60 protein-coding genes and 4 pseudogenes (1 of these 64 running past the window's edge) are annotated in these 57671 nt (G+C 36.9%); 29 read left to right on the top strand and 35 right to left on the bottom strand.

Annotated features, from left to right (window positions below; genetic code table 11):
- Nucleotides 1–447 carry the 5' portion of a toxin-antitoxin system YwqK family antitoxin gene (locus BOQ62_RS09500; RefSeq protein ID WP_228413887.1) on the bottom strand. It extends 36 nt beyond the left edge of the window, so 447 of the gene's 483 nt are visible here — the first part of the coding sequence; its start codon is at nt 445–447; its stop codon lies off the left edge, out of view.
- 191 nt (nt 448–638) lie between these two features.
- On the opposite strand from BOQ62_RS09500, the gene BOQ62_RS09495 reads away from it, so the two are divergent.
- Entirely contained in the window at nt 639–1238 is a 600-nt protein-coding gene (locus BOQ62_RS09495; RefSeq protein ID WP_228413885.1) for a hypothetical protein, read from the top strand.
- Nucleotides 1239–1250: 12 nt separating this feature from the next.
- Here BOQ62_RS09495 and BOQ62_RS09490 read toward each other — a convergent pair.
- Nucleotides 1251–2128: pseudogene (locus tag BOQ62_RS09490) on the bottom strand (bestrophin family protein).
- A 31-nt stretch (nt 2129–2159) separates the two neighbouring features.
- Nucleotides 2160–2348 (bottom strand): hypothetical protein, encoded by a 189-nt coding sequence (locus BOQ62_RS09485; RefSeq protein WP_129038968.1) that lies wholly within the window; start codon nt 2346–2348, stop codon nt 2160–2162.
- A 45-nt stretch (nt 2349–2393) separates the two neighbouring features.
- Here BOQ62_RS09485 and BOQ62_RS09480 point away from each other — a divergent pair, with 45 nt between their 5' ends.
- Nucleotides 2394–3269 carry a cupin-like domain-containing protein gene (locus BOQ62_RS09480; protein ID WP_129038966.1) on the top strand — a complete coding sequence of 292 codons (876 nt, stop codon included), beginning with the start codon at nt 2394–2396 and terminating at the stop codon, nt 3267–3269.
- 218 nt (nt 3270–3487) lie between these two features.
- Here the strand turns inward: BOQ62_RS09480 and BOQ62_RS09475 are convergent, their stop codons facing one another.
- Nucleotides 3488–3985 (bottom strand): GNAT family N-acetyltransferase, encoded by a 498-nt coding sequence (locus BOQ62_RS09475; protein WP_228413883.1) that lies wholly within the window; start codon nt 3983–3985, stop codon nt 3488–3490.
- A gap of 126 nt (nt 3986–4111) precedes the next feature.
- Between BOQ62_RS09475 and mutS the strand changes: the two genes are divergently transcribed.
- A complete protein-coding gene (gene mutS / locus BOQ62_RS09470; RefSeq protein ID WP_129038964.1) occupies nt 4112–6691 on the top strand; it encodes a DNA mismatch repair protein MutS in 2580 nt (859 codons plus the stop codon).
- Between the two features lie 43 nt (nt 6692–6734).
- Here mutS and BOQ62_RS22455 read toward each other — a convergent pair whose 3' ends face one another.
- From BOQ62_RS22455 to BOQ62_RS22440, 4 genes are all read right to left on the bottom strand, one after another.
- Entirely contained in the window at nt 6735–6890 is a 156-nt protein-coding gene (locus tag BOQ62_RS22455) for a hypothetical protein (RefSeq protein ID WP_164976718.1), read from the bottom strand.
- Between the two features lie 28 nt (nt 6891–6918).
- Nucleotides 6919–7086 carry a hypothetical protein gene (locus tag BOQ62_RS22450; protein ID WP_164976717.1) on the bottom strand — a complete coding sequence of 56 codons (168 nt, stop codon included), beginning with the start codon at nt 7084–7086 and terminating at the stop codon, nt 6919–6921.
- Nucleotides 7087–7322: 236 nt separating this feature from the next.
- Entirely contained in the window at nt 7323–7481 is a 159-nt protein-coding gene (locus BOQ62_RS22445) for a hypothetical protein (RefSeq protein ID WP_164976716.1), read from the bottom strand.
- A 33-nt stretch (nt 7482–7514) separates the two neighbouring features.
- Nucleotides 7515–7670: a hypothetical protein gene (locus BOQ62_RS22440; protein ID WP_164976715.1), complete on the bottom strand. Its 156-nt coding sequence runs from the start codon at nt 7668–7670 to the stop codon at nt 7515–7517.
- A 150-nt stretch (nt 7671–7820) separates the two neighbouring features.
- Between BOQ62_RS22440 and BOQ62_RS09465 the strand changes: the two genes are divergently transcribed.
- The 3 genes and pseudogenes from BOQ62_RS09465 to BOQ62_RS09455 all read left to right on the top strand — a co-directional run bounded on the left by BOQ62_RS09465 (nt 7821) and on the right by BOQ62_RS09455 (nt 9446).
- Entirely contained in the window at nt 7821–8309 is a 489-nt protein-coding gene (locus tag BOQ62_RS09465; RefSeq protein WP_129038962.1) for a TlpA family protein disulfide reductase, read from the top strand.
- A 10-nt stretch (nt 8310–8319) separates the two neighbouring features.
- A pseudogene (locus BOQ62_RS09460) lies at nt 8320–8972 on the top strand (thioredoxin family protein).
- 72 nt (nt 8973–9044) lie between these two features.
- Nucleotides 9045–9446, top strand: a complete 402-nt coding sequence (locus BOQ62_RS09455; protein ID WP_129038960.1) for a DUF2809 domain-containing protein — start codon at nt 9045–9047, stop codon at nt 9444–9446.
- A 24-nt stretch (nt 9447–9470) separates the two neighbouring features.
- On the opposite strand, the gene BOQ62_RS09450 is transcribed toward BOQ62_RS09455, so the two are convergent.
- From BOQ62_RS09450 to BOQ62_RS09435, 4 genes are read right to left on the bottom strand one after another with little or no spacing between them, the layout of a single operon-like run.
- The gene (locus BOQ62_RS09450; protein ID WP_129038958.1) at nt 9471–10391 is read right to left on the bottom strand and encodes a YARHG domain-containing protein; all 921 of its coding nucleotides are present in this window, start codon (nt 10389–10391) and stop codon (nt 9471–9473) included.
- Nucleotides 10333–11025 (bottom strand): DUF2306 domain-containing protein, encoded by a 693-nt coding sequence (locus BOQ62_RS09445; protein ID WP_129038956.1) that lies wholly within the window; start codon nt 11023–11025, stop codon nt 10333–10335. Before BOQ62_RS09445 ends, BOQ62_RS09450 begins: the two co-directional genes overlap by 59 nt.
- Before the next feature lie 5 nt (nt 11026–11030).
- On the bottom strand, nt 11031–11444 hold the full coding sequence (locus tag BOQ62_RS09440) for a hypothetical protein (protein WP_129038954.1): 414 nt from the start codon (nt 11442–11444) through the stop codon (nt 11031–11033).
- A 30-nt stretch (nt 11445–11474) separates the two neighbouring features.
- Nucleotides 11475–12677 (bottom strand): NAD(P)/FAD-dependent oxidoreductase, encoded by a 1203-nt coding sequence (locus tag BOQ62_RS09435; protein WP_129038952.1) that lies wholly within the window; start codon nt 12675–12677, stop codon nt 11475–11477.
- Nucleotides 12678–12791: 114 nt separating this feature from the next.
- Here BOQ62_RS09435 and BOQ62_RS09430 point away from each other — a divergent pair, with 114 nt between their 5' ends.
- The 5 genes from BOQ62_RS09430 (at nt 12792) to BOQ62_RS09410 (ending at nt 17736) form a co-directional block, all read left to right on the top strand.
- Nucleotides 12792–13286, top strand: a complete 495-nt coding sequence (locus BOQ62_RS09430; RefSeq protein WP_105700358.1) for an acyl-CoA thioesterase — start codon at nt 12792–12794, stop codon at nt 13284–13286.
- A gap of 89 nt (nt 13287–13375) precedes the next feature.
- Nucleotides 13376–14428, top strand: coding sequence for a thiamine-phosphate kinase (thiL, locus tag BOQ62_RS09425; protein WP_129038950.1), 1053 nt, complete (start codon nt 13376–13378; stop codon nt 14426–14428).
- 92 nt (nt 14429–14520) lie between these two features.
- The gene (locus BOQ62_RS09420) at nt 14521–15339 is read left to right on the top strand and encodes a helix-turn-helix domain-containing protein (RefSeq protein ID WP_129038948.1); all 819 of its coding nucleotides are present in this window, start codon (nt 14521–14523) and stop codon (nt 15337–15339) included.
- A 169-nt stretch (nt 15340–15508) separates the two neighbouring features.
- Entirely contained in the window at nt 15509–16729 is a 1221-nt protein-coding gene (locus BOQ62_RS09415) for a multidrug effflux MFS transporter (protein ID WP_129038946.1), read from the top strand.
- A gap of 98 nt (nt 16730–16827) precedes the next feature.
- Nucleotides 16828–17736: a DUF6268 family outer membrane beta-barrel protein gene (locus BOQ62_RS09410; protein WP_129038944.1), complete on the top strand. Its 909-nt coding sequence runs from the start codon at nt 16828–16830 to the stop codon at nt 17734–17736.
- A 53-nt stretch (nt 17737–17789) separates the two neighbouring features.
- On the opposite strand, the gene BOQ62_RS09405 is transcribed toward BOQ62_RS09410, so the two are convergent.
- The 7 genes from BOQ62_RS09405 to pepT form a co-directional block, all read right to left on the bottom strand.
- Nucleotides 17790–18524 carry a LytR/AlgR family response regulator transcription factor gene (locus tag BOQ62_RS09405; RefSeq protein ID WP_129038942.1) on the bottom strand — a complete coding sequence of 245 codons (735 nt, stop codon included), beginning with the start codon at nt 18522–18524 and terminating at the stop codon, nt 17790–17792.
- Complete coding sequence (locus BOQ62_RS09400) at nt 18514–19575, bottom strand: sensor histidine kinase (protein WP_129038940.1); 1062 nt, start codon at nt 19573–19575, stop codon at nt 18514–18516. Before BOQ62_RS09400 ends, BOQ62_RS09405 begins: the two co-directional genes overlap by 11 nt.
- Nucleotides 19576–19654: 79 nt before the next feature.
- Complete coding sequence (locus tag BOQ62_RS09395; RefSeq protein WP_129038938.1) at nt 19655–20248, bottom strand: porin family protein; 594 nt, start codon at nt 20246–20248, stop codon at nt 19655–19657.
- 151 nt (nt 20249–20399) lie between these two features.
- Entirely contained in the window at nt 20400–20633 is a 234-nt protein-coding gene (locus tag BOQ62_RS09390) for a hypothetical protein (protein WP_129038936.1), read from the bottom strand.
- A 164-nt stretch (nt 20634–20797) separates the two neighbouring features.
- Nucleotides 20798–22105 (bottom strand): hypothetical protein, encoded by a 1308-nt coding sequence (locus BOQ62_RS09385; protein ID WP_129038935.1) that lies wholly within the window; start codon nt 22103–22105, stop codon nt 20798–20800.
- A 155-nt stretch (nt 22106–22260) separates the two neighbouring features.
- On the bottom strand, nt 22261–22827 hold the full coding sequence (locus BOQ62_RS09380; protein ID WP_129038933.1) for an energy transducer TonB: 567 nt from the start codon (nt 22825–22827) through the stop codon (nt 22261–22263).
- A gap of 6 nt (nt 22828–22833) precedes the next feature.
- Nucleotides 22834–24081 (bottom strand): peptidase T, encoded by a 1248-nt coding sequence (pepT, locus tag BOQ62_RS09375; RefSeq protein WP_129038931.1) that lies wholly within the window; start codon nt 24079–24081, stop codon nt 22834–22836.
- 187 nt (nt 24082–24268) lie between these two features.
- Here pepT and BOQ62_RS09370 point away from each other — a divergent pair, with 187 nt between their 5' ends.
- Both BOQ62_RS09370 and BOQ62_RS09365 read left to right on the top strand, forming a co-directional pair.
- Complete coding sequence (locus tag BOQ62_RS09370; RefSeq protein ID WP_129038929.1) at nt 24269–25117, top strand: hydroxymethylglutaryl-CoA lyase; 849 nt, start codon at nt 24269–24271, stop codon at nt 25115–25117.
- A 191-nt stretch (nt 25118–25308) separates the two neighbouring features.
- Nucleotides 25309–26145, top strand: a complete 837-nt coding sequence (locus tag BOQ62_RS09365; protein ID WP_129038927.1) for a sulfurtransferase — start codon at nt 25309–25311, stop codon at nt 26143–26145.
- A gap of 55 nt (nt 26146–26200) precedes the next feature.
- Here BOQ62_RS09365 and BOQ62_RS09360 read toward each other — a convergent pair whose 3' ends face one another.
- The 10 genes from BOQ62_RS09360 to BOQ62_RS09315 all read right to left on the bottom strand — a co-directional run bounded on the left by BOQ62_RS09360 (nt 26201) and on the right by BOQ62_RS09315 (nt 33088).
- On the bottom strand, nt 26201–26527 hold the full coding sequence (locus BOQ62_RS09360; protein ID WP_034691980.1) for an SUF system Fe-S cluster assembly protein: 327 nt from the start codon (nt 26525–26527) through the stop codon (nt 26201–26203).
- 3 nt (nt 26528–26530) lie between these two features.
- Complete coding sequence (locus BOQ62_RS09355; protein ID WP_129038925.1) at nt 26531–27232, bottom strand: 3'-5' exonuclease; 702 nt, start codon at nt 27230–27232, stop codon at nt 26531–26533.
- An 18-nt stretch (nt 27233–27250) separates the two neighbouring features.
- Nucleotides 27251–27598, bottom strand: coding sequence for a tRNA-binding protein (locus tag BOQ62_RS09350; RefSeq protein ID WP_129038923.1), 348 nt, complete (start codon nt 27596–27598; stop codon nt 27251–27253).
- Entirely contained in the window at nt 27595–28104 is a 510-nt protein-coding gene (locus BOQ62_RS09345; protein WP_129038921.1) for a hypothetical protein, read from the bottom strand. The genes BOQ62_RS09350 and BOQ62_RS09345 overlap by 4 nt, the downstream gene beginning before the upstream one ends.
- A gap of 146 nt (nt 28105–28250) precedes the next feature.
- Nucleotides 28251–29261 (bottom strand): trypsin-like serine peptidase, encoded by a 1011-nt coding sequence (locus BOQ62_RS09340; RefSeq protein ID WP_164976714.1) that lies wholly within the window; start codon nt 29259–29261, stop codon nt 28251–28253.
- 73 nt (nt 29262–29334) lie between these two features.
- On the bottom strand, nt 29335–30180 hold the full coding sequence (locus BOQ62_RS09335) for a caspase domain-containing protein (protein ID WP_129038918.1): 846 nt from the start codon (nt 30178–30180) through the stop codon (nt 29335–29337).
- Between the two features lie 270 nt (nt 30181–30450).
- Nucleotides 30451–31095, bottom strand: coding sequence for a response regulator transcription factor (locus BOQ62_RS09330; protein WP_129038916.1), 645 nt, complete (start codon nt 31093–31095; stop codon nt 30451–30453).
- A complete protein-coding gene (locus BOQ62_RS09325; protein WP_129038914.1) occupies nt 31092–31862 on the bottom strand; it encodes a sensor histidine kinase in 771 nt (256 codons plus the stop codon). The genes BOQ62_RS09330 and BOQ62_RS09325 overlap by 4 nt, the downstream gene beginning before the upstream one ends.
- A gap of 78 nt (nt 31863–31940) precedes the next feature.
- Nucleotides 31941–32519 (bottom strand): hypothetical protein, encoded by a 579-nt coding sequence (locus BOQ62_RS09320; RefSeq protein WP_129038912.1) that lies wholly within the window; start codon nt 32517–32519, stop codon nt 31941–31943.
- Between the two features lie 14 nt (nt 32520–32533).
- Entirely contained in the window at nt 32534–33088 is a 555-nt protein-coding gene (locus tag BOQ62_RS09315; RefSeq protein ID WP_129038910.1) for a hypothetical protein, read from the bottom strand.
- Nucleotides 33089–33335: 247 nt separating this feature from the next.
- On the opposite strand from BOQ62_RS09315, the gene BOQ62_RS09310 reads away from it, so the two are divergent.
- Nucleotides 33336–34205 (top strand): RimK family alpha-L-glutamate ligase, encoded by an 870-nt coding sequence (locus BOQ62_RS09310; RefSeq protein ID WP_129038909.1) that lies wholly within the window; start codon nt 33336–33338, stop codon nt 34203–34205.
- A gap of 47 nt (nt 34206–34252) precedes the next feature.
- Here BOQ62_RS09310 and BOQ62_RS09305 read toward each other — a convergent pair whose 3' ends face one another.
- Together BOQ62_RS09305 and BOQ62_RS09300 are read right to left on the bottom strand one after the other, a co-directional pair.
- The gene (locus BOQ62_RS09305; protein ID WP_129038907.1) at nt 34253–34732 is read right to left on the bottom strand and encodes a hypothetical protein; all 480 of its coding nucleotides are present in this window, start codon (nt 34730–34732) and stop codon (nt 34253–34255) included.
- A 188-nt stretch (nt 34733–34920) separates the two neighbouring features.
- Nucleotides 34921–35745 (bottom strand): universal stress protein, encoded by an 825-nt coding sequence (locus tag BOQ62_RS09300; protein WP_129038905.1) that lies wholly within the window; start codon nt 35743–35745, stop codon nt 34921–34923.
- Nucleotides 35746–35974: 229 nt separating this feature from the next.
- Between BOQ62_RS09300 and BOQ62_RS09295 the strand changes: the two genes are divergently transcribed.
- The 5 genes from BOQ62_RS09295 (at nt 35975) to BOQ62_RS09275 (ending at nt 43837) form a co-directional block, all read left to right on the top strand.
- The gene (locus tag BOQ62_RS09295) at nt 35975–37093 is read left to right on the top strand and encodes a sensor histidine kinase (protein WP_129038903.1); all 1119 of its coding nucleotides are present in this window, start codon (nt 35975–35977) and stop codon (nt 37091–37093) included.
- Nucleotides 37090–37854, top strand: coding sequence for a LytR/AlgR family response regulator transcription factor (locus tag BOQ62_RS09290; protein WP_129038901.1), 765 nt, complete (start codon nt 37090–37092; stop codon nt 37852–37854). The genes BOQ62_RS09295 and BOQ62_RS09290 overlap by 4 nt, the downstream gene beginning before the upstream one ends.
- Before the next feature lie 271 nt (nt 37855–38125).
- Nucleotides 38126–39247, top strand: a complete 1122-nt coding sequence (locus BOQ62_RS09285; protein ID WP_129038899.1) for an efflux RND transporter periplasmic adaptor subunit — start codon at nt 38126–38128, stop codon at nt 39245–39247.
- Between the two features lie 29 nt (nt 39248–39276).
- Nucleotides 39277–42435 carry an efflux RND transporter permease subunit gene (locus BOQ62_RS09280; protein WP_129038897.1) on the top strand — a complete coding sequence of 1053 codons (3159 nt, stop codon included), beginning with the start codon at nt 39277–39279 and terminating at the stop codon, nt 42433–42435.
- Entirely contained in the window at nt 42422–43837 is a 1416-nt protein-coding gene (locus tag BOQ62_RS09275) for an efflux transporter outer membrane subunit (RefSeq protein WP_129038895.1), read from the top strand. The genes BOQ62_RS09280 and BOQ62_RS09275 overlap by 14 nt, the downstream gene beginning before the upstream one ends.
- An 83-nt stretch (nt 43838–43920) precedes the next feature.
- Here BOQ62_RS09275 and BOQ62_RS09270 read toward each other — a convergent pair whose 3' ends face one another.
- On the bottom strand, nt 43921–44142 hold the full coding sequence (locus tag BOQ62_RS09270) for a hypothetical protein (RefSeq protein ID WP_164976713.1): 222 nt from the start codon (nt 44140–44142) through the stop codon (nt 43921–43923).
- An 86-nt stretch (nt 44143–44228) separates the two neighbouring features.
- Nucleotides 44229–44402 (bottom strand): hypothetical protein, encoded by a 174-nt coding sequence (locus BOQ62_RS22435; protein ID WP_164976712.1) that lies wholly within the window; start codon nt 44400–44402, stop codon nt 44229–44231.
- Nucleotides 44403–44704: 302 nt separating this feature from the next.
- On the opposite strand from BOQ62_RS22435, the gene BOQ62_RS09265 reads away from it, so the two are divergent.
- The 9 genes from BOQ62_RS09265 to BOQ62_RS23080 all read left to right on the top strand — a co-directional run bounded on the left by BOQ62_RS09265 (nt 44705) and on the right by BOQ62_RS23080 (nt 52757).
- Nucleotides 44705–45283 carry a DUF4840 domain-containing protein gene (locus tag BOQ62_RS09265; protein ID WP_129038891.1) on the top strand — a complete coding sequence of 193 codons (579 nt, stop codon included), beginning with the start codon at nt 44705–44707 and terminating at the stop codon, nt 45281–45283.
- Nucleotides 45284–45326: 43 nt separating this feature from the next.
- Nucleotides 45327–45953 carry an RNA polymerase sigma factor gene (locus BOQ62_RS09260; protein ID WP_317127374.1) on the top strand — a complete coding sequence of 209 codons (627 nt, stop codon included), beginning with the start codon at nt 45327–45329 and terminating at the stop codon, nt 45951–45953.
- Nucleotides 45946–47343 (top strand): porin family protein, encoded by a 1398-nt coding sequence (locus BOQ62_RS09255; RefSeq protein ID WP_129038889.1) that lies wholly within the window; start codon nt 45946–45948, stop codon nt 47341–47343. The genes BOQ62_RS09260 and BOQ62_RS09255 overlap by 8 nt, the downstream gene beginning before the upstream one ends.
- A gap of 64 nt (nt 47344–47407) precedes the next feature.
- Nucleotides 47408–48346, top strand: coding sequence for a T9SS type A sorting domain-containing protein (locus BOQ62_RS09250; RefSeq protein ID WP_228413881.1), 939 nt, complete (start codon nt 47408–47410; stop codon nt 48344–48346).
- A gap of 350 nt (nt 48347–48696) precedes the next feature.
- Nucleotides 48697–48918: a hypothetical protein gene (locus tag BOQ62_RS09245; protein ID WP_129038886.1), complete on the top strand. Its 222-nt coding sequence runs from the start codon at nt 48697–48699 to the stop codon at nt 48916–48918.
- Nucleotides 48919–49189: 271 nt separating this feature from the next.
- Complete coding sequence (locus BOQ62_RS23090; protein ID WP_228413879.1) at nt 49190–50326, top strand: carboxypeptidase-like regulatory domain-containing protein; 1137 nt, start codon at nt 49190–49192, stop codon at nt 50324–50326.
- A 50-nt stretch (nt 50327–50376) separates the two neighbouring features.
- On the top strand, nt 50377–51549 hold the full coding sequence (locus BOQ62_RS23085; RefSeq protein WP_228413877.1) for a TonB-dependent receptor domain-containing protein: 1173 nt from the start codon (nt 50377–50379) through the stop codon (nt 51547–51549).
- 6 nt (nt 51550–51555) lie between these two features.
- A complete protein-coding gene (locus BOQ62_RS09235) occupies nt 51556–52473 on the top strand; it encodes a hypothetical protein (protein WP_228413875.1) in 918 nt (305 codons plus the stop codon).
- Nucleotides 52467–52757: a hypothetical protein gene (locus tag BOQ62_RS23080; protein WP_228413873.1), complete on the top strand. Its 291-nt coding sequence runs from the start codon at nt 52467–52469 to the stop codon at nt 52755–52757. Before BOQ62_RS09235 ends, BOQ62_RS23080 begins: the two co-directional genes overlap by 7 nt.
- Nucleotides 52758–52902: 145 nt before the next feature.
- Here the strand turns inward: BOQ62_RS23080 and BOQ62_RS09230 are convergent.
- Both BOQ62_RS09230 and BOQ62_RS09225 read right to left on the bottom strand, forming a co-directional pair.
- Nucleotides 52903–55025 (bottom strand): annotated as a pseudogene (locus tag BOQ62_RS09230) (TonB-dependent receptor domain-containing protein).
- 10 nt (nt 55026–55035) lie between these two features.
- Entirely contained in the window at nt 55036–56244 is a 1209-nt protein-coding gene (locus BOQ62_RS09225; RefSeq protein WP_129038884.1) for a PepSY-associated TM helix domain-containing protein, read from the bottom strand.
- Between the two features lie 281 nt (nt 56245–56525).
- Here BOQ62_RS09225 and BOQ62_RS09220 point away from each other — a divergent pair.
- Nucleotides 56526–57383 (top strand): annotated as a pseudogene (locus tag BOQ62_RS09220) (YifB family Mg chelatase-like AAA ATPase); the annotation flags it as partial.
- Nucleotides 57384–57671: the final 288 nt, after the last annotated feature.

Genomic DNA, 57671 nt, shown 5'->3' with positions numbered 1-57671 from the left:
CTCTGTCTTTTCTACGCTTCCGTCTTCACGGTAATGAACTCTGTTGCCGTGTCTTTTATCGTTGGCAAGCTCAGTCTCGCGTTGTAATTTTCCTGATGGATAAAATACTTTCCATTTTCCGGTAGCAAGCCCGTTATCATATTGCCCAATATCTTTTAAAGATTTTCCGTCTTCATGAAAAGTTTTGCTTTCTCCCTGTAATTTATTGAATTTATAGTTAGAAATTTCAGTTATTTTACCGGCAGGAGAATAAAAAGTAGCGGTAAGACTGTTATCATAAATATTCTTTTCTCCGTTTCTGAAAGCCTCTTTGGAAGTAAGTACTCCTGTCTTATCAAAATAGGACCATTCTTTTACTTTATATCCTTTTTTATATTCTCCTTTTGACTGTATTTTTCCGTTATCATGATAAAAATGGCATCTCCGTCCAGTTTTCCTTTTTTCCATTCCACCATATTTTTTACCTGGCCGTTGTCATAGAATTCTTTACAGGAACCCTCCTGTAGCCCGTCCTTATATCCACAAGGTTTCTGAGCTGTGATCAGAACAGAAGTGGAAAAAACAATAGAAATAGGTACTTCATAGATATTTTTATTTCAAAAATAGTAAAATACTTATATTTGACTCAAAAATATGCTATGAAAAAATTACTTACTTTATTCATATTGATATGGGGATTTATGTACCTGAGTGCACAAAACACGTATTATCCGCAAGCTTTCTTCGATAAAAAATTAGCCAGAGAAAAGCTTGGATTCGGGAACTCTACTATTGAAGGAGTAGCTTCTACCAAACAAAAAAACAATTGGGGAATCAAGCCACTGCTTGGAGAAAAACATTATGCACCGAAAGGAACTGTTGTGATGCTTTTTCCTGTAACGCCTTATTTTGAGGAGTTTTATGACATGAGAAAGAAATATGAAAATAAAAAAACAACGGTATATATGTCTGAGGAAGCTTTTAAATACAGAGTGGAAGCTTTGACAGATGATCATGGCAGGTTTAAGTTTGAAAAACTGAAACCGGGTAAATATTATCTTGAAACGATCGTTAATTTTACGGCGACGGCAAGCTATCAGCAGCAAACCGGGACTTCAAATGCTTATAACGGATATGGAGCCTATTTGTATTCCACACCCATATACAGTACATTTTTCTACGGATATTCTGCTGCCAACAGGGAAAGCAAATTTGTAGAAATAAAACAGGACGGCGAACTCAAAGAAATCAAGCTTTAATAGCTTGATTTTTTATTTTCTGTTCATAATCTGATGAACATTCTTCTCAATATTCTGAGCTAAAGTCTCCATCGGAATATCGTTTTCATCGTTATTGAACGGATCTTCAATTTCTTCCGCAATAAGTTCAAGACTCATCAAGACATAATATACAAAGACTGTAAGCGGAATCATGAAAAGTCCTATCGTAATCACATAGGCAATAGGCAGTGCAAAAACATACAGAATAATAAATTTCTTGATGAAAGAAGAGTAAGAATAAGGGATCGGTGTGTTTTTGATTCTTTCGCAGCCTCCACACACATCCAGAAACCCTGAAAGCTGAGTGTCTAAGTATAGCATTTCAACTTCCGAAATTTTTCCTTCTTTTTTAATTGATTCAATTTGTGGCTTAACAAGATAATTATGTCACTTGGCCCATGATTTTTTAAAGAGCTTTCAATTTCAGAATAATCTTCATCCAAAGCCAGTCTTGTAGATTCCTTGGAAAGATGTTTGGCTAAAAAGTGAGGAAAGTATTTTAAATATCTTGCAATTTGGTCGATATCCTGACGATTATCACCAAGAATGGTGTTGATTTTTATGGCAAAGTTTCGGGTGTCGTTGACCAGTTTCCCCCAAAGTTTTCTGCCTTCCCACCATCTGTCATAAGCCGTATTGGTTCTGAAAACCAATAAAAGAGAAAGAACAAATCCCAGCAGAGAATGAATCATCCCTACATTACTGACTCCCGACTTACTTGTAAGATGCAGATATTCCACTTCCAGATATTGAATTCCCCAGGAATATAGTCCTACAAGAATCATACTCGGGAAAAGAATTTTTAAAGTATCACTTTTGTGTAAACTGAAAAGGATTTTAATGAAATGTTTGGTATTGTAGACTCTCATAAACTCACTTATTATTACAAATATAATTTTTTCATTTGAGCTCTGCTAATAAAGTAAGGAAGTCTGAAGCTGGGAGCGGGAAGTTATTGAAGCTGAAGAAGAGCTCTAAGTTTTCCATAAAAATCTTTTTATAGAATGATGTATAGACGTTTGCAAGACAAATCTTAACTTCCAGCATCCCTCTTCCAGCTTCCGGCCATTTTAATCTTAATTTTCTCAAGTTTCAAAAAAACACTATTTTTATTTCGCATTAAATACAAAGTACATGATCCTCGAAAACGTAGATATTGTAAATGATATCAGTAAAGAAGATTTTCAGAAAAATTATTTTAAAAAGCAAAAACCTCTTTTAATTAAGAATTTTGCCAGCCGATGGGATGCTTTTGATAAATGGAACCTTGCTTATATCCGTGAAAAAGCAGGGGATCAGGAAGTTCCCCTATACGACAACAAACCGGCAGATGCTAAGAAAAGCTCTGATGCTCCGGTAACCCGAATGAAAATGAAGGAGTATATTGATATCATTAAAAGCAATCCTTCCGATCTTCGAATCTTTTTTTATATCATTACAGACAGGCTTCCTGAGCTGCTGAAAAATTTTACTTATCCGGATCTTGGAATAAAATTCTTTAAAAGACTGCCTACTTTATTCTTCGGAGGAAGTGAAGCCCATGTTTTGATGCATTATGATGTGGATTTGGGTGATTTTATGCATATCCATTTTGAAGGAAAGAAAAGAATTCTTTTGTTTGACCAAAAACAGTCTCCGTTTTTATATAAAGTCCCTTTATCTGTTCATACCGTTTATGAGGTCGACTATGAAAATCCGGATTACGAGAAGTTTCCGGCGCTGAAATATGCAAAGGGATATGAGATTTTCATGGAACATGGTGATGCGCTCTTTATTCCCGGGGCTTTCTGGCACTTCAACAGATATCTGGAACCAGGTTTTTCTCTTTCATTAAGAGCTCTTCCCAATAAACCGAATGTTTTTGCTAATATGATGTATCATGTCTTCATTATGAGGTACACTGATAAACTGATGCGTAAGCTTTTCAAAGCGAAATGGGTGGATTACAAGCAGAAATGGGCTTATAAGAAAAGCTCCGAGGCTTTGAAAAAACACCTTTCAGAAAAATAAATATTATACTTTGATAATTTTAACGCATTGAACGCAAGACTCAGGGCTTCAGCTGATAAAGGTTCGCAAAGGCGTTTCACTCAGCGAGGAAAGCACTTCAATTGCTAAATGAAATGCCTTTGCGAACGAAAATAAGAAGAATCAATATCAATTTTCTTTGCTTCTTAGCGTTAGATTTAAATCAATTTATTTATTGATAAGACCGAAGATCGTTGCGTCTACGAATTTTCCTTTTTCAAAAAATAATCTTTCAACGTTCCTTCTTTGCTGAAATTTAAAGAAGTTAACAATCTTTCGGAAGAAATATTGGAAGGATCTATAAAAGCATCCACACGGTGAAGTCGCATAGTTTCAAACCCATACGTTAAAATAGGAAGAATAGCTTCTTTCATATAAGACTGCTGCCAGAATTTATGATTGAGCTCATAGCCTACTTCTGCTCTGAAATGTTCCCTATACCAATTGTGGTAACCACAGGTACCGATAACTTTTCCACTGGATTTCAATTCCAGAGCCCATCTGAAACCTTTGCCTTTTTCAAATTCATTGTTAAAATGCTGGATAATACGATGGGAGTCTTCTTCTGTTTTAAAGGTATCCAGATCATAATATTCCATCACTTGATCCAAAGAAAAGTACTCGAAAAGGTCTTGGGTATCATTAAAAGTAAGCTTACGCAAAATAAGCCTTTCAGTCTCTAAAACAGGAAATTCCATGAATAATGTGATTTGATGGCTGAAAAATACGATTAATTCCTGATAAAGAAAAGTATAGAAGATTAACCCGCAAACAATTCTCTTACCCTGAATTTATTTTTCTAAATTTGGGGCTCATTTTTTACTATGGCAAAAGCAGCAAAGAAAGAAACCCCGTTAATGACGCAGTACAATACCATCAAGGCGAAATACCCTGATGCGCTATTATTATTCAGGGTTGGGGATTTTTATGAAACTTTTGGGCAGGATGCTGTCAGAACTTCTCAGATTCTGGGTATTGTGCTTACCAAAAGAGCCAATGGTGAGGGGCATATAGAACTTGCTGGGTTTCCACATCATTCTGTAGATTCTTATCTTCCAAAATTGGTAAGAGCGGGAATGAGGGTGGCCATCTGTGATCAGCTGGAAGATCCTAAAATGGTGAAAGGGATTGTAAAACGTGGTGTTACTGAGTTGGTTACTCCGGGTGTTACCTTCAATGATCAGGTTTTAAACTCCAAAAAGAATAACTTCCTTCTTTCATTACACAAAGAAAAAGAGAAATACGGAATCGCTCTGGTAGATATCTCTACAGGTGAGTTTCTGGTAAGCGAAGGAAATCTGGAAAAACTTTTGCACATCGTCAATACTTTTGACCCTAGTGAAATTATTTTTCAGAGAAGTGTACAGATTCCGGAGCAGATCAAAAATAAAAATGCCTTTAAACTTGAAGACTGGGCTTTCCAGTATAATTTTGCCTACGAAAAATTAACGAATCATTTTAAAACCAATTCGTTAAAAGGATTTGGAATAGAAAATTTACCGTTAGCCATTACAGCAGCAGGTGCTATTTTTGCTTATCTGGTAGAAGATACTCATCACAATCTGCTTGCTCATATCACCAAACTGCAGATCATTCCACAGGAAGATTATCTGATGATGGATAATTTTACCCTTAGAAATCTGGAAATCGTTTATCCAAGCAATCCACAAGGGAAATCACTGTTGGATATTATTGATAAAACGTCTACTCCCATGGGAGGAAGGCTTTTGAGAAGAAGAATTATTTTGCCTTTAAAATCAGTGGATGAAATCATGAGAAGACTTTCTCTCATTGATTTCTTAAACGAAAATGATGCCCTTAAATACGAGATTTGCCAGCTTCTGAAATCCATTTCTGATCTTGACCGGTTAATGGGAAAATTGGCTGCAGAGAAAATTTCACCGAAAGAACTGGGATATCTGCGCCAAAGTTTAATTAATATTCATACAATCAAAGCGTTATTGCATCCTCATGCAGATGTGCTGGCGTGGTTAGAGCCTTTATTTGATCTGGAAGAACTGATTAAATTTCTGCAAAATCATCTTAATGAAGAACTTCCGGTAAATATAGCCAAAGGAAATGTGATTAAAGAAGGCGTTTCTGAAGAGCTTGACAGATTGAGAAATCTTCAGAGCAAAGGACGCGGTTTCCTGGATGAAATGTGCCAAAGAGAGATCGAAAGAACAGGAATTACAAGCCTTAAAATTGATTTTAACAACGTTTTTGGATATTATATTGAAGTTCGAAATACGCATAAAGATAAAGTTCCGGATGATTGGGTAAGAAAGCAGACCTTAGTGAATGCTGAAAGATATATTACCGAAGAACTGAAGGAATACGAAAACCAGATCCTTGGTGCCGAAGAAAAAATAGGTGTTCTGGAAACTTCACTGTACAGAAATGTATGTGGAGAAACAATGGTTTATGTTGATCAGATTCAAGGGAATTCCAATATTATTGCCCAGCTTGATGTGGCTTCCGGATTATCTGAACTGGCTGTTTCTGAGAGTTATACAAAGCCTGTCTTGAATGACGGCTATGCTATTGATTTAAAAGAAGCCAGACACCCGATTATTGAAAATGCGCTTCCGCTTGGAGAAAAATACATCCCGAATGATATCTTTCTGGATAAAGATTCTCAGCAGATTATCATGGTAACGGGTCCGAACATGGCCGGTAAATCTGCAATCCTGCGTCAGACAGCTATTGTATGTCTTTTGGCTCAGATTGGAAGTTTTGTACCTGCCAAACATGCTGAAATAGGATTGCTGGATAAAATCTTTACAAGGGTAGGAGCTACAGACAATATCTCTGCAGGAGAATCTACTTTCATGGTAGAGATGAATGAGGCTGCCAATATTTTGAACAACATTTCAGAACGAAGTCTGATCCTGCTAGATGAAATCGGTCGTGGAACTTCCACTTATGATGGGGTTTCTATTGCATGGGCTATTGCAGAATATCTTCATCAGCACCCTACACAGGCAAAGACTTTATTTGCAACGCATTATCATGAGTTGAATGAAATGACAGTCAATTTTGAAAGGGTAAAAAACTTCCATGTTTCTATTCAGGAAAACAAAGGAAACATCATTTTCCTGAGAAAACTGATTCCGGGAGGAAGTGAGCATAGTTTTGGTATCCATGTTGCCAAGCTTGCCGGAATGCCTGCCAAAGTAGTAAACAGGGCAAATGAAATCCTTAAAACCCTCGAAGCCAGCAGAACTCAGGGAAGCAACTCATCAGAAACGATTAAGAGAGTGACGGAAGAGAATATGCAGCTTTCTTTCTTCCAGCTGGATGATCCTGTTTTGGAGAATATCCGTGAAGAACTGACCAAAATAGATATCAATACGTTGACACCCATTGAAGCTTTAATGAAGCTGAATTCGATAAAAAAATGATTGGAGGGTAATCCAATCATTTTTTTGTTATCATAAAGTAGGATTAGCAGCAATAGCCGTCCTTACCTCTTGGGCCTATGATGAGGAAATGGCTTACTCCTCTCAGTTTGCATAAACCCTCTGCACAAGTCACCCCACCATTAATTTCTTTTAGCTTATTTTTGGTGAGTTTTCTTTTCTGGATGTCTGAATTCTTCATGTTCTGTTGTTTGGAGTTTATAGCTCAGTTAGCAGCAGAATCCATCCTGCATTCCCGGAACTCCATACTGTTCTTCTCCGGTATGAGGATCTGTACAGCTTATCACTCTTGGGCATACAGGTCTGTTTGCTCCACCGCTGATTTCTTTCAGCTCCGTTTTGTTCAATTTTCTTTTCTGATTTTTTAAATTTTTCATAATAATTTTAATTTGGTAAAAGCTAATTTACAAGTTATTTTAATAGGTTCAAAATATTGTGAGTCAAATTGTTAACTTTTTTTTGCGTTGAAATTCTACTTCATAAAAAAGATTGAGGGGTTCCCTCAATCCTTATTATCTAACAAAGCTTTTATTTAATATTGAAATAAAACAAATATTAAAATTGGTTTTGTATAAGAGTTTTATAGATTTTCCTTTTTTAGCATTTTTTGCTACTAACAGCAGTATCCGTTTCTTCCTACTGGTCCGATTACATATTCACCGTCACCTCTGTCGCAAAGTCCTTCCGGGCATACAACTGGTCCGTTACCTCCGTTAATTTCTTTCAATTCGCTTTTTGTCAATTTTCTTTTTTGAACGTTTGATTTTTTCATGATAAATTTAGTTTGGTTATTGTTTTAGTTTGATTAACAGCAGAATCCGTTTTTGTCACCGGCGCCAAGCTGCCATTCTTCAAATTCTCCTGTACGGCAGAACCCATCAAAGCATAATCTTCCGTTGCCTTTAATTTCTTTCAATTCTGTTTTCGTTAGTTTTTTCTTTTGAATGTTTGATTTTTTCATGGTATTTTTAGTTTTGATTCTGAGCTAATTTACATTTTATTTTCATTAATTCAACGGTTGGTGAAAGAATTTTGTATAATAAATAGAATTCTTAACAAATTTTAACAACTTGATTTTCATTGAGAAAGAATGCATTCATTAATTTTGAATATGAAGAATTTAATAATCATCCTTACAGCATTTATGTTTTGTACGGTTTTTAAAGCTCAACAGACAGATGTTTGTGTAGTAAAATATGAAGACCTGGAAAAGCGTATTCAGCAGGAAAAAGATAAACTGCTTGTAGTCAACTTCTGGTCGACAACCTGTGCTCCATGTGTAAAAGAGCTTCCACACTTTATGGAAGTGAATGCTAAGTATTCAGATCATCAGAAGTATAAAATGATTTTAGTGTCATTGGACAGGCTGGCTGATAAAGAAAGAGTTTTGAAATTCATCAAAAATAAAAATCTTACCGCTGAGGTACTTTTGCTGGATGATATTAAAAGAATGAACACGTGGATCCCAAGGCTTGAAAAAGAATGGGACGGAAATATTCCCGTAACGCTGTTCTATAAAAACGGAGTGAAAATTCATTTTAATGACGGTGAAATGAGTAAAGAAGACCTTGAAAAAACAATTAAAGAAAACCTTCAATAAACAATCGATTATGAAAAACCTGAAAATTTTAATGACAGCATTCATCGTTGGGCTGGGACTCCTGAGCTTTACAACGACAGATCACGATAAGAATAAAAGCCAGAAAGAAAATATTGCTGTAAAAGGCTATGAAGTAGGGGATGAAGCTGCTGACTTTAAGCTTAAAAATATTGATGGGAAAATGGTTTCCCTAAGTGATTTTAAAAGTGCTAAAGGGTTCATTGTGGTATTTACCTGCAACCATTGTCCTTACGCAAAGAAATACGAAGACAGAATCATTGAACTGGATAAAAAGTACAAGTCTCAGGGATATCCGGTCATTGCCATTAACCCTAATGATCCTAATGTACAGCCGGAAGACGGATATCAGCAGATGATTGAAAGAGCAAAGCAGAAAGGATTTACTTTCCCATATCTGGTAGATGAAGGACAGAAAATTTATCCGCAGTATGGGGCTACAAAAACGCCGCATGTTTTTGTACTGAAAAGGAGAATGGAAAGAATATTGTAAAATACATTGGTGCTATTGACAATAATTATGATAACCCGAATGATGTATCAGAATATTATGCTCAGGATGCTGTAAATGCTCTGATAAAAGGTGAGTCTGTAAAAATGACAAAAACAGTTGCCATTGGGTGTACAATCAAGGTAAAGAAATAATATATTTGCTGTATAAAAATGAAATCGGTGTTCTTAGAACGCCGATTTTTTATGCCTTAATCCCAATTTGAAATGAAATTCCAGTTCAGCCTGAAGTATCTGCTTCTCACCGTATTTATTTTTCTTGTAGAAGTATTGATTGCCACCAAACTAAGTGATATTTTCTTCGTGAGAGCTTATCTTGGGGATGTGATTGTGGTAATGCTTCTTTACACGTTTGTAAAGAGCTTTGTAAAAGTAAATGATCAGAAACTGATTCTGGGAATTCTGATTTTTTCATTGATGGTAGAGTTTGCGCAGTATTTCAATATTGCAGAAAAACTAGGCTTCCGTCCTGGAAGCCTGATGTATATTGTGATCGGAAACTCTTTCTCATGGATAGATAATCTTTGCTATGCTGTAGGCTGCCTGATTCTCTATCTTATCGTAAGGATGACAAACAGTGATGGCTTAACCTCAACCCCTAATCCCTAATTCCTGCTACCTAAAACCTTTTCTCTATCTCCCAAAACTGTCATATTTATCCTCCGCATATTTGGTAAAGCGGTTCAGTAAAGCTACATTTTCCTTTTCCATAGGCGAAAGATCATTATCTACATTGCTGGAAACAGGAATATACCAGTCTGTTTGTTCAAAGAAATTTCTGTAGGTTTCTTTTTTGAAAGAATAACCATGTCTTGCAAATACAGAGTTTTTGATGATCTCAAGATCCAGTTTTCTTAAGTTTTTAAGATCTTTTTCCGTTAGTTTTTGTTTGGAAGCATTCAGTTTGAAGATGGCTTCAGAAGCGATGCGGTTTTTAGACGTTTTATAGCTTTCTGTTTTTCCGGTTTCTTCATCTGTGTATTTTTCAGTAAACTCTTTAGGGTTTGACCAGTCTACCAGATCAGAATCCTTATCCAGCATAAAATTCGGGTTGTAAACAAACTCTTTTTTAGTCAATTTAAGGGTCTTTGAAGGAGCTTTAACACTTGTTTTATCAAAAGCATTCCACTTTCCGGTTAAGCTGTCACCTTTCAGTTTAACTTCAAATCTTCCGTCTGTTTTGTCATTGCCGGGTTCATCCAGTACAAAAGAGGCTGCTGCTTCATTGAAAACACCTCTGAATGGGCGCTGATTGCCATTCACGATACTTTGCCCATAAACGCTATCTTTGGTGATTCTGTTGATCTTTAAAGAAATTCTTTTGTAGTTGTTCACGTCATATTCTGAGCCGTCCATCTGATCAACTACCTTTTCCATTCCGGCAAATTCACCGGTATAAATTCCATAATATTCCTGATGAACTTCAGGAACTACTACAGAGTCCTTTTTTGCAGTCAGAGAATCTTTCCCTGATTCATTATTTTTTCCTTCTTTTTTACAGCTTATCAGAGAAACTGTCAGTAAGGAAATCAAGGTGTAATGTACAATTTTCATAGATGTTTTTTGTGATTAAATATTCAATAATAAGGATATTGGGAATCCAGCCCAGCCATGCAATCATCTGATAGACATCCATTGGATTGGGATGAAATAAATATACAATAATTACTTTCCACATTCTCAGGGAAATAGCAGATAAAGTGAAAGCGAAACTCCGCCACATCCATTGTTTGTGTTCTTTGAATCTTTTCTGTCTTGCCAGCTGATACGCTTTAAACGTTGAAAACCACCATAAAAAGCCTAAAATAACAAAAGAAGTCTTCGATAAAATACCGCCGTTGGCAAATATTCCCATATAAATTCCCGAAGGAGCAGCACAGATCAGGATGAGAAAAATATATACTTTTCCCATATTCCGGTGGAAATTTTTGAGTCCGAAATCTTTTGTGAGAATAGCCAGAAATCCTGAAAGAAGGACAAAGATGCTCGTATATACATGAGTATAGAAAAACGCAAGATATTCCGGTCTTTCTACTACTTCCGTCTGTTTGATCATCAGAAAACTGACTTCAGGATTAAAAGGAATATATTCTAATGTAATTTTTAGCATCAGCCAAAAGAAATAGGCAAACCCAATGATGAGAATGATCTTAAAGAAAATTGCAGTATTTCTTTTGGCTGATAGCATTTTAACTATTCAAAATTAATAGTGAAAGGAAGAGTAAACCAGATCAGTACAGGATTCCCTTTATATTCTCCGGGAGTCCATTGTTTTTTCATAGATTTCATTGCTCTTTCCACTTCCTGATTAAGAGATTCATTTTCTCCTGTTACAATAATAGTTTCTATATAACCTTTAGCACTCACAGAAAACTTTGCATTAGAACGTGTTTTACCTTTAGCTCCCTTTATTCTGCTGGTCTTAATTTTTTGAGATACCTCACCCATAAACGCTGAAAGCCCGCCGGGATATTCTGCCTGTTTACTTTGTTCAGGAATAAACTTATCTCTGGAATGATCTTCCGTTGGCTTGGGCTGAGTTTCCTGTTTCTGAGCAAAAACAAGCCCGAATCCCAGACATAGAATGAAAGCCACAATTTTTTTCATGTTTTTAGTTTTTATTAAAAGTAGTGTTTTTTATAAACTGTTGAGATCCTGTGCAATCAGCCATCCTTCACTCCAGCATGCCTGGAAATTGAAACCACCGGTTACTGCATCGATATTCAGAACCTCTCCGGCAATATAGAAATTAGGAAGTAATTTTGAAGACATGTTTTTAAAGTTAATTTCCTTTAAATCAACACCTCCGGCTGTTACAAATTCATCTTTAAAAGTAGATTTTCCTGTGACTTGAAACTTTTTTCTACAAAGATTCTCCAGAATCTTTTGCATTTCTTTTCCGGAAATATTCGCAACCTGTTTATTAAGATCCACTTTTGAAATGTCTAAAATCTTCTGCCAGAATCTATTCGTAATATCAAATATTTTAGACTGTCCGATGGTCTTTTTAGGATTGCTTTGTTTGAAATTATTAAAAATTTCTTCCGCTTCATCTGTTTCTATGGAAACGAAATTAACCTCAATTTCAAAGTTATATTTAAGCTTTGCCAAGCTGATGGCTTCCCATGCAGAAATTTTCAGAACAGCCGGGCCAGAAAGTCCCCAATGTGTAATCAACAAAGGTCCGCTTTCTTCAGTCTTCAGCTTTGGAATTGAAATTCCGGCATTTTCAAAACTTGTTCCCGGAAGATCTTTCAGCAACTCATCTTTAATATTAAAAGTGAAAAGGGAAGGGACAAGATCTACAATTTTATGCCCCAGATTTTCAACCATTTTTAATGATTTTGGAGAGCTTCCGGTAGTATATACAATATAATCTGCCTCAAAATCGCCTGAATTGGTTCTTACGATATATTTTTCATCCTGTTTTTCAATCTCTTTTACCGTACATTTTGTCTGCACAGTTACATTTTTCTTTTGAGTTTCATTCAGAAAAGTATTGATAATGGTCTGAGAAGAATTACTTTCAGGAAAGGTTCTGTTATCATTTTCAATTTTCAGCGGAACATTACGCTGGTCAAACCATTCCATGGTATCACCTGGCTGGAATTTGCTGAAAACACTCAATAGTTCCTTGTTTCCACGAGGATAAAACTGAACCAACTCTCTTGGATCAAAGCATGCGTGGGTAACATTGCAGCGTCCGCCACCAGAAATCTTAACTTTCTGAAGGACATCTGAATTTTGTTCTAAAATCGTAATTGTATATTTTTTTTCGTCAAGATTAGATGCACAGAAAAAGCCTGCAGCACCGCCTCCGATAATAATGATCTGTTTCATGTATATGCAATCCTATGCGGAAGATTATTTTTTCAAAAGTACAATTTTTATAAACCATCTTATTTGAGTATTTTTGAAGATTATTATTTTATAATACCAAAAAAGATTTTCAAAATGATTTTCTACCATAAATTTGAAGTGCGATGGAGCGATCTTGATGCCAACAAGCACTTAGCCAACTCATCATATGTACAATATTGTGCACAAGCCAGAATGGCTTTCATGACTAAAGAGAAAATGGGAGTTACCCAGCTGAGCAGATGGGGAATAGGCCCGGTGATCCTGCACGAAAGATATTCTTTCTTCAAAGAAATTTATGCAGATCAGATCGTTATTGTAAGTGTAGAAATAGATGGATGTGCAGAAGATTCTTCCATCTACCGTTTCGTACACAAGTTCTATACTCCGGATGGAATGCACTGTGCTACTGCAGAAGCTACAGGAGTATGGATTGATATGATGCTTAGAAAAATGACCACTCCACCAGACGATGTAGTGGAAGCTATGAATAAGTACAAGAGCCCGGAAACGGTGGTATTATCTAGAGAGGATTTCAAAAAATTCCCTTTCCACCCACACAATATCGACCCGGCAGAGATTAATATATAAATGATGAATGATGATTGATACATGATGTAAATCTGTATTCATGATCTATCAGTTATCATTTATCAAAGATCACTTATAAACAGAAACTTATGTTTGAAGATAAATCACAGGAGCTGACGCCCATTTCAAAATTAGGAGAATTCGGTCTTATTAAACATTTGACAGAACATTTTCCATTATCCAATGAATCTTCGGAGCTTGGAGTAGGAGATGATGCGGCAGTTATTAATCCTGATAACAAAAAAGTAATTCTTACAACAGATGTATTGGCGGAAGGAGTACACTTTAATCTGGGCTATGTTCCATTAAAGCATTTAGGGTATAAAGCTGTAGTGGTAAACCTGAGCGATATTGCTGCGATGAATGCAACGCCTACGCAGATTTTGGTTTCTCTTGCAGTATCCAACCGTTTTCCGGTGGAAGCATTAGAAGAAATCTATTCCGGGATTCAGGCGGCATGTGGAAGGTACAAAGTTGATTTGATTGGAGGAGATACAACAAGTTCAAATTCAGGGCTTGTAATGAGTATTACAGCTGTAGGTATTGAAAATGAAGAAAACATTGTAAAAAGAAGCGGTGCAAAACCAAATGATCTTCTTGTGGTAACAGGAGATTTGGGTGGAGCATACATGGGATTACAGATTCTTGAAAGAGAACATGCCGTTTATCTTGCAGATCCTAATATGCAGCCGGAAATGGAAGGCTACGACTATATTCTGGAAAGACAGCTGAAACCTGAAGCAAGAACAGATGTTAAAAAGATTCTGGAAGAGCTGGATATCAAACCAACTTCTATGATTGATATTTCAGATGGTCTGGCTTCCGAAATCCTTCATCTTTCAGACCAGTCTAATGTAGGATTCAGATTGTATGAAGAAAAAGTTCCATTAGATAGTCTTACAATCTCTACAGCGGATGAAATGAATTTGAATCCGGTAATGACGGCTTTAAGCGGGGGTGAAGATTATGAACTTTTGTTCACTATTTCTGCAAATGATTTTGATAAAATTAAAAATCATCCTGATTTTACCATTATAGGGCATGCCGTAGAAAAAGAAGAAGGAAACTTTATGGTAGCAAGAGGATCTAACCAGCTGGTAGCACTTACCGCTCAGGGATGGGATGCTTTTTTAAACCAATAAAACCAAAAAATTATATTTAATTTTAAATATTGTAAGAAAACCGTAGTATTTTTTGCTGCGGTTTTCGCTTTATCTGATCAAATACATTACCAATGAATTCACCTGAAAAAAATATCCCCGTTCATCATCTGGTGTCTGAAGAATTTCAGGTCAATACTTTAGAAAATGGACATCCGGAGAACTTCGAGGATATTCATCGGCATAATTTTTTTGAAATTATCTGGTTCAAAGAAGTGCATACAGACAGTCGTCTTGAACTGGATTTTGAGAGCTATACCGTAAAAAACAACCAGCTCTGCATTATTGTTCCCGGTCAGGTTTTTAATATGAAACTCCGTGATGAAAAAGGCTATGTGCTAGCCATCAGCAAGGAAATTTTCAAAGAAGCCTGTGATACGGAAGTGGTTCTGGCCAACGGTGCAAGACCTTTCTTTTTGGATGCAGAAAGCAGTGAAACCGGAAATATGCTTATTTCAATGATTAAAAGAGAATATCTCGGATCCGGACGTGTTGAAATTTTAAAAGCTTATCTGAGAGCCTTCTGTCTCATCATTACAGATCAGATCACGATGCAGAATACTGCAGAAGATGACAAACCGAGAATTCAGCAACTCGCAGCGTTGATAGAAGAATATTATATCACAGAGAAAAATACAGATTTTTATGCCGAACAGCTCAAAATAAGTACCCATCACCTCAATGACATTGTCCGGCTTTCAAGAGGAACAACAGTAAAAAAAATGATTGCCCAGAGACTTATTCTGGAAGCAAAAAGAGAACTTAGTTTTGGTGCTTTAACGGTAAAAGAGATTGCTTTTAAATTAGGTTTTAGTCATGCTTCTTACTTTTCCCGGTTCTTTAAAAAACATACGCAACAGAACCCTGATAGATTCAGACCTGGAAAAGGGTAATCCTCAGATTGTTCCTTTAATTTTTAATTTAAATAAATAATTTAGGCATAAACAGATTGGGTGATCCTCAGTTTGTGCTATTCTTCCTTCAGTTCTTTTATTGAAAAACGATACTTTTTACAGCAATTTTGCAGCAGAAAAAAACGCCTGCGAAGGCTTATTGTTATTTATGAAGAAGAATTTGAATATTGTAGTGTTTATTCTCGCACTACTCAACACATTGGAGTCGCTTAGTATAGACCTTTATCTTCCTGCTTTCCCAAGTATGGCGAAGATTTTTAATACCGATATTGGTCATATTCAGGTATCCATTTCTGTATTTTTTGCCGGATTTGCTTTTGGGCAGTTATTGTGGGGACCTTTATCTGATAAAAAAGGAAGAAAACCTATGTTATACTGCGGGCTTTTGTTGTTTATTATAGGAGCAACGGCCATCTATTTTACATCCGATATTTATGTATTATGGGTTATGCGTTTTCTGCAGGCGTTCGGAGGAAGTGCCGGAATCGTTATCGGTAGGGCGATCATTATTGATCTCTATGACAAGCATAAAGCGGTCACTATCTTTTCACAGCAATCACAGATCAGTGGTATTGCTCCAATCGTGGCTCCGTTACTGGGAAGTGTATTTCTTAAATTCTGGGGATGGAATAGTTCTTTTGCCTTTTTATGCATCATGGGACTGATTACTTTTTTCATGGTGTACAAATATGTGCCGGAAACCAATACCAGAATCCATCTTTCCGAAGATGAAATGCTGGATGAAAAAGGATTAAAAGACCAGCTGAAAATGATTATTTCCAACAAAGATTTTATCAACAGTACGATGGTAGGAAGTATTGCTTTTGCATCCTTGATTATTTACATCTCTAATGCTCCGTTTTTGTTCATGGAGATCCATGGTTTTTCAAGCAGTACATTCAGTTTTATATTTGCTTTCAACTCACTGGCTTTGATAACAGCCGCTTATATTACTCCTAAACTAATCAAAAGAATAAGCAATTCAACGCTATTATTTGTTGCTACAATCGTTTTGTTGGTAGTATGCACACTTCATATTCTGATTGCAGCAGAAAACCTTTCTGTAGCGTTGGAAATTGCAATGCTTTATCTGTCATTACTGGCAATTGGTATTTTGTTTCCTATTACATCAGCTCACGCTTTATCTCCATTTAAAGAAGGAAGAGGAACTGCGGCAGCATTACTAGGGTTTATGCAGCTGATGGTAACCTTTTTAATATCAGGATTAATAGGTTTCCTGGAAGCAGATTCTATCATTCCGATGGTGGTAACACGCTCTGCAATGGCTTTGATCGCAGTATGGTTCGGATATCGAATTTTTAAGGCTCAAAAATCAACAGCTTCAATAGCTGCTCCAACGGGAAACTAATCCTCTTATTTGATCCTGTTGTCATACAATCCGGACACTTAATCAAGTAATTTTTGTGAAAAATAGTCAAAGGGTTCTCTTTGTATCAAATTTAAAATATGAAAAGAACCCTTTCGACAGCTTTGTGCTGTATATTGCCATTAGGATATTGGATAAACGCACAATCCGGCCTTTCTGCAGAGCTTAAAACCGAATACATTCCTGCCTCCAATTACATCCGGCCTGAAGACAGTACAAAGACCAATTCCAAAAGTGATTTTAAAAGAGTAGATCTGAATCTCAGTATTCCGTTATCTGTAAAAAAGGATACCGATGGAAAAGTAAGGTCATGGTCTATGCTGTTGAGCGGATCTTATGCAAAGATGACACATAAAAATTACGAAGCCCGGTTGTTTCCTGATCAGATGCTGAATGCTCAGGTTGGAATACAGCATATGAGACCTTTGGGCAAAAAATGGAGTATGATGATGACTGCCTCGGTAGGAGTGTATACAGACCTTAAAGAAGTGAGTTTTGATGATGTACTGGGACAGGGTGGGCTTTTATTTATCAGACATTTTAATCCTAATCTTTCATTGGGAGGAGGTCCGGTGCTTACCACTGCTTTTGGAATTCCAATGATTTTACCCTGGATTTATTTCGACTGGAAAACAAATGGAAAGATTAAATTCAATATCAACTTTCCGGAAGGAATGGAAGCCGGATATCTGTTTTCAGACAAATTTGCTTTAAAAGCTGTAGTCAACCTCAGCGGAATGACGGTAGAAAGAAATAAAGACGGAAAATCTATGCTGCTGGGCTATCAGCAGATTACAGCAGGTCTCAGGCCAGAAATAAAAATTAATGACAGGCTTACCCTGCGCCTTACGGGAGGAACAGCTTTACTGAGAAGCTTCAGTGAAAATGACCGAAAGATCAAGAGCATTTTCAGAGACAAAAAAATAGTTGATCCAAGATTTGCCAGTACATTCTACGCAGCAGTATCACTGCGTTGGAATCTTCCATAAAAATGCCGGAAGCAGGGTTTTTAATAACTCTGCTTCCGGCTTCTTTTTCCCGGTTATTTACTGATCAGCTTCTTATACACCACCTGATTAAGCAGCTCCTCTTTTCTGGTTCGGGAAATAGGAAGCTCAATTTTATTAATAAAAAGACGTCCTCCCGAGATCATATCAATGTGCGTAATATTGATGAGGTATGATTTATGAATTCTGAAAAAATGATCCGAAGGAAGCAATTCTTCAATGGCTTTCATCGTCTGATGAATCATCAGTGATTTATCTTTAAAATGAAGCTTGGTGTAATTCTGCATACTTTCAATATAAAGAATATCTACCCAGGAAATTTTAATGAAGGTATCAGACTGTCTTACATACAGAAAAGGGTCATCCAGAGTGGTGGTATTTTTTAACTTTTCACTGATGATAAACTGTTGCTGTGCTTTATTGACAGCCTGATAAAAGCGGTTAAAAGCAATTGGTTTTAAAAGGTAATCCACTACCTGAAGGCGAAATCCCTCCAAAGCATATTCAGAATAAGCTGTAGTAAGAATACATAAAGGGGGATTTTCCAGCTGTTCCAAAAATTCCAACCCCGTAAGATAGGGCATATTGATATCCAAAAAGAGGAGATCAATTTCGCTATCCTTCACTATGGAATCTGCTTCCAAAGCTGTGGCACAGGTTCCTTCAACGGATAAAAAATCAATTTGATCCGCCAGTTCTTTAAGATGGAATCTTGCCAGAGGTTCATCATCTATAATCAGGCATTTCATTTTAGGGATATTACTGCTCATTGTGATCAGATAATTTTAAAATTAGAGTTACTTTAAACACATTATTGTTGGTTTCAATCTTTAGATGATGAGAATCCGGATATTGAAGTTTTAATCGTTTCTGTACATTTTGAAGACCAATTCCGCCAGTGCCGTCTTTCTTTTTATGAATGGCTCTATCAGAATAGGAATTTTCAACACAGAAATAGAGGGTATTGTTTTCTTCTTTACAGGAAATTTCAACATATCCTTTATGTCCGGGAAGCCTGCAGACATACTTAAAAGCATTCTCAATAAAAGTGACTAAAAGGAGAGGTGCTATGAAAAGCTTCTTATTGGTCATTTCCCAGTTTACTCTTACATCCAGTTCATTCCCCCATCTTAGTTTTTCAACTTCTACAAGATTTTGTATATGTTCTATATCTTTATTCAGGAAAACCAGATTTTCATTACAATGGTAAAGCTGATAACGTAAAATATCTGAAAATTTAAGCAGTAGATAATCAGCAAGTTGAGTATCTGTTCTTATCAGGATGTGAATATGGTTCAGGATGTTGAATACTACATGAGGATTGATCTGATCCTGCAAAAGCTTAAGCTGGTTTTCCAGATGAGCCTGCTGAAGGAGAATATGGTCACGCTCTATTCTTCCATGCTCTTTATAAAATTTGATACCACATGCTGCTCCGTTGATTAGAAATGAAGCAGGTAAAGACATATAAAAACCTTTCCATAAAAAAGGAAGCTGTTCTGAAAAACTCTTTGGAAGCTGTTCTTTTGGAGCAACTTCAAGATAGGTAAAAATAACTGCGAAGATTAGGCTTAATATAAAAATAACGACCACAACCTGTATCAGGAACCGCTTCATCTTTTTCTCCCGTAAAGCTTTTGGAAGAAGCCTATTGGTTAAAAAATGAGTGAAGGTAAAAGAAGAAACTGTAATGATAAGGGTTTGAATCATGGCAAGATACTTCTCTGTTGTAATCTGGAAATTACACCATAACACAATAGCGAGAACAAGCCAGAAAATAAAAGTAAATATGTATTCTTTTAAAACAAAAGGTTTTGTCATGGAATTGGAAATAGATTAATAAAAAAATTAGAAACTGCAGGGAAGACAGTTTCTAACAGGTAAAGATAATTTAAGTTTTTTAGAACAGGAAATAACCTATTCCGAGGGAAAAACTGTGGGGTTTGGACTTAAATTCTTTACTAATGCTTGTAAGGCCGATCTCATACCTCAGATCTACTGTAAAGTTTTTATAATCTAATCCTACACCTCCTGTAACACCAATATTGGATTTGTCAAACTTCTTAAACCCCTCCTGAAGAGCCTGAGAAGTTGACAAATTATTGTTGAAGGCATAACTGTAAACTCCTCCGGCAAATATTCTTACATTGAAATCATCGGTTTTGATCATTTTATATCCTATCACCACAGGAATATCAATGGCGTTCCAGGAAAGTTTTGAAGAGCTTCCGTCTTGGGACTCGAATGATGTTTTTCTTTTGTTGAATAGTGCTTCTCCCTGTACATACAGTTTTCCGATATCCATTCTTGTCATTACTCCTGCCTGATAACCCAATCCATATTTTCCTTCCAGTGAAGATTCCGTTGAGGTTTTTGTAAAGTTGGCCCCTCCCTTTACCCCAATGTGAAAAGCAGGAGCCTGCTGTGCTTTGGTTTCTATACCACAGAAAATGCATAATAACAATGCACTTAGCGCGAAAAATTGCTTCTTCATAATGTAATTGTTGTTTAAAATCTGATGCAAAGCAACAACTATGAAGTATAGAATGAAATTTTATTTGATGAATGGCAAAGATGCTTTGACAAAGATCTGTTTTTGAGTGAAAAATAAAACCGAAAGTATCTCTACTCCCGGTTTTCTATTACTAATAAGGTTGTTCTTCACAGATAGAAGGAGGATTACATCCACCTCCGCCAGGGTTTCCACCACCACCTACAGCGATGCACTGTCCCGGATTTCCGTCTTCATACATTTCACAGGCATATCCCCACGCACATTGGCAGTCGTCCTGACAATTATAAGAGTTTCCTCCCATATGACAGCCTCCATTTCCGCTTCCTAGAATTGCAGATAAATCTTTTCTCAAAAGTTTTTTCATTGTTTTCATGATAATTTGGTATTAAATGTTATCGTTTAAAATTGTACATTCTTGTAAATATAATAAAAATAACTAATGAATTGTAAATGAATTGCATGGAGGCGTATTATACAAAGAAAGCCACTACAAGATCGGCCTTCTTATGATCGATAGAAAGTTGTGTCTTAGAAATTGAAATCCTTCTGATACAGCATATATTCTCTTTTGAAAAGTGGGAATGTTCCTTCATATCTTAAAGGAGCAATTCCAAAACCATAAAACATATCTGCCTGAATTTTTCCTTTTACAGAAAATACCCCTTTTCTTTCAGGAATGAAAGTGAGTCCCAAAGACGAAAGGGCGGAAGCTCTTCCTCTTAATCCGGAATTGGCAATAGGAATATAAATAAACATCAGTCCAACGGCTCCCTTAGCCTCTAAACCTGCTTCAGCAGATAGATTTCCTTCCACACCAGTAATCGAAGGATCGGACTTCTTTTGAAGGTTAATATTAATCGCAGGAGTTTTACTTACCAAAAAGTTGGCATTTCCTTCAAGATCCAAAAGCTGCCCCTGAACCTTTCCTGTGGCCTGTACCCCAAGAAATGACCCTGCAGAAATGGTAGGGCTTAAGATCAGTCCGGTAGGTCCTAAAACAATAGGTACGATAGGAATATTCAGATAGTCTGTCGTACTTGCGGTATAGCCAAGGCTTCCTACAATTGTGGCAGTACTCTGAAGCTGGATATCATCCATGATGAAATTGACATAAAAATCGGATAAATGTCCCCAAGAGAATGTGATATTATAATCAATTTTTGGAGTAAACCCACCTTTCACATTGACACTTGATGTTCCTGCCGAAGATAGAGGAAATGAAAAAGTTTTATCAAAATTAAAGCGATTGAAAGCAACTAATTTTTGCTTTTGCAGATTCCTTGCTTCAATAGAAAGTATTTTACTATTGATTTCCTGGGAAACCATCCCTTCTACAGGAACATAGTTTACCATTTTCCCATTGATACTAACGGGCGTCTTATCTGAAGGATCATACACGCCGCTTAATGTTCCGCTATAAATAAATTCTTCAAGCTTCGCACTGGATGTTTGTACCGTGAATTGGTTATTGACCTTAGAAACAGAACTCACTTTTGAAAGGATGGTAGTTACCTGATCACCTTCTACTTTTGTTCCCACAATGACAGTTCCTGTGGAAATACTGTCTGTTTGTGGTGTAGTACGGCTAAATGTAATTTGTCCATCGTTATGAGCAGAAATTGCATTTACCGATTCATCATTCAGAATAATAACATTTTTTTGTAAAGTCAGATTTCCCAAAGTCTTCATTTGAACAGACTCTGTGGGTTTTTCAGCAGGAGCATCCGCCGGATCATCCTGAGAACAAGACGTTAAAAGAAACAAACAGAAAATTGAAAGAAGAAAAGAAAAATAAAATTTTCTGTTGATTTTGAAGTGGTTAGATTTCATTTTCATAAGCAGTGATTTTAAGTTTCTCTCTAATTTAGAAGAATTATTTAAGGCTTACAAAAGAATTAGATTAAATTACTGTCAATAACATAATGATTTTCAGTAACATTATTCGAATATGAAAAAAGAAAAACCCGCTTTCACAAGAGCGGGTTTTGATATTATTTCTTAAAAACGAATGTTAAAGGGAGAGAAACAGTAGAAGATACAGGTTTTCCTTTGTCTTCTGCGGGTTTCCATTTTCCTTTCTCTCGGATTCTGTAAAAAGCAGCTTCAATGAAGGCATTTACATCCTCATTATTCCCTTTTACACTAGGATCAAGGGCATTTCCTTTAGAATCCACCACAAAGGTCATTGTTACTTTATAAGAATCCGAATAAAAATTTAAAAAATTAAGATTAACAGCTTCGGATAATTGCTTTTGGAAAGCTGCTTTACCCTTATCATATTCCGCTTCTTTAGTAACTTTTGTTTTTACAGGAGGATTTGCTGCGATCATTTTCTTATCGTCAAGAGAGGCCTTATCCAAAGTCTCTTTGTAAGCAGCGATTTTATCCTCTGTTAATAGCCATTCTTTCTTCGTTCTCAAATCATTAGGCTTAGGATATTTGTTATACAGAGCCGTTTTCTTTCTCTCATAGCGGGAATCTGCCCTCTGAAATTCAGAAACCTGGGCACTGCCGAAAATAAAAGTGAAAATGAATGCTGATGCTAAGACCTTTTTCATGATTTATTAAGCTTTTACAATATTAATAATTACTTCAGTTGCTTTCTCCATGCTTTCCAGAGCTACATATTCGTAAGGTCCGTGGAAATTGATTCCTCCAGCGAAGATATTCGGGCATGGAAGTCCCATATAAGAAAGCTGAGCTCCATCTGTTCCTCCTCTGATGGCTTTGATCTTAGGCTCTATACCAGCTTCAGTCATTGCTTTTGCAGCAAGATCTACAATGTGCATTTTACCTTCAAACTGCTGCTTCATATTTCTGTATTGCTCTTTGATTTCCACTTCAGCAGTTCCTTCACCATGTTTTTGGTTGAATTCAGCTACTTTTCCTTCCATGAATTTCTTTCTGGCTTCAAATTTATCTGCGTCATGATCACGGATGATGTATTGAAGTTTTGCTTCGGAGATATCTGCTGTAATATCCATTAAGTGATAGAATCCGTCAAAACCTTTTGTTGTTGAAGGAGTTTCGTTGGCAGGAAGCATTTGAGCAAATTCCGCAGCTAAAAGAGCCGCATTGATCATTTTTCCGTAAGCATAACCTGGGTGAACGCTCAATCCATGGATTTTTACTACAGCTCCGGCAGCATTAAAGTTTTCATATTCTAATTCTCCAACTTCTCCACCGTCCATGGTATAAGCCCATTCTGCGCCAAATTTAGTGACATCAAACTTGTGAGCTCCTCTTCCGATTTCTTCATCCGGAGTAAATCCTATGGCAATTCTTCCATGTTTGATCTCAGGATGAGCAATAAGATATTCAGCAGCAGTTACAATTTCTGCACAGCCTGCTTTGTCATCAGCACCAAGAAGAGTCGTTCCGTCAGTGGTAATTAATGTCTGACCGATATATTTTTTTAAGCTTTCAAATCTTGAAGGAGATAAAGTGAATCCTGTTGCCTGGTTCAACACAAGGTCATTTCCGTCATAGTTTTCCCAAACCTGAGGTTTTACATTTTCTCCGCTGAAGTCTGGTGAAGTATCATAGTGTGAAATAAACCCGATCGTAGGTCTGTCATTGTTTTCAAGGTTAGAAGGAACATAACCCATAATATAACCGTTACTGTCTATTGAAACATCCTCAAGACCGATGGTCTTCAGTTCTTCAGTAATATAATTGGCAATATCCCACTGGCGCGGAGTAGAAGGAGTAGTTTCACTTTCTGCATCGCTGGTTGAATATATTTTTACATAGCTAAGAAAACGGTTCAGTAATTTTTCTTTCCACAATGGGTTGAATTCTATTGTACTCATCAGATATCATAAATTTTAACAAAGTTAGCAAATTTGATGCTGAGAATACATTATTTGCGATTTAATATCAGTTATTGAAATTATTAATCAGATATAAATCTTTGAAAATCAAAATAGTGTTAGCTTTGTATGTACAGTATACTAAGTAGTTTAGTTTTATTATATTTGAGAAAATCAAAAAGTAACAATGTTTCTTACCGAATGTCCTAGAGATGCTATGCAGGGATGGGGAGAATTTATCCCTACCGATAAAAAAATAGATTATATCAACTCCTTGATGGATGTTGGCTTTGATGTATTGGATTGTCTGAGTTTTGTTTCTCCGAAAGCGATTCCGCAGATGGCCGACTCTGATGAGGTAGCCAAAAATATCGATAAATCACGTTCCAAGACTAAATTTTCTGCCATCATTGGTAACTATAGAGGTGCAGAAAAAGCGTTGAAACACCAGTCGGTAGATATTCTGGGGTTCCCGTTTTCTATTTCCGAAACTTTTCAGCACAGAAATACCAATAAAAGCCAGGAAGAAGCTTTTGATGAAATCATTAAAATGCTTGACCTGGTAAAAAGCGAAGGAAAACAGCTTAATATCTACTTCTCTATGGCTTTTGGAAACCCATATGGTGAAATGTGGAAATGGGAAGATGTTGACCAGTGGGCACAAAGATTCTCTGACATCGGAGTGAAAGATATCTTATTATCAGATACTACCGGAGTAGCAACTCCGGAAACGATTGCTCTTTTGTTTGAAAAAATACCTTCAAAATATCCGGAGATTAACTTCGGGGGACATTTTCATAACCGTTATGAAGATTCTTACTCAAAATTAAAAGCGGCTTACGATAAAGGCTGCAGAAGATTTGACAGTGCTATCAAAGGAATCGGAGGATGTCCTATGGCTAAGGATGATCTTGTGGGAAATATGCCTACGGAACAGGTTATCAACTTTATGAGTGTTGAAAAAGCAGAGCATAAACTGAATCTTCTGAACTTTGAAAGCTCTTATAACAAGGCGAAGGATATTTTTCATTTTTAAGAAGAATAATTATAAGTTTCATACATGGAGCTTTGATGTCCATAGCTAAATTTGTCATTCCATAGGAATCCATACTCTATTAAAAATATGTGTAGAGATTCCTATGGAATGACAAAATACAAATGAAGTGCATGTATTTAAATATAATTGATATTCAGAATCAAATTTAAAACTAAACCAAAATCAACAAAATGTCTCCAATCATCTTATCATCCGAACTCAAAAATATTCCAACAGAAAATCTTGTTATTCTTGATGCCAGAACTGGAAAAGACGTAAAGAAGAATTATCTTGAAAAACACATTAAAGGAGCCAGATTTATTGATCTGGATAATGATCTGGCTGAGATAGGAGAAAATGCAGCTTTCGGAGGCAGACATCCGCTTCCTTCTGTAGAAAAATTTGCTGAAACCCTTTCAAATCTTGGAATTGCTGAAAATTCTCATGTTGTTGTGTATGATGATAAAAATGCTTCCAATGCAGCAGCAAGAGCATGGTGGATGTTAAGATCTTTTGGAATTGAAAATGTTCAGGTTCTAGATGGCGGAATGCAGGCGGCAGAAAAAGCAGGTTTAGAGTTTTCTTCTGGGGAAGAAATCTTTGATATAGCTACTTTAATTAAAAAAGACAACTGGAGTCTTCCTGTATCTAGTCTGGAAGTTGTTGAAAATGAATTAAAAAACGGTTCTTCTACGGTTGTTGATGTGAGAGATGCTTATCGCTATAAAGGTGAATCTGAACCTATTGATCTGGTCGCCGGACATATTCCGGGGGCAATTAATATTCCTTTTTCTGAAAATCTTGATGAAAACGGAAACTTTCTGAAGCCAGATGTTTTAAAAGAAAAATATAAGCAGTTATTAGAAAACAAGTCTGAGCATCTGATTATTCATTGTGGATCGGGAGTTACTGCTTGTCATACTATTCTAGCTTTGGATTATGCCGGATTTCCAATGCCTGACCTTTATGTAGGTTCATGGAGTGAGTGGAGCAGGAGAGAAGGAAAAGAAATAGCAAAAGATATTTAAAAACAAAACCCCCGAAAGAATTCTTTCGGGGGTTTTATATTGTTAAAGGTACTATTTAAAGCATTCCCAGCTCAAACTTTGCCTCTTCGCTCATCATATCCTTATTCCAGCTAGGTTCGAAAGTAAGCTCTAAATCTACACTTTTTACGTTCTCTACTTCAGCTACTTTATCTTTTACTTCCTGAGGAAGTGTTTCTGCAACAGGACAGTTGGGAGTAGTAAGGGTCATTATAATTTTTACGTCAGCATCATCGGAGATCTGGACATCGTAAATCAGCCCTAATTCGTAGATATCTACGGGAATTTCGGGGTCATATACGGTTTTTAGCACACCAATGATTTCCTCACCAATGTCAGCAATTTGATCGTCTGTAAATTTCATTTTTTAATCTAGATTGATATTCCTTTTCAACAAATCTTCCTGGCGCATACGTCGGAAAATATTTGCCAAAGTTAAGACATCTTTTTCACAATAGTCAACAATTCTCTGCAAGTCTTTTTCTATGTAGTAAATTGATGAAACCATTGAGCCGTCAATATCATCTTTCGGAGTGGGAATTCCAAAGACATGAGCCAGTAGTTCAAGCGATACAAAACTTTTATAATCCCCGAACTTCCACAGTTCCATAGTGTCTATGTGAGGAATCTCCCATGGTTTTTTTCCGAACATCTGGAATGGAGCAGGAGGTTGCATTCCATTGATAAGATATCGTCTGGCAATCCAGGGAAAATCAAATTCCTTTCCGTTATGAGCACAGAGAATGACATTATAAAGCCTTGGACTGTTGAATATTTCTCCAAATTCCTGAAGCATTTTCTTTTCATCGTGCCCGGAAAAGCTTTTTATTTTTAATGTTTCATTCTTTTCAACCATTCCGATGGTAATGCAGATGATTTTTCCAAACTCAGCCATAATACCGGCTCTGTTATAAAATTCTTCTGCAGAGACATCGTCTTTTCTCTGAAATTTTGTTTTTTTATCCCAGAGATGCTGATCGGTTTCGGATAAATCATCCCATGATCCGGCCTGTGGAACGGTCTCGATATCAAGGAATAAAACTTTTTCTAAAGGTATGTTCTGTATCATATGTGTTTTGTTAGGTGTCTATCCTACCTGCATTCCGTTTTTTGTGGGTAATGAAGGGGCTGAAAGCGTAACATCTTTTTTATCCTCACCATATAATCCCAGCACAAGACATTCACTGAAGAAATTGGCAATCTGTTTTTTAGGGAAATTGACAACAGCTAAAATCTGTTTTCCTACAAGTTCTTCTTTTTCATAAAGAGAAGTAATTTGTGCAGATGATTTTCTGATTCCTAAATCCCCGAAGTCGATCTCCAGCTGGTAAGAAGGATTTCTTGCCTTTTCAAAATCATTCACAGAGATTATGGTTCCGCATCTGATGTCTATCTTTTCAAAATCTGCCCAGGTGATGTCTGGTTTTACTGTCATGGTAATTCGTTGATTAAATGTTCTACTTCTGTTTTCTGTTCTGCATATTTTTGTTGTAACATGGAACCTTCACCCATTCTTTTGTAATATTCCAGAGCTTTGCCGCCGAAGAATTTTTTATGAAAATCTGAAACTTCAGGTATCTGTGGGAAAACTTTATGAAAAAGCATCTCATAATACGCCTGAAATTCTCTTTCATTTTTGTCTTCAATGACATTTCCAGGAGCTTTTTGTCTTACATGGAGCATTTCGTGAGCCACCATATTCAGAACAAGGTTCAGGTCAAAATCAAATAAATTTCTTGGGATCATGACCGTTTGTGGCCCTCCCAGATCGCCTTCTGCTGTAAGAAGCATTGAGGTAGGAGACAGTTCCTGCCTAAATCCAAACCCTGCAAAGTTTTCATGCTCAAGATCAAAAGAATGGATCAGGTATTTTGCGGCGTCCAGAATCTGGTCATGTTCTTTGTAAGCTTCAAGGTGTAAATTGATCTGCTCGAAATTCATCTGAAATATGTTTTAAACAAATGTATTAAAATATTGAGAATACAGAAAAAGATTACTTAAAAATGAAAATTATAGCAGAGCTAAATTTGAATAATATAAAAATCCCGCCTTTAAAGGCGGGATCTTATTGAAACTAAAAAAATAAATTAAGGATGTTCATTTCTCGCTCGGATGACCAGGTTGACTAAATCTGAGCCGCCACTTGCAAAATTATCACTTGGATTATGCGCGCTTTGAGTAGCCACAGCATATGGAGAACCGTCCCAATATCCCCAGAAAGGGCCTCCGCTTTGTCCAGGCCATATATCTGCTTTATGGCTCATGCTTTCGTTGTCATCTGCACTCCAGAAGTCTCCATCCAGAGCAATTCCCGTTTGGTAGGTTGGTCTTTGCGTTCCTGTAAGGTCTCCCGGATATCCTGCGTGAGTCCAGTAAGCACCTCCATCCCATGAGTCAGAGTATGATTTTGAGCCTAACCAGCCTGTACTGTTTCCGATAGGTCTGTCTAAGACAATCACTACATAATCATATTGGATTTCTGTAGAGTCGATGGTAGGGCCAGCTACTTTATACTTGTAATAGGTTAGTGTACCCCAAGCCGTTCCGTACGGAGCACTTCCGTTATAATACATTGGCGTGAATTTCAGCCATCCTGTTGTATTATTGGGCTTCCAGTCTACAATATGAGAACAGGTAAGGAGGTGTCTTGGCCCGATCATCACGCCGCTTCCTGATCCTAAAGAACTTTCTACTCTTCCTACACATCTCCACGGATAGGCTGTAGAATTATATACCTTTCTTTGATCTGCTCCAAAAATAGTTCGTGCATTTTCCGGAGTCAGGAAAGAATCTCTTTCAATGAACTTAGGTTTTCGGTCTTTTTTAGGTTCCAGTTTGGGATTGTATTCAAAATCAGCATGGGTAGGGTAGAAATGGTCAGTTTCCAGAGATCTGTTTTCTGCTGTTTTTTCGTCCATAGGCATTCCTATAGTTTTCATCCCTTTAGGAAAAGTTCTTCCGTTAATAGTTTCCATAGCCGGAGCCTGGTTGAATAATTTTTCAATAGCTGATGGTTTTTCAGATGATTTTGCTTTTACAGTTCTAAGTCTTAAAACCTCTTCAGCAGTCATTGGGTTGTTGTTTTCAATTTTTGACATGATCATTATTTTTAATCTAGTGTGTTCCTACTCTTTTGATGGCTTTTCGGATTCCGCCGGTATAGTTTTATGGTTAAGTGAATATTTTTTGTGAAAATTCTGCAGTAATGCTTTCTGTCTGGTTAATTTGCGCTGCTCCCATTGCAGCTAAGGCGATAGCAACCTGTTTGTCAAGTGTTTTTCTTACAATGCTTCCATTCGTAGCTCGTAATATTTTACAGAAATGATAGGTGAAATATCCTCGTATTTGTCCACTCATATTACCTTCCATAGATACCTGATTGTCTTTCGCGGCGGCCCATAATGTATGATTCATTCCGGCAACAGGGACTAATGCTTTAGTCAATACAGTTGATTTTTTTGAACTTTTAGAAGCCTCCATTTCACTGGCATACGTCAGATAAAATTCATCTTCCAGCATTGGCGGAATATAACGGGCCGTTTCATTAAGAAAATCCGCTTCCAGTCCCAGATCCATTTTTCGGGTTCCTGTTCCGGAATAACAGCAGTCGAAAATAACTTCCATATTCACTCCGGCCTTTAGCTTGCTGAGAACCGTTTTAAAATCATCATCACGAATAACGCCGTTATTGGCATAATCATGTGGACAGATGGCTTCGTCCAGGCCATCCAGTTCCAGATCTGATCCGATATTCGCCACTCTGGTTCCGTGTCCCGAATAATAAAAAACAAGAGAATCTCCTTTTACGCTTGTGCTGATCATGGATTTCAGATAGTTCAATATATTCGCTCTTGTGGCATTTTGATTGGTCAGGATTTTAATCTTTGCCGGACTAAAACCACAGATCACCAATGTGTTTGCCATATCTCTCGCATCATTTACACAACCGTTAAGATCCGGACCTCCGTATCCGATGGGTGCATAATCATTAATACCTACGATAAGTGCTTTTTTCATTGTATTAGTTTTGAAAATATTCCCTACTCTGTTTCGGCTTTTCGGGTTCTGCCTTTTGGTGTTTTTTTCTATGACAAAATTCCATCATTCTGAGGGACGAAAACAGAGGAGAAAACCGTATTTTGAAAAAGGTAAAACACCTTTTTGTTTGTAAATGAGATTGTTATGTAATTGAAAATCCGGCAGCTTGAAAAGCTGCCGGATTCGTAAAAAGAATGTAAAGATGTTTTTATAGAATAATAAATGAGTTTAAAAAGTTGGACTATTCAATCAGCACAGATCATGTTTCAAGGCAAAAAGAACCAGCCCCGCTCTGTTTTTTATATCCAGTTTTACAAAAACCGAATCTCTATAGCCGTCAATGGTTTTAGGGCTCAAACACATCTTGTCTGCAATTTCTTTGTAGGTAAGTTCACTGCAGGCCCATTTTATAAACTCTTTTTCTCTGTCTTTCAGTTCGGAAAGGAGGGAAGCATTTTTCATTTCCTCTGTTTTTACTTTCAATAATTTTTGGGCAACGAAATCTGTATAAAAGCTTCCTTTTTCGAATACAGTATCTATTGCCTGAAAGAGAATAGAAGGCTGCATATCTTTCAGCAGATATCCTTTGGCACCTGCTTTCAGCATTCTGATGAGCACTTTTTCATCATCATCCATCGTCAAAGCAATCACTTTTATATCAGGATAATGCTCGGTAAGCCATTCTGTCGTTTCTATACCATTTTTATAAGGCATATTAACATCCATCAGTACTACAGCGGGTAATTCAGAAGCTTTTTCCACACCTGCAATAAATTCTTCTCCGTTGGGATGATTCATAATTACCCGATATTGAGTGTTTTCTGTGATCATATTCTCCAGTGCTTTGGAGATTAAGGTATGATCATCAACGATCGCTATGGGAATAGTTTTCATAATAAATTTTTGTGATAGGTTATCAAAGTTTGTGTTCCTTTATTCAGTTCTGAGTGTATAGACAATTCAGCATGAATCAGTTTGGCCCGCAGTTCCATATTTTTCAATCCGGAGCCGTCTTGAATACTGCTGGTATCAAAGCCTCTTCCATTATCGGAAATACTGATGTGTAGTTTTTCACAGTCATCTTCCATCTGTATGGAAACATTTTTGGCTTTGGAGTGTTTCAGAATATTGTTGATGCTTTCCTGGACGATCCTGAAAAGGATGAGACCATGTTTAGGAGTAATATCAATATCCTGCTTTTGAGTGATGAATTCTATTTTTAATAATTTCAGTTTTTTGATCCTGCTGACCTCTCTTTCTATGGATTCTGCCAGTCCGAAATGAATAATTTGCTCGGTAATCAATGTTTTGGATAGATTTCGGATGTCCTGTATACATTCCCCTAATAATTCATTCAGCTCAATCAGGTCTTCTTTTTCTGAACTTTTTAATTTGGTAATCAGTTGGTTTTGACGAAGCCGGACCACAGAAAGTTTTTGTCCCAGATCATCATGCAATTCCTGCCCGATGTAGTTTAAGGTTTGCTCTTTCATCTCTACCTGTGAAGTTGCCAGTTCCTTTTCAAACCGGAGATCTTTTTCCTTTTGAGCTATCAGCAGCGTTGTCTTTTTCTTGATAAAGACCGTATAGATGAAGATCATTGTCAAAACAATGATGAATAAAGTAATGGTGAAGATGATGACCAAATTATTCTCTTCCATATCTAAGAAGCATTTATCGGGTTTTTTCCTGTTTGTTTCCTAATAAACCGAATATCAGGATACTGTTGCTGATCAGATTCAGCATAAATAAAATGAAGAAATAAATACTTTCTGAAACCGTAGTTCTGAAAAACAGAATCGGAATACTTCCGATAAAAAAATCAGCAATGCCACTGATATCCAGAAAGGCAGGTAATTATTAATTCCCAGTATCTTATCCGAATTGAAAGTCTGGTACAGGAACAAAATAATAGAAAATAACAGCAGGAGAATGTCTACATACAGCATATTAAAAGAAAAATGATGAAGCAGATCATCCTCTGTATAAAACATGAAAGCAATGTTAAGAACAAAAAGAATCAGAATGATAATCTGCATCTTTTTGAGCAGCGGAACATACAGTAATTGGTAATAATACAATAAATACAAAAAAAAGACAATCATTAAAAATCCAATCACATAAAAGATGTCCGTAGGAAGGCTTGTCAACTTGAAATAGAAATAACAGAAAATATCGATCAGGGAAAACAACAGATATCCAATGATAAAAAACAAATTTTCTTTTCCGGTTTTTCTATATTTGATAATCATTAAAACCATTACTATAATGGATATGATTATCGATATCTGTTTCCCTGTTTCAATATTCCAGTTCATAATTTTGTGTTTTTTTAAGGCATTGTTCCTGACAGCGTTTTTGGTGGTGGTGCCAGGTTGGTCATGTTCATAGATTCTATAGAAGGTACATCCGTATTTTCTTCGGTAGAGGCAGATCTGGCCATTGCATTGGTTCTTTCTCGTTTTTGGGCGGTAGGAACTAAAAATATAGTCTGATAGCCTGCATATTCCGGTTTTGCCATTCGGTTTTTAGGATGATTCAATGGGTATTTTCCCATGTAAATCCTGATTCCCGGATTTTTTAATTTTTGTTTCCTGGCATTTTCTTTTACATACTTTATATAACCTTCCATATCTTCCAGTGAGAACCAGTACCATCGCGAGTCGGGTTCACCATTTCTGGATTTCATAAGAACTTCATGATTGGTTCTTGTGTATTCATCAAAAAGAACTCTGCCTTCACGATAGCTGATCAGTTTCTTTTTATAACTGTTACTAACGGGTTCTTTAGGTGGCTCGGAGCAACGGGTACAGCTTAGCAGACAAAAAGCCAGAACAAGCGCTGTACACAAAGGAGTTAAAATCTTAGTAAAAAAGTAAGTTTTCATTTTTATGGTGTTTAATTTTATTGAACAAAATTAGCTAACGATACAACTATAAAAAAGAGGGAAAACACTGTTTTTATCCATTAATAAATTTACGACTTTTTGATATTCAGTTGAATATGATCTATCGATTTGTTTTTATTTTATGAAAATATTCCAATTGTACCCTTCAAAATAAAAAAATCTGTGTCTCTGTTTATTTATAAGGTATCCCGAAATTGAATCACCAATAAAAATTCAAAGCAGAAGCATGAAAATCACAATAACAGGTTATAAAAAAGAAGAAAGATTCTCACAGGGGGTAACCAATGATGAAGATACAGAGCTGATTAATTTTTTAATCAATAAAGGCTTAGACATTGTTCCAACCATCTGGAATGATCCCAATGTAGTTTGGAGCAGTTATGATGTCGTTATCATTAAATCTCCATGGGATTATCATAATCATTTACATGAATTTCTGAACTGGCTGAACAGTCTTGAAAAATTAGGAGTAAAGGTCCTGAATCCCGTCGGAATTATCCAGTGGAATAGTGATAAACACTATCTTAAAAATGTTGCAGAAAAAGGACTTCCGGTAATTCCTGCAGAATATCTTGAAAAAGGAACTGTATTGAAAAGGCATTTTTTTGATCATTTTAATACTGAGAAACTGGTTGTAAAACCCTGCGTAAGTGCCGGAGCACAGAATACCATTACGGTAAGTAAAGATAATTTTGATGAACGTTCGGCAGAAATTGAAACCCTTTTGAAAGAACAGGATTATATGGTGCAGCCTTTTGTAGAGGAAATCAAAAACGGAGAATGGTCATTTTTGTTTTTTAACGGAAAATATAGCCATTGCTCATTAAAAACACCTAAGCAGGGAGATTTCAGGGTGCAGCATTATCATGGTGGAAGCATCAGTTATCCTGTACCGGATCCATTACACATAGAACAGGCGGGATTGTATTTGAAAAGTCTGCCGGAGGAAACTCTTTATGCAAGAGTGGATGGGGTTTTAATCAACAATTCATTTCATTTAATGGAGCTGGAATTGATAGAACCCTACTTATTTTTGAATGGGAATCCGCGTCTATTAGAAAATTACTATCAGGCATTAATCACTTTGATTTCTTAAAAAATGGTCTGCCAACTTCCATTTTAAGGTGTTTTTCTTTGGAAGAACTACTTGATGACTTCAAATTTCAGAATAGGCATTACGGGTGTATCGTCTGCAGGATCTGTACTGCTGAAAAAATACAATCCTTCATTTGTTGCTTTCAGGATAAAACCGTTTTGGGGATAAGCTGAATTTGGATTGTTGCTTTTTACCGTATAAGTTATACTTCCTGAAGTAATATCTTCATTCATATTGCATTTAATTTCCTTAATAATAAAGTGAGTTACTATATTTTCCTGTTTGTTCGGTTTCCGAACATTTGTAATGATGGTAGATTGAAGAGGATCTATGATTATTTCCGTTGGAATAAACATTTCAAAATTGTTCTTAGCCAAAACGATTTTATCTGAAACCAGCTTCATCTTTTGCATACATTGTTTGCTGTTATCTTTCTGTTCTTTATTGTTTTGCGCCGAGAATGGAATACATCCAATAAATAAAACGAAAATAATTAAATATCTATACTGAGAAAAAAGATAAGACATAATGGTTTTTGTTTTTTAATTAGAAAATATTCCTTAGAAGCTTTCTGTTCTATTGGCAATAATATGAAATTAAAATAAAAACAGGACCGGAAATCAATTCTCTGGTCCTGTAAAACAAGATTAAGTGTAAAATTTAGCCCTTAAAGGGAAAAAGGATAATTCAAATGAGAACAGATTTTTATTGATTCTTAATCTATGTTTAGGGGGATTGATAGTAATGGTACTTTATTTTTGTAAGCCATAATAGCTGTTTTACTTCGATGGAAAAGAGATTCCACAAGGTTATATTTGTATGGAACCATTGTCAGAAGATCAGGGTTGGTCAGTCTTATTTCCTCTTCAATTGCCTTGATAACTTCGATGGATTGAATCATTTTAAAGCTGTATTTAATGTCGTTCAGATCATATCCGGAGTTCAGATCAATATCATGAATAACCTCTGCAAAATCCTTCAGGCTTTCACTTACGTTGAATACCTCAACCTCAGCATTGAATTCATTAATGAAATAATAAATATCATTCATGGCAGACCAGGTCATGCTTTTGTGAGTATCATAAGCAAAAAGGATTTTTCTGATTCCAGTATATTCGATGTGTGCGGGAATAATTAAGATGGGCTTTTTAATCCTGTGAATGGCCCTTGTAACACTATTTCCTAAAAGCTTTTGCTCAAGAGTTTTTTCTGCCATTCCCATCACAAGAAAATCACATTTATGAATCTGGATACAGTTTTCAAGTTCTTCGATAAAATTGCCGGAAGCCAGATGGTACCCGGTTTCTATAGCATACAAAGCATTAAGTTTTGTTGCTTTATGTTCCAGTTTTTTCTGATTTTTAAGCGTTTGAGTGTAGAAAAAATCAGCCGAAGCCTGAGCATTCAGAGCATGAATAGAAATGGTTTGCAGATTAAAAAGGATAATCCTGTATTTATTTTCTTTAGCCATAGAAGCAGCATAATGAGTAGCGTTTTCAGCTTCCTGAGAAAAATCTGTGCAGACAATTATTGTTTTCATTGTACCGGATTTAATACCACAAAACTATGATAGACCGTAGTTCTCAGATCATAAAAATAAGGTGACGTTGCATAAAATGATGATGAAATGTCTTTTTCAGGTGATGAACCGTCACATCCATTTGAAGTGTGCTATTTTACGTTTCAGGCCTCGTTTTGGTGGTCTCGCCTAAAATAGAGAATACGCATATAAAATCTATTTCTATATTTACATTCATAAAATCCCGGATATGAATAGGATTTCTACCATCAGGAAAAATATAGTACGAAATAAGAAGATTCTTTCCACTATGAAAAGGAGGCTCGTAATCTGGGCTTTAGCAGTGGTTACGTTCTGTTTTTTTTCCTATCTTATTGATCCATTTAACCCTGTTTGGAAAAGATATCTGGACGCTCCGCTGAAGATGATTCTGGAAGATGCGCCTTGGATTATCTTTTTTTCTATCATTATTTCAGAGGTTAGTATATTTATAGACAAGACACTTAATAAGTGGCTTCCCTGGAGAAACAGAACCATAAAACGATTGTTTATTCAGTGTTTGCTCCAGATCGTGGGAAGTGTGATGATTGTGATCATTATTAATGCCATTGTAGACTGTACCTCAGTCACATTACCCGAAATGGATTCCCGCAAAGAATATACACTCCTGGGACAATGGATTGCAACTAATATTGTAATATCATTGATTATCAGTGCATTTAATACCGTTGATTATTTATTGGAAAACTGGAAAAGAACAGCAGTAGAATCTGCTCACCATAAACTAAGAGCTTCTAAACATAAACAGGCAGCTATGGCCGCAGAGCTTCAGGCGCTTAAGCTTCAGATAGACCCACATTTTATTTTCAATAATTTAAGCGTGTTGTCAGAGCTTATCCTGGAAGATCAACAGCTAGGCTATGATTATTCCGAGAAATTTGCGCGAGTATACAGATACCTGTTAGTCAATTCCAAAAAAGACATCATCGCTGTAGAAGAGGAACTCAAATTTTTAGAATCCTACATTTTTCTGATTGAAAAAAGAATTGGGGAAGGTGTGGTATTTAAAATAGATATTCAGGAAGAATACAGATCAAGATTTACCCTTCCGCTGTCTTTACAGTTACTGGTTGAAAATGCCATTAAACATAATCAAACCTCTAAAGTAAATCCTCTGGAAATCCATGTTTATACAAACCCTGAAGGAGAATTGGTGGTTTCCAATATGTTACTGCCTTTAATCAATAAGCCCGATTCCTCAGGAGTAGGGCTCACCAATATTATTGCACGATACGAAATTTTAGGATATCCTAAGCCTGTGATTGAAAAAACTGAAGATAAATTTATTGTAAAACTCCCATTGATATGAAGATTAATAAAGTTTTAATAGTTGAAGACGAAAAACCCAATGCTGATAGATTAAAAAGACTGTTGTTGAAGTTAAGACCCCATATCGAAATCCTGTCTGTGGAAGACTCGATCACCTCAACGGTACACTGGCTGGAAAATAATGTGGTTCCGGATGTTATCATGATGGATGTGCGCCTTGCAGATGGACTCAGCTTTGAAATATTTAACAAGCATGATATTAAAAGCGCGGTCATATTTACCACAGCTTATGACGAATATGCAGTACAGGCATTCAAATACAATAGTGTAGATTACCTTCTGAAACCCATCGAAGAAGAAGAACTTGATGCTGCTTTAAAACGCTATGAAACATTTATGGAAACCGTTCCTGTAGTAGGAACAGCCATCGAAGGATTACTGAATTATATCCAGCCGAAGGATTACAGAAAACGTTTTCTGATTGCCCACAGAGATGGATACAAAACCGTTCTCGCAGAAGATATTTTATACTTTTATACCGAATTGGGAATCAGTAAAGCAGTACTGAATACAGGATTGGCAGAGAATGTCCCACAAACCTTGGAAGAGCTTGAAAAACAATTGGATCCTAAATTCTTTTTCCGTGCTAACAGACAATTTATCATCCATATCAATTCTGTAAAGCAGATTTTTAATCATTTTAATGGAAAATTAAAATTGGAGTTAAGAAAACAGCCCGATATGGAAGTTATTGTAAGCCGGGAAAAAGCTTCCATTTTCAAATCCTGGATGGATTATTAATCTCATAAAAATAAAGACTAGACTGCTTTCGATAAAAGCAGTCTTTTTTTTGCTTCACTTATAGCATCCACAAATTTGTATTTGACAATTTTACTTATATTTTCATCTGAAATACTCTTTTTAACATGTTTATGAAGGAAAATAGAGGTTTTCTTTTCATTTTTCCTATCATACGTTTCACCTGCGATTAATGACACTTCACCCAACTTCTGAATGAAATTCACTATAAGATGAAGTTATTTTGCTCCTGTAAAATTTAAAAACTCATGTTATGAATTACAGAAAAGGATATCTGGTACTTTCACTTACAGCTGCAGCGATATTGTACTCATGCGGTTCCGGGAACGGCCAGGAAAGTGCCCAGCAGATGCAGCAGGCATTGCCCACAGATTTTATCCAGGTGAAGTCCGGAGATGCAGATGTGTCTACAGGATATCCGGGAAACATAGAAGGACAGGACAATGTAGATATTAAAGCGCAGGTGACTGGTTATCTGGAAGCAGTATATATCAAAGAAGGACAGTATGTAAGCAAAGGACAAACCCTTTTCAGAATAAATCCATCCGTATACAATGAGCAGGTAAATACCAATGCAGCCGCTTTGAAATCAGCTGTCGCAGCCCAGGAATCAGCAAGACTTGAAGTGGAAAAGCTGAAACCTCTTGTAGAAGGAAAAGTAGTGTCTGATATGCAGTTGAAAACCGCACAGGCAAGTTATAAAGCAGCATCAGCACAGGTGGCACAGGCGCAGTCATCATTAGGATCATCAAAGATTAATGCTAATTTCACTTATATCAAAGCACCGGTTAGCGGATATATTGGGCGAATTCCAAATAGAGTGGGAAACCTTATCAGTCCGTCAGATGCCTCTCCGTTGACAACGCTTTCAAACATAAACACTGTGAATGTGTACTTTTCAATGAATGAAGCTGATTTTATTACACACAGTAAAAACGCAGCATCAGGAAATGCCGCAGAAAATGTAGAGCTTATCCTTGCAGATGGCTCCACCTATTCTCTTAAAGGAAAGCTTGAAAATGCCAGCGGAAACTTCGACAGAAATACCGGAAGTATCCAGATGAAGGCTGTTTTTCAAAATCCAGATAAATTATTAAGAGCCGGAGGAACAGCCAGAGTAATGATTCACAATGCACTGAATGGAGTTGTCAAACTTCCAAAAACATCAGTGAAAGATATTCAGGACAGATTCTTTGTCTATAAACTGGAAGGTAAAGATAAAGTGAAAATGACTCAGATTACTGTTTCAGGAGGTACCTCTCAGGATTACTTTATCAAAGAAGGCGTGAATGCAGGAGATAAGATTGCCATCAACAGAATTGATGCTCTTACAGACGGAGCACAGGTTGCGGCGACAACAGTTCATTTGAAATAGTTGTATAACCATTTTTAGAAAATTCAAAAATGTTAAAAAAGATAATAGACCGTCCGGTACTGGCTACAGTTATATCCCTTATTATTGTTATTTTAGGGATCATCGGATTAAACCAGCTGGCAGTGACCAGATTCCCGGACATTTCTCCGCCTACGATCACTGTTTCAGGATCGTATCCCGGAGGAAATAGTGAAACAGTGATCCGTTCTGTGGTAACGCCGCTGGAAGAGCAGATCAATGGAGTGGAAGACATGGAATATATGAAATCCACCGCGAGTAACGATGGTTCATTCTCCATCTCCATTATATTCAAACAGAGGGTAAATGCCGATCAGGCAGCGGTAAATGTGCAAAACAGAGTACAGCAGGCCACCCCAATACTTCCCCAAGAGGTTGTGAGAATGGGACTGACCACATCCAAGCAGCAAAATAGTATGGTGCTGATTTTCAATATTTATACTGAAGATAATAAACAGTACGATGAAACCTTCCTTCAGAACTATGCGAATATTAACCTTATTCCGCAGGTCAAAAGGGTAAAAGGAGTAGGGCAGGCTATGGTATTCGGATTGAAAGATTATTCCATGAGAATATGGCTTAACCCTCAGAAAATGTCTTCCTACGGACTTGAACCGGCAGATGTTTCCAGAGCCATTGCAGACCACAGTTTGGAATCTGCTCCGGGTAAATTGGGAGAAGAATCTGATGCCGCTTTAGAATATGTCATCAGATATAAAGGAAAAAAGAACAAGCCGGAACAATATGAAAATATTATTGTTAAAAATACCGGAAGCCAGGTCATCAGATTAAAAGATGTAGCCCGTGTAGAATTTGGAGCGATTTCCAATACAGGAGACAACCTTTCCAATGGAAAAAATGCGGTTACTGTAGCGATTATGCAGACCACAGGATCCAATGCGAATCAGATTGAAATAGGGGTGAATAAAGCCCTTGATCAATTATCAAAAACATTCCCTCCGGGTATTAAATATACGAAGGTAATGAGTACCAAAGAAAGATTGGATGAAGCCACAGGACAGGTGAAATCTACCCTGATAGAAGCATTTATTCTTGTATTTATTGTGGTATTTGTCTTCTTGCAGGATTTCAGATCTACGATTATTCCGGCAGTGGCAGTTCCGGTAGCCATTATCGGTACATTCTTCTTCCTTCTGGTTTTAGGATTTACCATTAATGTATTGACGCTTTTTGCCCTTGTACTGGCCATCGGTATTGTAGTGGATGATGCCATTGTCGTGGTGGAAGCCGTCCACAGTAATATGGAAGGAACAAACCTATCAGGAAGAGAAGCTACCCATAAGGCGATGAGCGAGATTACAGGAGCTGTTATTTCAATTACATTGGTGATGTCAGCAGTATTTATCCCCATCGGATTTATGTCCGGTTCGGCAGGATTGTTTTATAAGCAGTTTGCTTATACATTGGCAATAGCAATTATCATTTCAGCGGTTAACGCTTTGACTTTAACTCCGGCTTTGTGTGCTGTATTTTTGAAAAACAACCATGCAGGAGAAGGTGAAAAGCCAAAAGGATTTGGGCAAAGGTTTTCCGTAGCATTCAATGCAGGATTTAATAATATGACCAACCGTTATGCAAAAGGAGTACGCTTTTTAATAGGGCGAAAATGGATTGCAGGAGGATTAATCGTAGCCGTTATCGGTATTGCAGGGTGGTTGATGTCAAGTACACCCAAGAGTTTTGTGCCGATGGAAGATGACGGATTTTTCATGTACACGCTAAGTATGCCCCCGGGAACGGCATTGACTAAAACTACGGAAGTTTCCAACAAGATCAATGAAATCTTAAAAGGGGTAGACGCAGTGCAGGAAAATACTTCCATCACAGGCTACAACCTTCTTAGTAGTAGTGCAGGACCGGCTTATGCGATGGGATTTGTTAAATTGAAACCTAAAAAAGAAAGAGGCGAAGTTCAGGATATCCAGGAAGTGGTAGATATGGCGAATGCAAAATTGGGAGTGATCAAAGAAGGAAGTGTAATGACCTTCAGAATGCCTCCTGTAGAAGGGTACGGAATGACGAATGATGCTGAAATCGTACTTCAGGACCGTATGGGAAGAGATCCTCAGGTTCTTAAAGCCAAAGCAGATGAATTAATCGGCCAGCTGATGCAGGTTCCGGAAGTAGCATTTGCCTACACGATGTTCAGAGCAGATTATCCTCAGATGGAGCTTGAAGTGAATGAAGATAAAGCAAAACAGTTGGGAGTAAGCATTTCAAACCTGTTGGGAACTGTTCAGTCCTATTTCTCAGGAGATCAGTCTCAGAATTTCTCCAGATTCGGAAAGTTTTATAGAGTGAATATTAAAGCAGACGGAGTTTTCAGAATGGATGAGCAGGCGTTCAATGATATTTTCGTAAAGAATGAAAAAGGAGATATGGTTCCGGTAAACACATTGATCACTTTGAAAAAAGTCTATGGCCCGGAATCCGTTCAACGTTACAACCTCTACAACTCCTTAAATATCAACGTATCTCCAAAACCTGGAGTAAGTAACGGAGAGTTAATGAGCAAGCTGGAGCAGACTTTAAGCAAATTACCATCTGACTACAGCTACGAATGGACAGGATTGAGTTTGGAAGAGAAATCAGCAGGTAACCAGACGATTGCGATTTTTGGACTATGTTTACTTTTTGTATATCTCTTGTTAGCTGCCCAATACGAAAGTTATATTCTTCCGTTAGCCGTAATGCTTTCCATTCCAACGGGGATTGTAGGAGCATTTTTAGGAATAAAAGCAATCGGGCTGGATAATAATATCTATGTACAGGTAGGGCTAATCATGCTTATTGGCCTCTTGGCGAAAAACGCTATCCTTATTGTAGAATTTGCCATACAAAGGCGAAAAGCAGGTCTTTCGATTCTGGATTCTGCACTGGAAGGAGCAAAGGCGAGATTACGTCCTATTATCATGACTTCATTAGCCTTTATTGTCGGAATGATTCCGCTGATGATTTCTACAGGAGGAATGGCTTCAGGAAACAAATCCATCAGTACAAGTGCTGCAATGGGAATGCTGAGCGGAGTGGTTTTAGGCGTTTTTGTAATTCCTGTACTCTACATGTTCTTTCAGTATCTGGATGAGAAATTCTCTACCAAAAAGAAGTATAATACGATAGAAAATCAATTGACAAATGAGCCTATTTAATATAAAGAATTTCCTTATTTCAGGCGCAATGGCATCACTTCTGATGTCTTGTGCCGTAGGGAAAAAATATACAAGAACAGATCTTCAGATTCCTGAAACTTACAAAGAATCTGTACAGGTAACAGGAGATACTGTAGTTCTTCCGTGGAAAACCTTCTTCAAAGATCCTAAATTGATAAGTTTAATAGATAAAGCCCTTTCAAGAAATAATGAAGTAAATGTCGCTTTGAAAAATATAGAACAGCTGGATCTGATCTACAAGCAAGCTAAGCTGGGTTTGATGCCGACACTGGACCTTACAGCAGGCGCCAACAGAAGCTGGGCTTCAACCAATACGCTTAACGGATCTTTGAACGAACAGTTTGTCGGGACAAAATATATGGATGATTTCAGTGCTGCCCTAAGGCTTTCATGGGAAGTAGACATCTGGGGGAAGGCTAAAATGCAGAAAGAATCCGCAGCAGCAGAATATTTTGGACAGAAAGAAAATTTAAATGCCATCAAAAGCAGAATCGTAGTTCAGGTAGCTCAGGCATATTATAACCTGATCAGTCTGGATGAACAGTTGAAGATAGCCGAACAAAACATTGAGCTCAGTGACAATACGCTTAAAATGATGAATCTTCAGTTTACAGCAGGGCAGATTAATTCGCTGGCCGTTCAGCAATCTGAAGCACAGAAAAAAACAGCCGAGTTACTCATCCCTTTGGCAAAACAGAATATTTCTATACAGGAAAATGCATTAAGCATTCTTTGCGGAGAATATCCAGCCAAAATAGAAAGAGAAGGAGAGCTGAAAACAATGATTCCTGAAAATAAGTTGTCAGAAGGACTACCTGCACAACTGCTGAGCCGAAGACCGGATCTGAAAATGGCGGAGTTTAATGTAATCAGTTTAAATTCCAAAACCGGGTTGGCAAAAGCAGCAATGTATCCGAGTATCTGCCTGAGCCCACAAATAGGAGTGAATTCTAATAAATTCAGCTCATGGTTTGACATTCCGGGATCTATTACCAAATCAATAGCAGCCAATCTGGCAGCCCCGATTTTTCAAAAAAAACAACTGAAAACAGCCTATGAAACAGCTTTGATTGAACAGGAAAAAGCAGCCATCAGTTTTAAACAATCTGTAATGACTGCTGTAGGAGAGGTTTCCGATGCGATGGCAAAATCTAAAGGCTCTTCAGAAAGGCTCCACCTCCTGGATCAGAGAACAGCAATTCTGGACAAAGGAATCAATGATGCACTTAAGCTCTATAAAAGCGGTATGGCCACCTATCTGGAAGTGATCACTGCCCAGAATAATAAACTCCAGAATGATCTGGAAGCCATTAATGTTACCCTTGAAAAATTAAACGCTGAGGTAGATCTTTACAGAGCGCTTGGCGGAGGAGTACAGTAAAATATAACGGATAAATAATAAAGGAAGCTGTATCATACGGCTTCCTTTTTCTATCCAAAAATAATATTTAATACGATAAAAACTTATTTTGCTACATAAGAGTAATCTCTGATAAACGTTTGTCCTGCGGCATAAGTCTTACTTTCATTGGTCTCTACACTCCCGCCAATTTCAGCTTTGTAACTTACAGAAATAGGAGCGCCGTCAAAGTTGGATACTGCCACATGAAGACTTGAGAAATTAAAAGGTTTTACAGTTTCAAACACATAAGTTTTCGTATTCCCCGTAAAATCACCTATTTCCAACGGAATAGCATTTACATTCCCCTGATCGGTTCCGTTCTTTTTCCAGACAGGGCTTCCGTATTGGCTGGCATCATGGTTTCCCGCACTTACAAAAAATCAACCTGATCATTAGAGTCTGCTCCATTTACAGTGATGGTGAATTTCACATTAGCTTTTGCATCTGCCGGATCATCATCCTTACTGCATGCTGTAAAAACAGCACCAGCCATTGCAAGGATAAAGAAAATCGAAATAATTTTTTTGGTCTTTGGTCTTTTCATAACAATGAATATTTTGCCTTTTGTTGTTGTGACAAATGTAGTTTGAGGCAGAGGATCCCGACAATACATAAAAACCGTGTTTTTTTTCTACTGATAATTAGGTAGAAGAATGCCTTCGAAGTAACAGGAGAGCTGGAAAAGAATATTTTCGTTTTTTTAATCTTAATTTTTACCTATTTAAAATCAGTTTGTTATGTGTTTTTTTTAATCTTTTTTTGAAAGAACATGCAAGATTTTCAGAAAACAGGATTTATATAAATGAGTACTCGAAAATAAATAATGTTTAACGAAAAAGTAATGCAATGAAAAAATTGACAGTACCCCGATTTTTTATAACAGTTTTAATGGTTTTGGCAGGATTTGCCCTATCCTCATGCAATGATAATGAAGGACCGGATATTCCGCCTGTAAAAATGGAGAATTTACCAGGGAACTATAAAGGAAAGCTGATCATAGTACAGGGAAACAGCAAAAGAGAAGGAGTAAAAGATTTTAAAGTAAAAAAAGATACAATCTCGTTTGCAGAATTTCCTATTGAAGAAATTGTAAAAACTGTGGTGAAAAACCCTGTAAAAGCAGAAACAGCATTGAAGTCAATGGGAAAAGTGAAATATGATATTAAATATGCAGCAGTGATCAATACAGCGAATAATGTAATAGAGCTTACCTTAACTCCAAAAATAATGGAACTTCAGATTCCTGTAGATGGAGTTAATAAAAAGACTGTTGTAGAATTCGTCTCTAAGCAAAAAGGATATTATGTAGGGTTGGATCAAACGCTTAGATACGCTCTTACAGCAGAAAAAATTACAGTAGATGGTACATTGGTTACTCCTTATGAAGTGATTGACTATAATTTCCCATTCTGTATAAAAAATTAATTAGATAGATATTATCATCAATGGATTGCACTTTATCAAAAAGATGCAATCTATTTTGCATGACAGTTTTATAGCATCCCACTGGATATGGAGGCAGCATTATATGGAAGAAAGTAAAGAACAGATTTTGGTAACGCACCTTCTGAAGAAGGAGGAAGCTGCCTGGAAAGAGCTTTTTGGAGCTTATTCCAGAAATCTGTCCTATGTATGCTCCCGTTATCTGTCAGAAAAAGAAGATGTACATGATGTACTCCAGAACAGTTTTATCAAAATGTTCCGTTCGATAGAATCTTTTGAGTACAGAGGAAATGGCTCTTTAAAAGCCTGGATGACCCGTATTACTGTCAATGAGTCTTTGAAGCATATCAAACAGAAAGGTGATTTTAAATCTGCTGTAGAAGTTGATGACCTTCCGGATATTCCTAATGAAGAAGAACCTGATTTTGAAGAAATTCCTCGGGATGATATTATGATGATGATCAGAGCTCTTCCTGATGGGTATAGAACAGTTTTTAACCTGTATGTGTTTGAGAAAAAAAGCCACAAAGAGATTGCTGTGCTGTTGGGAATAGCAGAAAACTCCTCTGCCTCTCAGTTGCACAGGGCAAAAGCACTGCTTGCTCAGAAAATAAAAGAATTTAAAATGTCAAAAAAAGCACAATATGAATAATGAATGGCTAAATAACCTGCGTAGCAGAATGGATGACCATGAAGAGGACGTTCCGGAAGGATTGTGGGATGACATTAAAGATGAATTATTTTCCGGCGAAGAAAACAACAGCGTTCCTGGTTTTATTCCTGAAGTTCATGAAGGTGAAGCAAAGAAAGAAAAAGGGGCCCCTACAGAAAGAAGATCTTTATTTTATCGCATTGGAGGAATGGCAGCTGCTATTGCACTGTTATTTTTACTCATAAAAATACTGCCACAGGATGACACAGAAAAAAGAATATCTCAGAAACCGACAGGTATAGAAAAAGGGGAGAAGATGAATTCTGTAGAATCTATAGAAACTCAACAGAGTTCTGCCAACGAGGTGAAATCAGGAACAGAAGCTTTTTTAGCAGACAATATATTAAACACAGGATCCACGGAGAAAATTGCAGCACAAAGATATGCCGAGAGCAGAGTAGAAAATCAAGTTGAAAATGGCCAAAAAATCAAGGATATTTTTAAACTTCCGTCAGCATCGGAATCTTTTCAACAGGAAAGCAGAGTTGCTTATAATGTGCCTTCTATTGATGACACAGTAAAAGAAACTGCCAAAGAACAGGCTTCTGATGAGGCTCTTTTTAAAGAAGAGAAAACCAAGGAAATCTATGCTGACAATACAAAACGAAGCACAGCAAAACCCCGTGATAAAAAATCGTGGATGCTGAGTATGCTTACAGGAAATATAGCCTCCAATTCTGCAGAACAGCAGTTTCCGGGCTATGCTTCTATCACGGGAAAAGCAATGAATGTAGAGCAGGTATTTATGACATCCGATTATCATGATGATCCCCTGATGGCCGTATTGTTGGCTAATCAGAGCCAGCAGGTAGAAGCTAGAATCAGGCATAAAGTGCCGGTTACATTCGGATTGTCTCTTTACTATAATTTAGGAAAAAGATGGGGGATAGGAACAGGACTGAATTATACCAAGCTGGCTTCCGAGCTGCATTCAGGAAGTGATAATAATTATATAAAAGGAGATCAGACGGTTCATTATATAGGAATTCCCGTTCAGGTTAATTACAATGTTATTAAGAAAGGGAGGTTTACAGGATATATTACAGGAGGGGCACTTGTAGAGAAACCTATATCTGGAAGCGTTACCACTACCTATGTTGTTAATGACGAAATAAAAGAGAGTTCAAAAGAGAGTCTTGATCATAAACCTTTTCAGTTTTCTGTCAATACTGCGGTAGGACTTCAACTGAAGCTTGTTGATAAAATAGGAGTGTATGCAGAACCGGGAATAGGATATCATTTCAAGGAAGAGAACGCACCGAACACCATTTATAAAGAGAAACCCCTTCATTTTAATATGAAATTCGGGATCAGAGTACTGTTGGATTGATGTAGAGGATTTTTAGCAACACCAAACTTAATAATCTATATATGAAAACAAAACTAATTTTTTAGTGTTTTTATTATTCACCATTTTGAATATAAAAGCACAATGTACTCCTACAATTACCAGTGCAAGGCTCGGACAAAAATATCCGGGAACAGTTTTATTCTGTGATACGGAAGATGAGGTTCTTTCCACAGTACAGGGCTATGGAAGTTATCAATGGTATAAACAGGAATGGACCTGGCAGACTCCTAATAACAACCCATGGATTGCTATTCCGGGAGCTATATCACAGCAGCTGACCATTACCGGAAATGACCAGCTGAATTATTTTAAAGTAAAAGTGACGGACGGCGACTGTATCGCAGAAAGTCCGGCAGTATTTGCAGATGGTTTTGTATACGGACTTCCGGCTATGATGACTACTTATACTCCCGGAACCTATCAGGAAAATGGAGGAACAGTGAATGTGTGCAATGGTGCTTCTGTACAGTTTGATAACATATTTCCAGGAGTCTATGGTAAACATACCTGGTTCAGATGTCTGCCGGGCAGTAACCCTCCGGTGTCGGGAGACCCTTGTATCATCCCTGGTGTAGTAGGAGCTACGTATGTGGCAACAAGTTCAGGGAAATACGGATTTTATGCCTGCACGGAATATTGTCCGGATCAGTGCCAGATGTTACCTTCGTTTGCTTTTGTAGAAGTGAATTTCGGGAACTGGGAATTCTGCAGCAATTTAGGCACAGGAGAAGTAAAAAGTAAAGACAATAGTCTGAAAATTTATCCAAACCCTACAGCACAGCACCTTTATATCGGAAAAGAATCAGATAAAGTCTATAAAGTGGTGATCATTATCGATATGTCCGGGAAACTTGTTCTGCAGAAAAATGATCACAGATATAATCAGGCAATTGATGTAAGCGGTTTGGTACCGGGAAATTATATCATTGTTTCTAAAAGCTCAGATGGAAAAGAATATAAAAATAAGTTTATAAAAAAATAATAGGATTATAAAATCTGAAGATGTTTAAAGATTGATTGTGGGAAGGAAGAATGGATGCTGGAAGAGGGATACTCCTTGTCTTGAAGAAGAACAAAGTATTTTTTACTTTACGCTCAATAGATACATTTCATCCTTGTTAATCTAATGACGGTCATAATTACCCCAAAAGGAATTTCCTCTTTTTGGCATCCGGCTTCCTGACTCATCCTTTTTATTCAGTATTCAGATGATTAATCTTTTTCGTTAGTTTTTAATAATGGTTGAGTCGGTACAAAGAAATTTGTACCGGTTTTTTTATTTCATTACCAGCGGAATCTTTTCTGTACTAAGCTTTCGACGAAATTAAAACGATGACCAATTGGTTAAAAGAGCAAAGCAAAGTTTATCATGACGGAATTGTTCGTTTACAGTTGATGAGAGAAGATATTCCAATATCAAAAAGATTGAGAGGAGGCTTTATGGTTAAAGTATACATAATCGGACTGAAATATATTCTTAATAAAAATGTAAGCATCCGTGCACACTACGATAGGGGTATGAGATGGGGAGCAGGAATTTCTTTAGCTTACTAAAATGATCATTGAGAAGAGCATGCTCACATTATCTTGATCCAATTTCTAGGGGGTATGTTTTGCTTTTCATATGACTTTTTTCATACAGACAAAAATAGAATACTACAATGTTTTTCTATTAGTATCTGAGTGTAAACTTGTTACAGTTTTATAAAAAAATTATAAATGAATCAATATTAATTGTAATTAGAACAATTAAAAATAAAACTCTTTTTCCTTTGGGAGTTGGCAAAGGAACCTTTAATTTTGCTATTTATAATAATTATAAATAATGAAATTGTATCAGCGTATTTTTATCTTTCTCATTTTTACCCTTACAATTTCCCTCATTAAAGCACAGGATACTGGTTTTACAGTTCAGGGAGCTGTACAGAATCGCACAATGCAGGGATTAAATGGAGTAAGTGTTTTTGTTGAAAACACAAAAATAAAAACAAAAACCGATCAAAGTGGAAATTTCAAGATTAGTTACAAGAAAGGAGAAGCTACATTAGTCTTCAGCCTGGATGGCTACAAAAAAATCAAAAAGAAAATAAACTTCGGTAGCGAAATATCTCCGGTAAATATTCAGCTGGTTGAGGATCATGCGGCTGTACAAGAAATTGTAGTACACGGTAAAGGTAAGGTAAAAGCACTGCAAGACGGTGCTTTTACTGTTAATGCTATCGATGTCGCTAAATTAGCCAATACCACGGCAGATCTTAATCAGGTTCTGAACAGAACCACAGGGATTAAAGTCCGTCAACAGGGAGGAATAGGCTCCGATTATAACTTCTCAATCAATGGAATGTCTGGTAAAGCCGTGAAATTCTTTATCGATGGCGTTCCTTTGGAAATGCTTGGAAAAGGAGTGGATCTGAGTACATTACCTGTAAATATGGCAGACCATGTAGAGATCTATAAAGGGGTAGTTCCTATTCATTTAAGTACAGATGCTATGGGTGGAGCGGTCAATATTATTACGCCGTCAAGCAGCAAAAATTACCTGGATGCAAGTATAAGTCTTGGTTCTTTTAATACCCAGCGTATCAATCTGAATGGACAGTTTAAAGATGATAAAACCGGAATTATCATGCGTATCAACAGTTTTTATAACCATTCGGATAACGACTATCTGATGAAAGATATGAAAATCTGGAATGCTGCTAAAAATGAATATGAGCTAAAAAACCTGAAACGTTTTAATGACAGATATCAATCTGTTTTTGGGATGGCTGAAGTAGGATTGGAAAACAAAAGCTGGGCAGATTCTTTCTTTGTAGGAATGTCACAATCCGTTTTTGATAAACAGATCCAGACCGGTTCCAATCAGGAAGTAGTATATGGTGGGGTAAAACAAAACGGACAGGCTCATAATTACTTTATGAAGTATAAAAAACAGGACTGTTCAATGATCATCTGGATGTAAATGTGTATGCTAGTTTCTCAAAAAGCGTTCAGAAAGCAACAGATACACTTATGCGTAAATACAGTTGGGATAACACTTTTGAACCTTCTGCCACAAGTGAAAAAGGAGGAAGAACGATCATCATGCAGCATGAAGACCGTCTTTACTCACAAGTAGGGGCTACTTATAAAATAGTTGAACATCACAAGCTTATCTTCAATTATGTATTTGATTACCTTAAGAATACCACATTCAATCAACTTGAAGAGGAAAAAAAGAATGTACCTCCGGCGAAGATGACTAAACAGATTTTGTCTATGGCTTATCAACAAGAGTTTTTCAATAAGCATTGGACTAATATTTTCTTTGCTAAATACTATCAGGTAGGACTTCAGAAAATGGTTTTCGATCCGGTGACCAGAACCGATAATCCGGCAAAGGACAATTTTAGCAGCTGGGGCTACGGCTTCGCTACCACAGTGAAAATTACAAAAGGATTGGGAATAAAAGGATCCTTTGAACGTTCTTATCGTTTGGTAGAACCGCAGGAAATTTTCGGAGATGGAGTTGCTGTAACCAGTAATATGAATCTGAAGCCTGAAACCAGTAATAATGTAAACGTAGGGTTGTACTATGGCCACCATTGGGGGCAGCATGCGTTCCGTATAGAAGGGGCAGGATACATTCGTGATACAAAGGATTTCATTTATACCGTTCCTAATTTATATAACAGTACTTTCAAATATGAAAACCTGTCTAATATCTTTACACGAGGACTTGAAGGAGAGATCAGTTACCAATACAAAAGACTCCTGAATGTGTTAATGAATGTGAGCTACAACAAAGCGTATGACAATACAAAATTTGCCAATAACAGTGATGATGTAGTTTCAGCTACTTACAAAAAAGATGTTCCCAACCAGCCGTGGTTATTTGGAAATGTCAATGTAAGTCTTGGTAAAGACGACTGGTTTCAGAAAGACAGCAGGATAGAGCTTTACTACGGACTACAGATGACAGAATGGTTCTACAAAAACTGGAAATCCTATGGAAATCCACGCAACATTCCGATTATTCCAAGACAAACGCTTCACAACATAGGTATAAGTTATTCCATGAAGAATGGAAGATATAATTTGGCTTTCGATGTAAGCAACGTTGGGGATGCACTGGCCTATGACAACTTCAAACTTCAGAAGCAGGGACGTGCTTTCTATTTAAAATTCAGATACCTACTTAAGTAAAAGATCATGACACAATATTTCAAAAACAGTATACTTTTAATACTTGCATGTTTAACCATTTTTAGCTGCGAACGCGAACCTGGTTTCGGTGACTCTGAAAGTGGTGAAAAAGACTATAAATATTTTTTACTTTCCGCTCTCGGAAGCTGGCCCAATACGGTCCATTACATGACCGCTACCAACGATCTGACAAAAGGCGAAATGGATATTACCAAAGAAGGAGATGAAATTAATTCCAAAGGAACTTACTCTTATATTGTAAAAAATGGCTTTATCTACAACTATAAAACCGATCAGGGTATTTTCAAAAAATTTAAATATACACAGGATAGGCTGACGACTGTAAAAGAAGTGCCTTATACCTACATCAGTGATATTGCCAGTTATGTTTGGATAGATGACAATACATTGGTTATTGTTGGAGATACAGGGGATGGCCAGCATATACGCTATACTGTTTTCAATGCTGCTGACCTTAGTATTGTCCGTCAGGGTGAGATTGAAGGATTTCAGCCTTTCCCAAATGCCTATAACTTTTATTCGCTGGGCGCTATGACCTATATGGATGGACAGATCTATTTGCAGTACAGCTTCCGCGATGGCAAATGGCTAACGCCTGAATTTTATAATTTTGCTGTAATAGATTATAACACCTTCAAAGTAAAAAATTCTGTAACGGATAACCGAAGTTCTGGGGTAGCCAATGGTTCTCCTTATTTCAAAACAACTTTTACAAAAGATAAAGAAGCTTTTTATTATACATGTTTTCCACGTGCAGGAGCTGGAACAAGTGATATTTTCCTTTTCAGAGCTCTTAAAGGGGCAACTTCGCCTGATGCAGGATATCAGATCAATCTTACCAATCTTGTTGGGAACAAGCCTCTGGAAACAGTTATCGATTATATCGGTAACAATAAATGGTAGTGCTGTACCGTGATCCGGCATTAGGGGGCAGCTACAATGGTAGATATGCTATTATAGATATAGAAACCAAGCAGTTGGTAAGAGTTCTGGATGAATTGCCCGGAGATGAACCTTACGAACAAGGTATGTTTGTTCAGAATAACAAATTATACATCGCTGTAAATGCCAGTAAAGGAGGAAACTATGTTTGGATTTATGATCAGCAGACGGATAAGATCACTAAAGGGATGAAGCTTCCCAGCAGTATTTCCGGATTTGCCCGTTTCGATAAATTATATGACTAATTATAGCATATAAATTTCGTAGAAAACATAAAATATTTATTTGATTGAAAACCGGGTCTCAAAAATTTTGAGACCCGGTTTTGTTAAATGATTACAGGGTATTGTAAGCTGTCGGAGAGTTTTTAATTTCTCTGATTTTTGGATTTTAAAGCTTATAATTGAATGAAAGCGTTACCACGCGGCTGTCCAGGTTATATTTTTGTCGGATGGTAGAGCTGAAGTTATTTCCTGTTACACGGTAATTATTGGTCTTTAATAAGTCCGTCACGGCAAGTTTTACGGTCGCTTTATCCTTTAATAATGTTTTGGAAACCCCCAGAGTCAGGTCAAAATAAGCATCGCGAATAAACAAACCAATATTAGATTTCGAAAAATACTGTCCATTAGCCTCTGCTTTCAATCCTTTTGCAATGCTGAAGCTGTTTTGTGCGTTCAACGTAAATGCCAGTTGTGAACTGTTGACCGAGTAATTCTGGTAATTGCCCTTATATTCACTGTTGAATACATTCAGCATAGAAGTCAGCGACCACCATTTAAAAAGCTTTGTAGTGGCTGTAATATTGGCGCCATATACATAGGATTTGTTTAGATTATCCTGCGTTTTTACGAGGATTCCTGTGTCTGGCTGATAGTTGTATACTTCTGTCATGACATCGTTTGTAACACTAAAATAGGCTGATGCAATAATGTATTTTCCCTAGGTATACCCCAATTCTGTTGCGTGGGTAAATTCCGGATTCAGATTCGGGTTTCCTTGCCAGTAGTTGAAAGGATCATCATAAAAACGAAAGGGATTCAAATCGAAGTGGCTTGGCCTGTTGATTCTTTTACTGTATGAGGCATAAAACCCATGTTGATCATTCATCTGGTATTTAATGGATGCACTTGGGAAAAGGTTTGTATAATCTCTTTTTCTTTGTTCCTGGGAAGTTTTCTGGTTGATATCCGTATGGGTTATTTCTGTTCTCAGCCCCAGCTGGAATGTCCATTTCGTAAGATTAAGCTTGTAGTTGGCATACAATGCATGTATCTGCTCTTTGTAGGCATATTCATTACTTGCTTTATCATCATTGATCCATTCATTATCCTGCTGTATAAAATACTCCGAAGGATTGTTATTAGACTTTATAGTAGATTTCAGACCTGTTTCCAGATTATGCATTTCGCTAAAAGGCAGGGTGAAATCTATCTTCGCATTGAAAACTTTCAGGCGGGAAGCAATGTTACCTCTTCTGTTGTTGAATTTCTCTGTTCCCAGATTTACCAATGCATCTGAAATCTGATTCTGACGGGAAGAAAAACGTGAAGTTTCGTATTCCAGATCCACATCTACCTTATAATCCTTATCATTGAAGATATGGGTACCCTTTAATTATAAGTATAATCGTACCAGTTTTCCTTGCTTTTATTATCTGAAAGTACATGAGCAAACAGGTTGTCTATCGGCTGAAATATTCTGTTTTCCCCTTTCGAAAAATCTTCATATCGTCCTATTTTAGCATCGAATAAAGCCCCAATAGTTGTTTTGTCGCTAAAAGCATAATCAGCCCCAAATTTAAAATTATTAGAAGTTAAAGGTTCATTGGTCATGGAGTTTTGATCTGTTCTCCGGGTTATTTGCTGAGGTTGCTTCTCATCGAAGAAAATCTGACTAAAGTCCCGTTTTTCTTCCTCGCCACGAAACGTATAGCTGTAATCTCCGTGTAGAGAGAGTTTATTGTGAGTATAGTTCAGGCTCAATCCTGTATTTACCCGGTTTTTACGACCTTTTCCTCCGTTCAGATAATAATTGCCGCTCAGTCCTTCTGATGAGCTTTTTTTCAGGACAATATTAATGATACCCGCATTCCCCGCAGCATCATATTTAGAGGAAGGATTGGCAATTATTTCAATATTTTTTACCAGGGTGGAATTGGTAGAACGTAGCAGGTTGGCCAGCTCTTTTGCTGACAGCGAGCTGAGCTTACCATTAATCATTACGCTTACTCCTTTTTTGCCTCGTAATGAGAGTTCACCTTCTTGCGAAACTACTACACCGGGTGTTTTGCCTAGCAATTCTAAAACTGTGGTACCATCAGACAATACACTATTCTCAACATTAAAAATCATTTTATCAGCTTTTTGCTGAAAAACGGCTTTACTCCCTTTTACTACGATGCCACTGATCTCTGATATTTTCTCCGTTTGTAAAGAATCATTCTGACTTTCTGTCTGTCCGTAGGCATTCAGGCTCGCCATTAAAGGGAGCCATATATAGTGTTTCTTCATGATAATAGATTTAGGTTGTTGGTTTTTTTTTATTTTTTCTTCCCCACCAGATCATAAATCCGGTTATGGGCAATGAAGCACAGAATAAACTCATGATAAATGCTAAAATTTTTCCGGGCATTCCAAAAAAAGCTCCCACGTGAAGGTCATAGGTAGCATCTGTAGCTCTTTCTGCCATAGGTTTGTCTTCGTGGGGATGATTAAATAATAGCTTTCCGGAATGTTCATCGAAAATCATCATCGAAGACTCCGCATAAGTAAATTCTTTATCCTTGATCCAGATGCTTAAATTATCGTGTTTGTGATCTGCTTCAGCATGATCTTCCAGATCAATTCCAAATGAGTAAGCTTTCGGATAATGAGTTTTTACCTGTTCTATGATGCGGTCTATAGTTGTTACGGTTTCCACAGATTCCGGAGCGGTTGTTTTATATTGACTGTAATCTGGAGTAGCAGTGGAAAAGCCATTGAGTAATGCATATACCCACACTTGAGTAATCCGAAACGAATACATAATACCGGTAATGGCTACAACAATGGCAAGAAAAGAGGAATAGAATCCAAGGATATTATGTACATCGTAATTTTTACGTCGCCATCCTTTTACCTTCTCCCAACGGAACCATAGTCGCTGTTGGCGCATTTTTTTATTCTTCGGCCACCATAGAATAATTCCGGTAATCAGCATTATGACAAAGATGATAGTAGATACTCCCACAATAGTACCGCCAATTTTATTGCTTAGCAGTAATGAGCGATGCAGAGTCATACAGATAAAGAATGGATTATTTTTTACATCATAGATGGCGAGTACCTTTCCTGTATATTGATTTACATAAACGTTCTTATAGACAATGAAGGTATTGAAATGATTCCAGCCCTCTTCATTAACTTTAATCAGTCCGAACTGATAAGATCGGGCAGGATCTATAGGAATAGTTACTTCATCTGTTTTTACAATTTCATTTTTCAGCTGGGCATTTACAATATCTTTTAACTCGCGTATAGGAATTGGTTTCTTATGCTGAATATCTTTTTCTCCATGAAAGGTCTTTTCCTTGCGTAATGCAGCGGTAATATCTTCATTGAAAACAAAAAATGCACCTGACAGCGAAACGATCAATACAATGATACCTGAAAACAATCCAAGCCATAAATGAGCTTTTAGAATATATTTTTTGAAGGTTCCTTTGGATTTTTTATTACCAGTCTGCTGCATTTTATGTCTATTTAGACTTATTAAAAATAAATAAAGTTACAAATATAACTTTATTTATACTAATTCTAAACGGCAAGATGGCTTTATTTCTCCGTTAAAACCTGATTTTTATTAGCATGTATACCATCTGAACCACATAGAAACCTTAATAGATTTGAAGGTACCCCAATGCTTGTTTTATTGATATCTTTTTAGATATAGTTATTTATTTAGAAAATAATTCATATAACTGTCAGATTTTCAAAATGCTATATTATTTACTTTTACTTCAAAAATATGCCATGCTGATTAAAATTTATGGAAGTGCCATTCATGGAGTGGCTGCACAGACAATAACAATTGAAGTAAATATAGATACTGGCGGAGTAGGATATCATCTTGTAGGTCTCCCGGATAATGCCATTAAGGAAAGCAGTTATAGAATCTCTGCAGCCCTGAAAAATGTAGGATTTAAAATTCCGGGAAAAAAGATTACCATTAATATGGCTCCCGCAGATCTCAGGAAAGAAGGATCTGCTTATGATCTGAGTATCGCTATTGGAATTTTAGCAGCTTCAGATCAGATTTTGGCTGAGGAAATTGAGAATTATATTATTATGGGGGAACTTTCTCTGGACGGAAGTTTACAACCGATTAAAGGCGTTTTGCCCATTGCAATTCAAGCCAGAGAAGAAGGGTTTAAAGGAATTATCCTTCCTAAACAAAATGCCAGAGAAGCAGCCATTGTAAATGATCTGGAAGTGTATGGTGTAAAAAATATCAAAGAGGTTATTGATTTTTTTAACGAAGGAAAACCCCTCGAGAAAATAACGTTGGATACCAGAAAAGAATTTCACGAAAAGATCAACGATTTTCCTTTCGATTTTTCTGAAGTTAAAGGTCAGGAAACAGCCAAAAGAGCAATGGAAGTTGCAGCAGCAGGAGGGCATAATATTATTCTTATCGGACCTCCCGGAAGCGGAAAAACAATGTTGGCCAAAAGAGTTCCCAGTATTTTACCTCCATTGACGTTGAAAGAAGCTTTAGAAACAACAAAAATTCATTCTGTAGCAGGAAAAATAGGAACAGAAGATTCATTGATGACGGTTCGTCCCTTCAGGTCTCCACATCATACTATTTCTGATGTTGCCTTGGTGGGTGTTATTTTTCAAAGTAAATAAGAATTTTCAAAGTAAATGAGAATATTTCCAAAGTAAAAGCGATTGAAGGATATATATTAACCCGTGGTGCATTTAGGAAAAAAATAGAAACTGCTCATTATTAGCTAAATACCTAAATTTAATTGTCTAACAAACGATTAAATATGAACAGCTTCACTGCAAATTATGAAAAATATTAGAGACTCTGATAAAAATAGAAAGTAAAATGAATTTTTTGAATCAAATCCGTAAGCCCCAATTGTCAGACTTAGAGTTAATTTCCATAGA

This window comes from Chryseobacterium sp. CH21 (assembly GCF_004119445.1).
Taxonomy (GTDB): Bacteria; Bacteroidota; Bacteroidia; order Flavobacteriales; family Weeksellaceae; genus Chryseobacterium.
The sequence above is the reverse complement of the archived record's forward strand: the minus strand, read 5'-3'. Positions and strand labels throughout refer to the sequence as shown.

Coding starts and splice junctions, on each gene's coding strand:
- BOQ62_RS09275 (WP_129038895.1), top strand. CDS start 42,422: ATGAGCCTATTTAATATAAAGAATTTCCTTATTTCAGGCGCAATGGCA.
- BOQ62_RS23090 (WP_228413879.1), top strand. CDS start 49,190: ATGAAATTGTATCAGCGTATTTTTATCTTTCTCATTTTTACCCTTACA.
- BOQ62_RS22445 (WP_164976716.1), bottom strand. CDS start 7,481: ATGAAAAAATCAAACGTTCAAAAAAGAAAATTGACAAAAAGCGAATTG.
- thiL (WP_129038950.1), top strand. CDS start 13,376: ATGTTTGAAGATAAATCACAGGAGCTGACGCCCATTTCAAAATTAGGA.
- BOQ62_RS09445 (WP_129038956.1), bottom strand. CDS start 11,025: ATGCTATCAGCCAAAAGAAATACTGCAATTTTCTTTAAGATCATTCTC.
- BOQ62_RS09310 (WP_129038909.1), top strand. CDS start 33,336: ATGAAAATCACAATAACAGGTTATAAAAAAGAAGAAAGATTCTCACAG.
- BOQ62_RS09260 (WP_317127374.1), top strand. CDS start 45,327: ATGCAATCTATTTTGCATGACAGTTTTATAGCATCCCACTGGATATGG.
- BOQ62_RS09435 (WP_129038952.1), bottom strand. CDS start 12,677: ATGAAACAGATCATTATTATCGGAGGCGGTGCTGCAGGCTTTTTCTGT.
- BOQ62_RS09325 (WP_129038914.1), bottom strand. CDS start 31,862: ATGGAAGAGAATAATTTGGTCATCATCTTCACCATTACTTTATTCATC.
- BOQ62_RS22435 (WP_164976712.1), bottom strand. CDS start 44,402: ATGAAAAGACCAAAGACCAAAAAAATTATTTCGATTTTCTTTATCCTT.
- BOQ62_RS09370 (WP_129038929.1), top strand. CDS start 24,269: ATGTTTCTTACCGAATGTCCTAGAGATGCTATGCAGGGATGGGGAGAA.
- BOQ62_RS23085 (WP_228413877.1), top strand. CDS start 50,377: ATGCGTAAATACAGTTGGGATAACACTTTTGAACCTTCTGCCACAAGT.
- BOQ62_RS09450 (WP_129038958.1), bottom strand. CDS start 10,391: ATGAAAATTGTACATTACACCTTGATTTCCTTACTGACAGTTTCTCTG.
- BOQ62_RS09480 (WP_129038966.1), top strand. CDS start 2,394: ATGATCCTCGAAAACGTAGATATTGTAAATGATATCAGTAAAGAAGAT.
- BOQ62_RS09440 (WP_129038954.1), bottom strand. CDS start 11,444: ATGAAAAAAATTGTGGCTTTCATTCTATGTCTGGGATTCGGGCTTGTT.
- BOQ62_RS22440 (WP_164976715.1), bottom strand. CDS start 7,670: ATGAAAAAATCAAACATTCAAAAGAAAAAACTAACGAAAACAGAATTG.
- BOQ62_RS09355 (WP_129038925.1), bottom strand. CDS start 27,232: ATGATACAGAACATACCTTTAGAAAAAGTTTTATTCCTTGATATCGAG.
- pepT (WP_129038931.1), bottom strand. CDS start 24,081: ATGAGTACAATAGAATTCAACCCATTGTGGAAAGAAAAATTACTGAAC.
- mutS (WP_129038964.1), top strand. CDS start 4,112: ATGGCAAAAGCAGCAAAGAAAGAAACCCCGTTAATGACGCAGTACAAT.
- BOQ62_RS09405 (WP_129038942.1), bottom strand. CDS start 18,524: ATGAGCAGTAATATCCCTAAAATGAAATGCCTGATTATAGATGATGAA.
- BOQ62_RS09315 (WP_129038910.1), bottom strand. CDS start 33,088: ATGAAAACTTACTTTTTTACTAAGATTTTAACTCCTTTGTGTACAGCG.
- BOQ62_RS09475 (WP_228413883.1), bottom strand. CDS start 3,985: ATGGAATTTCCTGTTTTAGAGACTGAAAGGCTTATTTTGCGTAAGCTT.
- BOQ62_RS09495 (WP_228413885.1), top strand. CDS start 639: ATGAAAAAATTACTTACTTTATTCATATTGATATGGGGATTTATGTAC.
- BOQ62_RS09430 (WP_105700358.1), top strand. CDS start 12,792: ATGATTTTCTACCATAAATTTGAAGTGCGATGGAGCGATCTTGATGCC.
- BOQ62_RS09280 (WP_129038897.1), top strand. CDS start 39,277: ATGTTAAAAAAGATAATAGACCGTCCGGTACTGGCTACAGTTATATCC.
- BOQ62_RS09415 (WP_129038946.1), top strand. CDS start 15,509: ATGAAGAAGAATTTGAATATTGTAGTGTTTATTCTCGCACTACTCAAC.
- BOQ62_RS09305 (WP_129038907.1), bottom strand. CDS start 34,732: ATGTCTTATCTTTTTTCTCAGTATAGATATTTAATTATTTTCGTTTTA.
- BOQ62_RS09395 (WP_129038938.1), bottom strand. CDS start 20,248: ATGAAGAAGCAATTTTTCGCGCTAAGTGCATTGTTATTATGCATTTTC.
- BOQ62_RS09400 (WP_129038940.1), bottom strand. CDS start 19,575: ATGACAAAACCTTTTGTTTTAAAAGAATACATATTTACTTTTATTTTC.
- BOQ62_RS09350 (WP_129038923.1), bottom strand. CDS start 27,598: ATGACAGTAAAACCAGACATCACCTGGGCAGATTTTGAAAAGATAGAC.
- BOQ62_RS09340 (WP_164976714.1), bottom strand. CDS start 29,261: ATGTCAAAAATTGAAAACAACAACCCAATGACTGCTGAAGAGGTTTTA.
- BOQ62_RS09320 (WP_129038912.1), bottom strand. CDS start 32,519: ATGAACTGGAATATTGAAACAGGGAAACAGATATCGATAATCATATCC.
- BOQ62_RS22450 (WP_164976717.1), bottom strand. CDS start 7,086: ATGAAAAATTTAAAAAATCAGAAAAGAAAATTGAACAAAACGGAGCTG.
- BOQ62_RS09365 (WP_129038927.1), top strand. CDS start 25,309: ATGTCTCCAATCATCTTATCATCCGAACTCAAAAATATTCCAACAGAA.
- BOQ62_RS09295 (WP_129038903.1), top strand. CDS start 35,975: ATGAATAGGATTTCTACCATCAGGAAAAATATAGTACGAAATAAGAAG.
- BOQ62_RS09225 (WP_129038884.1), bottom strand. CDS start 56,244: ATGCAGCAGACTGGTAATAAAAAATCCAAAGGAACCTTCAAAAAATAT.
- BOQ62_RS09390 (WP_129038936.1), bottom strand. CDS start 20,633: ATGAAAAAACTTTTGAGAAAAGATTTATCTGCAATTCTAGGAAGCGGA.
- BOQ62_RS09330 (WP_129038916.1), bottom strand. CDS start 31,095: ATGAAAACTATTCCCATAGCGATCGTTGATGATCATACCTTAATCTCC.
- BOQ62_RS09235 (WP_228413875.1), top strand. CDS start 51,556: ATGACACAATATTTCAAAAACAGTATACTTTTAATACTTGCATGTTTA.
- BOQ62_RS09380 (WP_129038933.1), bottom strand. CDS start 22,827: ATGAAAAAGGTCTTAGCATCAGCATTCATTTTCACTTTTATTTTCGGC.
- BOQ62_RS09465 (WP_129038962.1), top strand. CDS start 7,821: ATGAAGAATTTAATAATCATCCTTACAGCATTTATGTTTTGTACGGTT.
- BOQ62_RS09290 (WP_129038901.1), top strand. CDS start 37,090: ATGAAGATTAATAAAGTTTTAATAGTTGAAGACGAAAAACCCAATGCT.
- BOQ62_RS09410 (WP_129038944.1), top strand. CDS start 16,828: ATGAAAAGAACCCTTTCGACAGCTTTGTGCTGTATATTGCCATTAGGA.
- BOQ62_RS09420 (WP_129038948.1), top strand. CDS start 14,521: ATGAATTCACCTGAAAAAAATATCCCCGTTCATCATCTGGTGTCTGAA.
- BOQ62_RS09455 (WP_129038960.1), top strand. CDS start 9,045: ATGAAATTCCAGTTCAGCCTGAAGTATCTGCTTCTCACCGTATTTATT.
- BOQ62_RS09385 (WP_129038935.1), bottom strand. CDS start 22,105: ATGAAAATGAAATCTAACCACTTCAAAATCAACAGAAAATTTTATTTT.
- BOQ62_RS09335 (WP_129038918.1), bottom strand. CDS start 30,180: ATGAAAAAAGCACTTATCGTAGGTATTAATGATTATGCACCCATCGGA.
- BOQ62_RS23080 (WP_228413873.1), top strand. CDS start 52,467: ATGGTAGTGCTGTACCGTGATCCGGCATTAGGGGGCAGCTACAATGGT.
- BOQ62_RS09255 (WP_129038889.1), top strand. CDS start 45,946: ATGAATAATGAATGGCTAAATAACCTGCGTAGCAGAATGGATGACCAT.
- BOQ62_RS09265 (WP_129038891.1), top strand. CDS start 44,705: ATGAAAAAATTGACAGTACCCCGATTTTTTATAACAGTTTTAATGGTT.
- BOQ62_RS09360 (WP_034691980.1), bottom strand. CDS start 26,527: ATGAAATTTACAGACGATCAAATTGCTGACATTGGTGAGGAAATCATT.
- BOQ62_RS09300 (WP_129038905.1), bottom strand. CDS start 35,745: ATGAAAACAATAATTGTCTGCACAGATTTTTCTCAGGAAGCTGAAAAC.
- BOQ62_RS22455 (WP_164976718.1), bottom strand. CDS start 6,890: ATGAAGAATTCAGACATCCAGAAAAGAAAACTCACCAAAAATAAGCTA.
- BOQ62_RS09345 (WP_129038921.1), bottom strand. CDS start 28,104: ATGAATTTCGAGCAGATCAATTTACACCTTGAAGCTTACAAAGAACAT.
- BOQ62_RS09285 (WP_129038899.1), top strand. CDS start 38,126: ATGAATTACAGAAAAGGATATCTGGTACTTTCACTTACAGCTGCAGCG.
- BOQ62_RS09245 (WP_129038886.1), top strand. CDS start 48,697: ATGACCAATTGGTTAAAAGAGCAAAGCAAAGTTTATCATGACGGAATT.